The 56,541-nt window shown below is 66.7% G+C and carries 54 protein-coding genes and 1 tRNA gene (1 of these 55 only partly in view); 23 read left to right on the top strand and 32 right to left on the bottom strand.

The window, feature by feature from the left end:
- The 9 genes from lysW to F3H13_RS14295 all read right to left on the bottom strand — a co-directional run.
- Positions 1-180, bottom strand: the 5' portion of a protein-coding gene (gene lysW / locus F3H13_RS14335; protein ID WP_004599337.1) for a lysine biosynthesis protein LysW. It extends 9 nt beyond the left edge of the window; 180 of the gene's 189 nt are visible here — the first part of the coding sequence; the start codon lies at positions 178-180; the stop codon falls past the left edge of the window.
- A 252-nt stretch (positions 181-432) separates the two neighbouring features.
- A complete protein-coding gene (gene argH, locus F3H13_RS14330; protein ID WP_149799681.1) occupies positions 433-1,956 on the bottom strand; it encodes an argininosuccinate lyase in 1,524 nt (507 codons plus the stop codon).
- Positions 1,957-3,186: an argininosuccinate synthase gene (locus tag F3H13_RS14325; RefSeq protein ID WP_149799680.1), complete on the bottom strand. Its 1,230-nt coding sequence runs from the start codon at positions 3,184-3,186 to the stop codon at positions 1,957-1,959.
- 784 nt (positions 3,187-3,970) lie between these two features.
- Complete coding sequence (hemL, locus tag F3H13_RS14320) at positions 3,971-5,308, bottom strand: glutamate-1-semialdehyde 2,1-aminomutase (RefSeq protein WP_149799679.1); 1,338 nt, start codon at positions 5,306-5,308, stop codon at positions 3,971-3,973.
- A gap of 54 nt (positions 5,309-5,362) precedes the next feature.
- Positions 5,363-5,785 carry a hypothetical protein gene (locus F3H13_RS14315; RefSeq protein WP_149799678.1) on the bottom strand — a complete coding sequence of 141 codons (423 nt, stop codon included), beginning with the start codon at positions 5,783-5,785 and terminating at the stop codon, positions 5,363-5,365.
- 78 nt (positions 5,786-5,863) lie between these two features.
- Complete coding sequence (locus F3H13_RS14310; RefSeq protein WP_149799693.1) at positions 5,864-7,477, bottom strand: ammonium transporter; 1,614 nt, start codon at positions 7,475-7,477, stop codon at positions 5,864-5,866.
- Positions 7,478-8,031: 554 nt separating this feature from the next.
- A complete protein-coding gene (gene radA / locus F3H13_RS14305; protein WP_149799677.1) occupies positions 8,032-9,063 on the bottom strand; it encodes a DNA repair and recombination protein RadA in 1,032 nt (343 codons plus the stop codon).
- A 195-nt stretch (positions 9,064-9,258) separates the two neighbouring features.
- A complete protein-coding gene (locus F3H13_RS14300) occupies positions 9,259-9,759 on the bottom strand; it encodes an amino acid-binding protein (RefSeq protein WP_149799676.1) in 501 nt (166 codons plus the stop codon).
- Between the two features lie 54 nt (positions 9,760-9,813).
- Positions 9,814-10,287 (bottom strand): DUF6789 family protein, encoded by a 474-nt coding sequence (locus F3H13_RS14295; RefSeq protein WP_149799675.1) that lies wholly within the window; start codon positions 10,285-10,287, stop codon positions 9,814-9,816.
- 183 nt (positions 10,288-10,470) lie between these two features.
- Between F3H13_RS14295 and F3H13_RS14290 the strand changes: the two genes are divergently transcribed.
- Positions 10,471-12,681 (top strand): ATP-dependent DNA helicase, encoded by a 2,211-nt coding sequence (locus tag F3H13_RS14290; protein ID WP_149799674.1) that lies wholly within the window; start codon positions 10,471-10,473, stop codon positions 12,679-12,681.
- A gap of 59 nt (positions 12,682-12,740) precedes the next feature.
- Here the strand turns inward: F3H13_RS14290 and F3H13_RS14285 are convergent, their stop codons facing one another.
- The gene (locus F3H13_RS14285) at positions 12,741-13,100 is read right to left on the bottom strand and encodes a DUF7473 family protein (RefSeq protein ID WP_149799673.1); all 360 of its coding nucleotides are present in this window, start codon (positions 13,098-13,100) and stop codon (positions 12,741-12,743) included.
- 81 nt (positions 13,101-13,181) lie between these two features.
- Complete coding sequence (locus F3H13_RS14280) at positions 13,182-13,742, bottom strand: TATA-box-binding protein (RefSeq protein ID WP_149799672.1); 561 nt, start codon at positions 13,740-13,742, stop codon at positions 13,182-13,184.
- 84 nt (positions 13,743-13,826) lie between these two features.
- Here F3H13_RS14280 and F3H13_RS14275 point away from each other — a divergent pair, with 84 nt between their 5' ends.
- The 3 genes from F3H13_RS14275 (at position 13,827) to rpiA (ending at position 17,010) form a co-directional block, all read left to right on the top strand.
- Complete coding sequence (locus F3H13_RS14275; protein WP_149799671.1) at positions 13,827-14,954, top strand: TIGR01177 family methyltransferase; 1,128 nt, start codon at positions 13,827-13,829, stop codon at positions 14,952-14,954.
- A gap of 105 nt (positions 14,955-15,059) precedes the next feature.
- Positions 15,060-16,184, top strand: a complete 1,125-nt coding sequence (locus F3H13_RS14270; RefSeq protein ID WP_149799670.1) for an ORC1-type DNA replication protein — start codon at positions 15,060-15,062, stop codon at positions 16,182-16,184.
- 91 nt (positions 16,185-16,275) lie between these two features.
- Complete coding sequence (rpiA, locus tag F3H13_RS14265) at positions 16,276-17,010, top strand: ribose-5-phosphate isomerase RpiA (RefSeq protein ID WP_149799669.1); 735 nt, start codon at positions 16,276-16,278, stop codon at positions 17,008-17,010.
- 101 nt (positions 17,011-17,111) lie between these two features.
- Here the strand turns inward: rpiA and F3H13_RS14260 are convergent, their stop codons facing one another.
- Positions 17,112-17,279, bottom strand: coding sequence for a DUF1931 family protein (locus F3H13_RS14260; protein ID WP_004047560.1), 168 nt, complete (start codon positions 17,277-17,279; stop codon positions 17,112-17,114).
- Between the two features lie 295 nt (positions 17,280-17,574).
- Between F3H13_RS14260 and larB the strand changes: the two genes are divergently transcribed.
- The 3 genes from larB to F3H13_RS14250 all read left to right on the top strand — a co-directional run bounded on the left by larB (position 17,575) and on the right by F3H13_RS14250 (position 19,041).
- Positions 17,575-18,342 carry a nickel pincer cofactor biosynthesis protein LarB gene (gene larB, locus F3H13_RS14255; protein WP_149799668.1) on the top strand — a complete coding sequence of 256 codons (768 nt, stop codon included), beginning with the start codon at positions 17,575-17,577 and terminating at the stop codon, positions 18,340-18,342.
- A gap of 170 nt (positions 18,343-18,512) precedes the next feature.
- Positions 18,513-18,665, top strand: coding sequence for a DUF7563 family protein (locus F3H13_RS16300; RefSeq protein WP_008440770.1), 153 nt, complete (start codon positions 18,513-18,515; stop codon positions 18,663-18,665).
- 106 nt (positions 18,666-18,771) lie between these two features.
- On the top strand, positions 18,772-19,041 hold the full coding sequence (locus F3H13_RS14250; RefSeq protein ID WP_149799667.1) for a GIY-YIG nuclease family protein: 270 nt from the start codon (positions 18,772-18,774) through the stop codon (positions 19,039-19,041).
- Between the two features lie 7 nt (positions 19,042-19,048).
- Here F3H13_RS14250 and hisG read toward each other — a convergent pair whose 3' ends face one another.
- On the bottom strand, positions 19,049-19,939 hold the full coding sequence (gene hisG / locus F3H13_RS14245; RefSeq protein WP_149799666.1) for an ATP phosphoribosyltransferase: 891 nt from the start codon (positions 19,937-19,939) through the stop codon (positions 19,049-19,051).
- A gap of 558 nt (positions 19,940-20,497) precedes the next feature.
- On the opposite strand from hisG, the gene uvrB reads away from it, so the two are divergent.
- From uvrB to F3H13_RS14220, 5 genes are all read left to right on the top strand, one after another.
- The gene (uvrB, locus tag F3H13_RS14240) at positions 20,498-22,552 is read left to right on the top strand and encodes an excinuclease ABC subunit UvrB (RefSeq protein ID WP_149799665.1); all 2,055 of its coding nucleotides are present in this window, start codon (positions 20,498-20,500) and stop codon (positions 22,550-22,552) included.
- A gap of 104 nt (positions 22,553-22,656) precedes the next feature.
- Positions 22,657-23,187, top strand: a complete 531-nt coding sequence (locus F3H13_RS14235; protein WP_149799664.1) for a hypothetical protein — start codon at positions 22,657-22,659, stop codon at positions 23,185-23,187.
- A gap of 75 nt (positions 23,188-23,262) precedes the next feature.
- The gene (locus F3H13_RS14230; RefSeq protein WP_149799663.1) at positions 23,263-23,853 is read left to right on the top strand and encodes a hypothetical protein; all 591 of its coding nucleotides are present in this window, start codon (positions 23,263-23,265) and stop codon (positions 23,851-23,853) included.
- Positions 23,854-24,344: 491 nt separating this feature from the next.
- A complete protein-coding gene (locus tag F3H13_RS14225; RefSeq protein WP_149799662.1) occupies positions 24,345-25,373 on the top strand; it encodes a ribonucleotide-diphosphate reductase subunit beta in 1,029 nt (342 codons plus the stop codon).
- A 2-nt stretch (positions 25,374-25,375) separates the two neighbouring features.
- On the top strand, positions 25,376-27,064 hold the full coding sequence (locus F3H13_RS14220; protein ID WP_149799661.1) for a ribonucleoside-diphosphate reductase subunit alpha: 1,689 nt from the start codon (positions 25,376-25,378) through the stop codon (positions 27,062-27,064).
- Between the two features lie 3 nt (positions 27,065-27,067).
- Here the strand turns inward: F3H13_RS14220 and F3H13_RS14215 are convergent, their stop codons facing one another.
- Positions 27,068-28,288, bottom strand: coding sequence for an SPFH domain-containing protein (locus tag F3H13_RS14215; protein WP_149799660.1), 1,221 nt, complete (start codon positions 28,286-28,288; stop codon positions 27,068-27,070).
- A 142-nt stretch (positions 28,289-28,430) separates the two neighbouring features.
- Here F3H13_RS14215 and F3H13_RS14210 point away from each other — a divergent pair, with 142 nt between their 5' ends.
- Entirely contained in the window at positions 28,431-29,735 is a 1,305-nt protein-coding gene (locus F3H13_RS14210; protein WP_149799659.1) for an O-acetylhomoserine aminocarboxypropyltransferase/cysteine synthase family protein, read from the top strand.
- A 71-nt stretch (positions 29,736-29,806) separates the two neighbouring features.
- Positions 29,807-31,582 (top strand): PAS domain S-box protein, encoded by a 1,776-nt coding sequence (locus F3H13_RS14205; protein WP_149799658.1) that lies wholly within the window; start codon positions 29,807-29,809, stop codon positions 31,580-31,582.
- 296 nt (positions 31,583-31,878) lie between these two features.
- Here F3H13_RS14205 and F3H13_RS14200 read toward each other — a convergent pair whose 3' ends face one another.
- From F3H13_RS14200 to F3H13_RS14175, 6 genes are all read right to left on the bottom strand, one after another.
- The gene (locus tag F3H13_RS14200; protein ID WP_149799657.1) at positions 31,879-33,018 is read right to left on the bottom strand and encodes an aminopeptidase; all 1,140 of its coding nucleotides are present in this window, start codon (positions 33,016-33,018) and stop codon (positions 31,879-31,881) included.
- Positions 33,019-33,089: 71 nt separating this feature from the next.
- Positions 33,090-33,503, bottom strand: a complete 414-nt coding sequence (locus F3H13_RS14195; protein WP_149799656.1) for a winged helix-turn-helix domain-containing protein — start codon at positions 33,501-33,503, stop codon at positions 33,090-33,092.
- Between the two features lie 523 nt (positions 33,504-34,026).
- Complete coding sequence (gene pepF / locus F3H13_RS14190; protein WP_149799655.1) at positions 34,027-35,826, bottom strand: oligoendopeptidase F; 1,800 nt, start codon at positions 35,824-35,826, stop codon at positions 34,027-34,029.
- Between the two features lie 122 nt (positions 35,827-35,948).
- A complete protein-coding gene (rimI, locus tag F3H13_RS14185; RefSeq protein WP_149799654.1) occupies positions 35,949-36,440 on the bottom strand; it encodes a ribosomal protein S18-alanine N-acetyltransferase in 492 nt (163 codons plus the stop codon).
- Positions 36,441-36,498: 58 nt separating this feature from the next.
- Positions 36,499-38,250: a PAS domain-containing protein gene (locus F3H13_RS14180; RefSeq protein ID WP_149799653.1), complete on the bottom strand. Its 1,752-nt coding sequence runs from the start codon at positions 38,248-38,250 to the stop codon at positions 36,499-36,501.
- Between the two features lie 198 nt (positions 38,251-38,448).
- The gene (locus tag F3H13_RS14175; protein ID WP_149799652.1) at positions 38,449-39,255 is read right to left on the bottom strand and encodes a TrmB family transcriptional regulator; all 807 of its coding nucleotides are present in this window, start codon (positions 39,253-39,255) and stop codon (positions 38,449-38,451) included.
- Positions 39,256-39,541: 286 nt separating this feature from the next.
- Here F3H13_RS14175 and F3H13_RS14170 point away from each other — a divergent pair, with 286 nt between their 5' ends.
- The 6 genes from F3H13_RS14170 to F3H13_RS14145 all read left to right on the top strand — a co-directional run bounded on the left by F3H13_RS14170 (position 39,542) and on the right by F3H13_RS14145 (position 46,612).
- Entirely contained in the window at positions 39,542-41,344 is a 1,803-nt protein-coding gene (locus F3H13_RS14170) for a COG1361 S-layer family protein (RefSeq protein ID WP_149799651.1), read from the top strand.
- On the top strand, positions 41,345-43,948 hold the full coding sequence (locus F3H13_RS14165) for an efflux RND transporter permease subunit (protein ID WP_149799650.1): 2,604 nt from the start codon (positions 41,345-41,347) through the stop codon (positions 43,946-43,948).
- A gap of 27 nt (positions 43,949-43,975) precedes the next feature.
- Positions 43,976-44,048 (top strand) — tRNA-Arg (locus F3H13_RS14160).
- Positions 44,049-44,228: 180 nt separating this feature from the next.
- Positions 44,229-44,471, top strand: a complete 243-nt coding sequence (locus tag F3H13_RS14155; RefSeq protein ID WP_006114624.1) for a DUF7563 family protein — start codon at positions 44,229-44,231, stop codon at positions 44,469-44,471.
- 112 nt (positions 44,472-44,583) lie between these two features.
- Complete coding sequence (locus tag F3H13_RS14150) at positions 44,584-44,889, top strand: hypothetical protein (RefSeq protein ID WP_149799649.1); 306 nt, start codon at positions 44,584-44,586, stop codon at positions 44,887-44,889.
- A gap of 106 nt (positions 44,890-44,995) precedes the next feature.
- Complete coding sequence (locus F3H13_RS14145) at positions 44,996-46,612, top strand: DUF7845 domain-containing protein (RefSeq protein ID WP_149799648.1); 1,617 nt, start codon at positions 44,996-44,998, stop codon at positions 46,610-46,612.
- 264 nt (positions 46,613-46,876) lie between these two features.
- Here F3H13_RS14145 and F3H13_RS14140 read toward each other — a convergent pair whose 3' ends face one another.
- The 10 genes from F3H13_RS14140 to F3H13_RS14095 all read right to left on the bottom strand — a co-directional run bounded on the left by F3H13_RS14140 (position 46,877) and on the right by F3H13_RS14095 (position 54,045).
- Positions 46,877-47,791 carry a hypothetical protein gene (locus F3H13_RS14140; RefSeq protein ID WP_149799647.1) on the bottom strand — a complete coding sequence of 305 codons (915 nt, stop codon included), beginning with the start codon at positions 47,789-47,791 and terminating at the stop codon, positions 46,877-46,879.
- An 88-nt stretch (positions 47,792-47,879) separates the two neighbouring features.
- On the bottom strand, positions 47,880-48,278 hold the full coding sequence (locus F3H13_RS14135; protein WP_149799646.1) for a hypothetical protein: 399 nt from the start codon (positions 48,276-48,278) through the stop codon (positions 47,880-47,882).
- Between the two features lie 189 nt (positions 48,279-48,467).
- Positions 48,468-49,559, bottom strand: coding sequence for a hypothetical protein (locus F3H13_RS14130; RefSeq protein ID WP_149799645.1), 1,092 nt, complete (start codon positions 49,557-49,559; stop codon positions 48,468-48,470).
- Complete coding sequence (locus tag F3H13_RS14125) at positions 49,549-50,319, bottom strand: hypothetical protein (protein WP_223174430.1); 771 nt, start codon at positions 50,317-50,319, stop codon at positions 49,549-49,551. Before F3H13_RS14125 ends, F3H13_RS14130 begins: the two co-directional genes overlap by 11 nt.
- Positions 50,316-50,855: a hypothetical protein gene (locus tag F3H13_RS14120; RefSeq protein WP_149799644.1), complete on the bottom strand. Its 540-nt coding sequence runs from the start codon at positions 50,853-50,855 to the stop codon at positions 50,316-50,318. The genes F3H13_RS14125 and F3H13_RS14120 overlap by 4 nt, the downstream gene beginning before the upstream one ends.
- A gap of 32 nt (positions 50,856-50,887) precedes the next feature.
- The gene (locus F3H13_RS14115; protein WP_149799643.1) at positions 50,888-51,067 is read right to left on the bottom strand and encodes a hypothetical protein; all 180 of its coding nucleotides are present in this window, start codon (positions 51,065-51,067) and stop codon (positions 50,888-50,890) included.
- A 1-nt stretch (position 51,068) separates the two neighbouring features.
- Positions 51,069-52,790: a hypothetical protein gene (locus tag F3H13_RS14110; protein ID WP_149799642.1), complete on the bottom strand. Its 1,722-nt coding sequence runs from the start codon at positions 52,788-52,790 to the stop codon at positions 51,069-51,071.
- Between the two features lie 51 nt (positions 52,791-52,841).
- Positions 52,842-53,378, bottom strand: coding sequence for a hypothetical protein (locus F3H13_RS14105; protein ID WP_149799641.1), 537 nt, complete (start codon positions 53,376-53,378; stop codon positions 52,842-52,844).
- Positions 53,378-53,638 carry a DUF378 domain-containing protein gene (locus tag F3H13_RS14100; protein WP_149799640.1) on the bottom strand — a complete coding sequence of 87 codons (261 nt, stop codon included), beginning with the start codon at positions 53,636-53,638 and terminating at the stop codon, positions 53,378-53,380. The genes F3H13_RS14105 and F3H13_RS14100 overlap by 1 nt, the downstream gene beginning before the upstream one ends.
- Positions 53,635-54,045 carry a hypothetical protein gene (locus F3H13_RS14095; RefSeq protein WP_188128081.1) on the bottom strand — a complete coding sequence of 137 codons (411 nt, stop codon included), beginning with the start codon at positions 54,043-54,045 and terminating at the stop codon, positions 53,635-53,637. Before F3H13_RS14095 ends, F3H13_RS14100 begins: the two co-directional genes overlap by 4 nt.
- 113 nt (positions 54,046-54,158) lie before the next feature.
- Between F3H13_RS14095 and F3H13_RS14090 the strand changes: the two genes are divergently transcribed.
- Both F3H13_RS14090 and F3H13_RS16675 read left to right on the top strand, forming a co-directional pair.
- Positions 54,159-54,368 carry a hypothetical protein gene (locus tag F3H13_RS14090; protein ID WP_007344673.1) on the top strand — a complete coding sequence of 70 codons (210 nt, stop codon included), beginning with the start codon at positions 54,159-54,161 and terminating at the stop codon, positions 54,366-54,368.
- Between the two features lie 239 nt (positions 54,369-54,607).
- On the top strand, positions 54,608-54,865 hold the full coding sequence (locus tag F3H13_RS16675; protein ID WP_149799639.1) for a DUF7386 family protein: 258 nt from the start codon (positions 54,608-54,610) through the stop codon (positions 54,863-54,865).
- A 49-nt stretch (positions 54,866-54,914) separates the two neighbouring features.
- On the opposite strand, the gene F3H13_RS14080 is transcribed toward F3H13_RS16675, so the two are convergent.
- Complete coding sequence (locus F3H13_RS14080; RefSeq protein WP_149799638.1) at positions 54,915-55,337, bottom strand: type IV pilin; 423 nt, start codon at positions 55,335-55,337, stop codon at positions 54,915-54,917.
- Between the two features lie 202 nt (positions 55,338-55,539).
- On the opposite strand from F3H13_RS14080, the gene F3H13_RS14075 reads away from it, so the two are divergent.
- The gene (locus F3H13_RS14075) at positions 55,540-56,316 is read left to right on the top strand and encodes a hypothetical protein (RefSeq protein ID WP_149799637.1); all 777 of its coding nucleotides are present in this window, start codon (positions 55,540-55,542) and stop codon (positions 56,314-56,316) included.
- Between the two features lie 14 nt (positions 56,317-56,330).
- Here F3H13_RS14075 and F3H13_RS16425 read toward each other — a convergent pair.
- A partial coding sequence (locus F3H13_RS16425; protein WP_149799636.1) for an ArsR family transcriptional regulator occupies positions 56,331-56,541 on the bottom strand: 211 nt, incomplete at its 5' end.

The raw sequence follows: 56,541 nt of genomic DNA, 5'->3' as shown, positions 1-56,541 counted from the left end.
CCAGTCCTCCTCGAGCTCGGGCGCCTCCTCTAAGACGACCGGATCGAGCGAGATGACCTCCAGCTCGGTCCCGGTGACCGGACTGTCGATGATCTCGCCGACCTCGACGTCGGCCGGGATCTCGATTTCCTCGCCCGTGATCGGGTCCTCCGCTGTCAGCGTGTCGGTGTCGCTCGTCATCGTGCCAGTCACTCGTCCTCGAATAGGCATAAAGGCTTCGAACTTATTGGGTAGTTTACATAATACGGATCGGCCGCTAACGGGAACAATTCGACGAAATCGAGTCGTGTCGAGATCGGATGTCAGATCTCGGTAGTAAATGCGTCCCCCTACGGGGACGGTCGTCGGCGTCGGCCGGGTCGGCCTCGACCCGGCCGGAATCGATCGGGCCAGCGCTGGTCGAGCCGACGGCGGCCCCGCCGGTGTCCCGGCTCAGACATAGCGATCGACCTCCGCGTCCAGCGTATCGCTCGCGTCGGCGAGCGCGTCGCGCTCGGCGGCCAGCGCGGCCTCGTCCGATTCGATCCCGGCCTCGGCCGCGGCGAGCTCGTCGGCGACCGCCTCGGGGGCCGGCCCCCCGGCGGAGTCGCGGCTCGCGACGCTTTCGGCCGGGTCGAGCGCAGACGCAACGTCCTCGCGGCTCACGTACGCGGAGAGGGGCTCGCCTGTCACCTTTCGCGCGGCCTCGTCAACTTTTGCGGCCGCCGCGTCCGGCGAATCGCCGTCGGAGACGGTCTCGGCGGCGGTCGCGACGATCTCGTGGGCCGTGCGGAAGGGCATTCCGCCGGCCGCGAGCAGGTCGGCGACGCCCGTCGCCGTCGAGAAGCCCTCGCCCGCGGCGGCCGCGAGCGCGCCTTCGTCCCAGTCGGCGGTCGCGACCGCGCCGGCGGCGACCTCGGTCGCCTCCCGCACGTCGCCCGCGATCTCGAAGACGCTCGCGTGGGCGCGCTGGAGATCGCGGTTGTAGGCGCGCGGGAGCCCCTTCAGCAGGCTCAGCGTGCCCGTCGCCTCACCGATCGCGTCGCCCGCGACGCCGCGGGTCAGCTCCAGCGTGTCGGGGTTCTTCTTCTGGGGCATGATAGAGGAGGTGGAGGAATACGCGTCCGCCAGCTCGACGATCCCCTTGTTCGAGAAGACGATCAGGTCCTCCGCGAGCCCCGACAGCGTCGTCGCGAGCGTCGCGAGCGCGCTCGCCGACTCCGCGAGGAAGTCGCGCGTCGAGGCCGCGTCCATCGAGTTGCGGACCGTCCCGTCGAACCCGAGCAGCTCGGCGGTCCGGCCGCGGTCGACGTCGAAGGGCGTCCCCGCGAACGCGGCCGCGCCGAGCGGCGACCGGTTGACCCGGCCGTAGGCGTCGAGCAGGCGCTCCGTGTCGCGGGCGAGCCCGCCCTCGTACGACAGCAGGTAGTGCGCGACGGTGGTCGGCTGGGCCGGCTGGAGGTGGGTGTACCCCGGCATCACCGTCTCCCCGTGCTCGTTCGCGACCTCGACGAGCGCCTCGCGGGCGGTGAGGGTCGCCTCGACCGCCGCCAGCAGGTCCCCGCGCAGCCGGTACCGGATGCAGGTCGCCACCTCGTCGTTGCGCGAGCGGGCGGTGTGCATCCGGCCGCCGTCAGGCCCGATCCGGTCGATGACGGCCGTCTCGATCGCCTCGTGGACGTCCTCGCCGTCGGAGAGGTCACCGTGGCCGGCGGTCTCGATGCCGTCGAGCGCGGCGAGGATCTCGCCCGCGACCGCGTCGTCGACGATCCCCTGCTCCGCGAGCATGACGGCGTGCGCGCGGTCGACCGCGAGGTCCGCCTCGAAGATGGCCGCGTCGGCCGCGAGGCTCGATAAGAACTCGCGGGCGGGGCCGCCGCTGAAGCGGTCGCGGCGGACGGCGGTGTCGCCCTCGCCGGCCGCGTCGGGAGCGTCCGCGTCGGCGTCCGTCGCGGCGTCGGGATCGTCGTCTGTCATCTATTCGGAATCGTCCGCCTCGCCGGAGCCGTCCGTCGCGAGTTCGGGCTTCGAGACCGCCTTCTTCACGTCGTTGGCGAGGCGCTCCTGGAGCCCGTGGTACTTCGCGACGCCCGTGGCGTCCGACTGGGCGATGCCGGCGACGTCCTCGGTGTTGAACGAGGCCATCTCCTCGGAGTAGACGGCGTACTCGGAGTCGCGTGCGACCACGCGGCAGTCGCCGCCGGACACCTTCACCGTCGCCGTGCCGGTCACCACGTCCTGCGTCTCGTCGACGAAGGCGTTCAGCGCGTCGACGACGGGCGCGAAGACGAGCCCCTCGTAGGCCTTCTCGGACCACTCCTGCTCGATCCCCTTCTTGAACGAGCGCTCGTTTTTCGTGAGCACGAGGTCCTCGAGCGCCTGGTGGGCCGTGAGCAGGACGGTCGCGGCCGGGTGCTCGTAGTTCTCGCGCACCTTCAGGCCGAGCATGCGGTCCTCCATCACGTCGGTGCGGCCGACGCCGTAGCCGCCGGCGTACTCGTTGAGGTGCTGGATGAGCGGGACGGGGTCCATCGCCTCGCCGTCGACCGCGACCGGGACGCCCGCCTCGAACGCGACTTCGATGGTGGTCTCACCCTCGGGCTCGGCGGTCCACTCGTAGATGTCCGCCGGCGGCTCGTAGTCGGGGTTCTCCAGCTTGCCGCCCTCGACCGCGCGCGACCAGATGTTCTCGTCGATGGACCAGACGCCGCCGTCGCCGGCCTCGACGGGCAGGTCCTTCTCGGCGGCGTAGTCGATCTCCCACTCGCGGGTGAGGCCGAGCTCGCGCACGGGAGCGATCACCTCGAGGTCGGAGCCGCGCCAGACGGCCTCGAACCGGAGCTGGTCGTTCCCCTTGCCCGTACAGCCGTGGGCGATGGCGTCACAGCCCTGCTCCTCGGCGACGCCGAGGATCGCCTCGGCGATGACCGGGCGCGCGAGCGCGGTGCCGAGCGGGTAGCCCTGATAGCTGGCGTTGGACTTCACCGCGTCGAAACAGAGGTCCGCGAACTCTGCTTTCGCGTCGACGACGTGGAGGTCGAGCCCCAGCGCCTCGGCGGTCTCCTCCGCCTCGTCGAACTCCTCGGTCGGCTGCCCGACGTCGACGTTGACGCCGATGACCTCGTCGTAGCCGTACTCCTCTTTCAGTAGCGGTACGCAGACCGTGGTGTCGAGTCCCCCGCTGAACGCGAGTGCAACGCTCGTCATTACCAGTGTACACCCGGCCTACACCCTTAAATTCAGCGATTTAAATGTTGGAAGCAAAAGACAGCGCGGCCGCTCGCGGCGACGAGAGTCGAGACTCTCCGGAACGAAACGGCGCGAACGCGACGAGAGGTGAAGATTATTGGCCCGAGGGGCCTCGTCGTCGCGCCGCGCCGGAAGCCGGTCGCGGCGGTCGGACGTCTCGTCGCGGTCGCAGGGCTCGTCGGCCTCGGAAGAGGGTGGCGCCGGAACGAGCCGCTGCGGTCATCACCTGTACGTACCCGATCTCCGCTATAAAAGCGTTCCGCAATACGCGACCGATAGCGGATCGACGGCGGAATCCTCCGAATACCCAGCCGCTCGCTTATAAATGGCTGACTGTGGATCGACGGCGAACACCTCCAAAGCCCCAGCCGCTCACTTATAAATGGCTGACTGTGGATCGACGGCGAACACCTCCAAAGCCCCAGCCGCGAGGCCGCCGTACGCTCGCTGCGCTCCTCGCTCGCTCCGCTCGCTGCGGTGCTTACGTCGCCTGCGGCGGCCTCGCGGCTGCCCCTTTGAGTCCCGCCCGCACAGCAACCGCACCTCACGCCTCCCCAGCCTCGCCGCTCGCTCCCTTCGGTCGCTCGCGGCGTCCCTCGCGCGTGCTCCTCGCGGCCGCCGAGGGCGGCCGCTCGCAGGCACGCGCCACCGCGCCGGTTTTTATAAGAAATCGTCGCTACGACGTTCGTATTTAAAAACCGTCACGACGACAGCGGTCTCGAACACCGGCTCCCGCCGTCGGTCAGAGCGCTTCCCGGTACGCCTCCAGCGTCTTCTCGACGTCCGCCTCGGTGTGCGCGTAGGAGGTGAACTGGCACTCGAACTGGTTCGCGGTGAGGAACACGCCGCGGTCTTTCATCTCCTGCCAGAACACGCGCTCCCAGCGGTCGGTGGCGGCGTCGGCGACGTCGGCGCCCGTCTTCGGGCAGTGATCGTAGCGGGCACAGTCGGGGTCCTGCCGGCAGCCGCCCGCACAGCAGGCGTCGACGTCGTCGGGCGCCTCGCGGGTGAATATCGTCTTGAACATCGAGTCGGTGCCGACGACGGTGTACTCCGGCGCGCGCTCGGCGCAGATCTCGGCGATCCCCTCCCGGAGCTGCCGACCGAGCCGGTTGACGTGCTCGTACACGTCGTTCTCGCCGGCGTACTCTAACCCGGCCTTCCCGGCCGCCATCGTCACCGGGTGCCCGGAGAAGGTGCCGGACTGGAACACGTCGCCCGCGGGCGTGAACCCCTCGATGATATCCGCTTTCCCGCCGATCGCGCCGACCGGGAAGCCGCCGCCGATGATCTTGCCGAACGTCGTGACGTCGGGGGTGACGCCGAACTTCGACTGCGCGCACCCGAGGCCGCCCACGCGGAACCCGGTGATCACCTCGTCGAAGACGAGGAGCGAGCCGTAGTCGTCACAGAGGTCTCGCAGGGTCTCGTGGTAGCCGTCGATGGGGGTGACGATCCCCTTGTTGGCGAGGATCGGCTCGGCGAGGACGGCCGCGATCTCGTCGCCGTGCTCCACGAACACCTCCTTGGCCGCCTGCGGGTCGTTAAACGGGATCGGGAGGGTGTGCTGGGCGAACTCCTCCGGGATTCCCGCCGTCGACGGGTGCGCGTCCCCGGGCGACCCCTCGACGAGCGTCGACTCCTGGGCGCCGTGGTAGCCGCCCTGCATCACGACGATCTTGTCGCGGCCGGTGTGCCCGCGCGCCAGCCGGACCGCCGAGACGGTCGCCTCCGTCCCGGAGTTGACGAAGCGGATCGACTCCACGCTCGGGACGTGCCGCGCCACGAACTCGGCGTGTTCGACCTCAATCTCCGTCGGCGCGCCGTACATCGGCCCCTCCGCGACGTGCGACTGGACCGCCGCCTCGACCGGGTCCGGGAGGTCGTGGCCGTACAGCAGCGGCCCGTAGCCCATCACCCAGTCGACGTAGCGGTTCCCGTCGGCGTCGATCACGTGGCCGCCGTCGCCGCGCTCGACGAAGAACGGGTGCGGCATCGTCGCTCGGACCGAGGAGTTGACCCCGCCCGGTATCACCGACAGCGCGCGGTCGTACAGCCCGCGCGAGCGCTCGTGGTTCATACGTAACGCTTCGAACGCCCCGTGGAAAGACCTTGTTGAGTCGGCCGTCGCGGCCTACATCCCGTCGTCTCGCAGCATGATCGCGCCGCTGACGAACATGAGGAGCGCGAGCGTCACCATCCCGAGGTCCCACGACATCCCCGCGGTCATCGCTGCGTCACCGCCCCCCATCCCCGTGCCGTCCGTTCCTGCCATTCCGCCGCCCATCGTGCCGCCGCCCGTCATACCCGTCAGCAGGGCGACTTGGTTGGCAAGCATGACGAGGGCGTACGCGATCATCAGCCCCCCGCTCGCCCGCTCGGAGAGGGAGTCGACCGACGCGAGCAGCGCGCCGCCGTGCGCGACGACGACGACGCCGAGGCCGAGCATGAGCCACGCGCCCGCCGTCATCTGCGTCGCGCCCGCGGCGCTCGCGAGGGAGTAGCCGCCGGAGGCGAACGCGATCGCCGCGCCGTACAGCCGGGTCTCGGAGAGCATGCGTCTCCTCGCGCCGCCGAAAGCAAAAGGGTTCCTCGGACGTGCGGTGCCGCTACGAAGCCGATCTTCGCGCGCCGCTTACACCGCCTCCGGGCCGGTCGTGCCCGTGCGGACCTGAAGCGCGTCCTCGACGGGCAGGATGAACACCTTGCCGTCGCCGGGCTCGCCGGTCTCGGCGGCGTTGGCGATCGCCTCCGCCACCTCGTCCGCCGGGATGTCGGCGACGACGACCTCGACTTTCACCTTCTGGTGGAGGTCGACGGTGAACTCCTCGCCGCGCCACTGGCCCTTCTTGGCGGGCTGGCTGCCGCGGCCGGAGACGTTCGTCACGGTGAGCGAAGGGGCGTTGATCTCCGCGAGCGCCTGCTTGATGGCCCCGAGCTTGTCGGGGCGAACGACCGCGGTGACCATCTTGATCTCCGAGCCCGCCTCCGCGCCGCCGTCGGCGCGGGGGGAGCCATCCGTGGTGTCGACAACGGCGGAGCCGCCGTCCGTGGCGACGTTCGCGCGGCCGAACTCGGGGTACGTCTCGACGCCGTGCTCGCTGACGTCGAGCCCGTCGCGCTCGTGGTCGGGGGTGACGCGGGCCTGCCCGGCGGCCTTGAACGCGCCGAAGACGACGCCGGTCGCGACGATCGTCCACGCGGTGATGACCACGACGCCGATGACCTGCGAGACGAGCAGGTCGACGGAGAACCCGTTGACGCTGACGAACGGCAGCGCGAGGACGCCGATGACGCCCGCGGAGCCGTGGACGGGGAAGACCGCGCACACGTCGTCGATCTTCATCGTGTCCGAGACGAACTCGAACACCAGCGGGAGCTGGAGGCCGCAGACGAGCGCGACCAGAATGGCGCCCCACCAGGTGGCCAGGTCGGCGATCCCGGTGACCGCGACGAGCCCGGCGAGCACGCCGTTCGCGACGTACAGGGTGTCGACCTTCTTGGTGAGGTACATCGACCCGAGCGCGGCGCCGACAGCCCCCGCGCCCATGCCGAGCGTCGTCGTCAGCGCGACGCGGCCGACCACGGCGTAGCCGCCGAGCGCGAGCTCGCCGGACTCGGTGACCGTGAACACGGTCGCGGTCGTGCCGACGTTGAATCCGTACCAACCGAACGCTAGGATGAGGGTGCCGAGCACCGCGAACGTCATCGAGTGTCCGGGGATGACGTTCGACGAACCGTCCTCGGCGTAGCGGTCCATGCGCGGCCCGAGCATGTACGCCGCGGTGAGGCCGGCGATGCCGCCCACGCCGTGGACGATCATCCCGCCCGCGAAGTCGACGAAGCCGACGCCCGCGAGGAAGCCGCCGCCCCACGTGATGCCCGCGACGACCGGGTAGATGACCGCCGAGATGGCGATCGTGTACGCCACGTACGCGCGGAGCTTCGCGCGGCCGGCGACCGCGCCGGAGACAATCGTCGCCGCCGTCATGGCGAAGACGGCACCGAACAGCCAGCTGTTGACCCAGTCGCCGTCCGCGAGCGCGGACGCCGGCGAGAAGCCGCCGCCGCCGGCGACGCCCTCGATACCGAAGCCGACGAGGAAGTAGACGAGGATGCCGATACCCCAGGTGAGCAGGTTCTTGGTGAGCTGGTTCGCGACGTTCTTCGCACGCACCTGCCCCGCTTCGAGCATCGCGAAGCCGGCGTGCATGAAGAAGATCAGGAAACAGACCACCGCGACCCACATCAGGTTCACGCCCTGTGCCAGGACGCTTGGATCGATCGAGGCGAGGACGCCCGTCACGTTTCCGCCACCTCTACTGAACGACTGTTTGATTCACAACGCAGTTCGCTCGTGTTCATGTGTTGAATCACGTTTCCACTTCCGGGAATGGCTATACATAAACGTTTGAGTTGAGTTTCACAAAAAATCTGCTTGATAATACGGCGGGTGTCAGATATAAGGAGATATCTATGGAATATAAGGGCGTTTCCTCGGCGGTTTCGCGGCAATTTTTGCTCTCGAAGCGGACGGTCGTTGTGTAATCTATCTATCCTTTCTGTCGCGATTCCCCGTCAGCGCCCTCGCGAGGGTCGTGCGCGGCCGGTGCTGGCGAGTTTTGCCGGTCCGCAGTCTCGCGATTCGTCGTCGCACGCGCCGTCCTCCGCGAATTCGGCCGGTTGGAGGCCTCTCGATAAAATCTGACGTTCGTCAACCCGATTTCCGATTCGACGGCCAATACGATCGATCGGTCGGGATCGAACGCGATGAACGGGCGATCGGTCCCGTCGAAACCTCGCTTATTCCGGTTTCAGCCCTTCGTTCTGGACGCGCATCACGGCCTCGCCGTCGGCGAGGTTCGGAGCGTCGACGAGCCGGACGATCCGCTTGTCGCCCTTCGACTTGCGGAGGTACATCCGGAACGTGGAGGCGTGCCCGAGGATGTTCCCGCCGATCGCCTGCGTCGGGTCGCCGAAGTAGGAGTCGGGGTTCGACGCGACTTGGTTGGTGACGAGGATGGCGGTGTTGAACAGGTCGCCGAGCCGCATCAGGTCGTGGAGGTGCTTGTTCAGCTTCTGCTGGCGGTCGGCGAGTTCGCCTCGGCCGACGTACTCCGCGCGGAAGTGCGCGGTGAGCGAGTCGACGCAGACGATCCGGATCGGCCACTCCGTCTCCTCGTGTTCGCCGGCCAGCTCCTTCGCCTTCTCGGCGAGCAGGATCTGGTGGTTGGAGTTGAACGCTTTCGCGACGTGGATCTGGTCTAAGAACGCCTCGACGAGCTCCTCAAGCGCCTCCTCGTCGCTCGGGGTGCCCTCGATCTCGCGGCGCTCCATCTCGTCGGCGAGGATCTCGTCGTCGAGCCCCCGGACCATGTCGTCGATCCGCTCCGGGCGGAACGTGTCCTCGGAGTCGACGAAGATACAGCCGCCGTCGAGTCCGCCGTTCTCTGGCTCCAGCTGGACGTTGACCGCCATCTGGTGGGTGACCTGCGACTTCCCGGAGCCGAACTCGCCGTACACCTCCGTGATCGACTGGGTCTCGATGCCGCCGCCGAGCAGGTCGTCCACCTCGTCGATCTGCCAGGAGAGCTTGCCGATCTCCTGGCGGCGTTCGAGGACGGTCGCGCCGGTCTCGAAGCCGCCGACGTCGGCGGCCTCGCGGGCGGCGTTGATAATGTCGCTGGCGGACGACTCGCCGATGTCGGCGGTGTTCGACATCTCGCCGGGGCTCGCGACCGCGATCGACTGGTAGCTCTCGAATCCGTTCTCCACGAGCTTGTCCGCGGTCGCCGGGCCGACGCCGGGGAGGTCCTCGAGTTCGTCTTCAGGCATGTACACGTGGCTTGTTCGCCATCCGGTATAAAGACTGGTTTACACCCTAGTGAAAGTGAAACACGAGCCGCCCCGCAGCTCGGTCGCGGTCCGCTATCGCTCCGAAGGGCTCGCCGGAACGGCCGGACAGACCGCGCGGTGAAACTAATCTGCGGGCCGCCGCCGCGACGAGGACGCGGGCCGGTCGTCGGGGGCTCAGAAGCCGACGCGGCGGACGTACTCGAGGTCGCGGATCTCCACGAGCAGGTCGCCCGACAGGTCGGCATCGGTGATCACGTACAGCTTCGGGTCGTCGGTGAACTCGGGGTCCTCGCTCAACACCTGTCGGATCGAGACGCCGCGGTCGGCCAGTATCTCGGTCACCTCGGCGACGATCCCGGCCTCGTCGGCGGCCGCGACCTCGATGGTGAGCACCGTGAGGTCTAAGACCGGGGCGAGATCCATCAGGCTCGGGATCGACGAGATGTTGGTGAAGATGCGCTTCAGTTCGGGGTCGGCCAAGATGGCGTCCGTCGTCGAGTCCACCACGCGGCGGTCGACGTCGAGCTCGCGCGCGATGCCGGTGTACGGAATCTCGATCCCGCCGGAGACGACCCGCCCCTCCTCGTTGACGGAGAAGCCGCGCTCCAAGAACAGTCGGATGACGGCCTGCTGGCTGGGTGACCCCTCGAACTTCTCGAGGATCTCGTCGAACATTCGTTGCTACGGGTCGACGCCCTGAGGGTAAAAAACGAGGTACTGTCGCGGCGGTCAGTCCGCCGTCGCCGAGTAGACGCCGCCGAGAACCGCCCCGTAGACGACGTGGCCGACGAGGCTCTCGACGCCGACGTTCGGCAACGGCGGCGCGCCCGGGAAGCCGACGGCGCCCAGCCAGATCGGCATCGCGATCGCGGCGAGCGCGACCCACACGATGAGGCCGTAGCCGGCGCCGACGCCGAGACCCGTCCCGGTCGAGCCGCCGATATCGGGCTTCAGGCCCGCGAGCGCCGCGAACCCGAGCCCGATGACCGCGCCGTGGGACATGTGAATCGCCCAGCCGACGGCGCCGGCGGGGCCTTCGATGCCGTACATCGCCGGAATCGCCATCTGCAACACGCCAGGGGTCATCGCCGACATCATCGCGCCGAACGCGACTCCCCCGACCAGTCCGCCGGCCACGCCCGCCCGCCAGTCGCCGGTCTCCGTTGATACTCCTTCCGTCGTGGTCGCCGTTTCGGTTGCCATCTCGCCTCGAAATTCGCACAAGATTAGGTAATATATGCCGGTACTGTGTGGGTGGTGCGCACATACCCCAAAGCTATATAATTTCTAAAACTATCTGGTAACAAAATTCGGCTACGGACGGCGCCGGACCACTTCCGCCCCGCCACCCGACTCCTTTTGCCCGGTGGCGCCGAACTCCATCCCGTGTCAGAGTCGCCGCACCTGCGGTTCTTCCCGTACGAGGAGCCCTACCCGAACCAGCGCGAGGCGATGGACAGGGTCGCCAACGCGTTAGACCGGGGGCAAGACGTGCTGTTCGAGGGCGCGCCCGGCACGGGGAAGACCCTCTCCGCGCTCGTGCCCGCGCTCGAACACGCCCGCGAGCACGACCGGACGGTCGTCATCACGACCAACGTCCACCAGCAGATGCGGCAGTTCGTCGAGGACGCGCGCGCTATCACCCGCGAGGAGCCGATCCGCGCGGTCGTCTTCAAGGGGAAGTCGTCGATGTGCCACATCGACGTCGACTACCAGGAGTGTCAGACCCTCCGGGACACCACGCGCGAGATGGTCGAGACCGAGAGCGAGGTCCGCGAACTGGAGTCGCGCCAGCGCGAGCTGCTGGCCGAGAGCCGCGAGGGGGACGCGGGCGCCGCTGAGGCCCGCGAGGCGGTCATGGAGGAGCTCGACGAGCTGGAGGACGAGATCGACGAGTACGACGCCGCAAACGTCTGCGAGCACTACCGCAACAACCTCACCCGCGACACCGACGAGTTCTTCGGGTGGCTCTTCGAGGACGTCCGGACTCCCGACGACGTGTACGCGTACGCCGACGAGCGCGAGCTGTGCGGCTACGAGCTGTTAAAGGAGGGGATGGAGGGGGTCGACCTCGTCGTCTGTAACTACCACCACCTGCTCGACCCGAACATCCGCGAGCAGTTCTTCCGGTGGATCGACCGCGACCCGAGCGAGATACTCACCGTCTTCGACGAGGCCCACAACATCGAGGACGCCGCCCGCGACCACGCGACCCGGACGCTGACCGAGAACACCCTCGACGCCGCGCTCGACGAGCTGGCCGACAGCGACGACTCCCGCGCCGAACCCGCGGAGAACGTCCTCCGGGCGTTCCGCGACGCCCTCGTCGAGACGTACGAGGACGCGCTCGGATTCGGCGGGGTCGACGAGAGCTGGGAGGACGTCTCGATCGCCAACGACGACCGCCGCGACGACCTCACGCTGGCGTTCCTCCGCAACTACGAGGGCAAGGGGATCGACACGGAGACCGAGCTCGCCGTCCAGCTCGGACAGGCGATAGACGAGGAGTACGAGCGCCGCTATCGCGACGGGGAGTCGACGACCCGGTCGGAGTCGCAGACGCTCGCGGCCGCCCGGTTCGTCGCGACGTGGATGGACGAGGGGGCGGAGTTCGGCCAGTACCCGGTGGTCTCCGTCCGGCGCGACGCGGGTACGGACGAGGTGTACGGGCGCGCGGAGCTGTACACCTGTATTCCGCGGAGCGTCACCAGCGAGCTGTTCGACGAGGTGGCCGCCTCGGTCCTGATGAGCGCGACGCTTCGCCCGTTCGACGTGACTGAGGACGTGCTGGGGTTAGAAGACGTCGCGTCGATGGCCTACGAGATGGGCTACCCCGAGGCGAACCGCCGGACGTTCGCGGCCGACGTGCCCCCGCTCTTCGCCTCCGACCGCAACGACCCGGAGACCCAGGAGGCCGTGTCGTCGCTGCTCCGCGACGCGATCCGGTTTACCCCCGGCAACACGCTCGCCTTCTTCCCCTCGTACGCGGAGGCCGAGCGCTACCACGAGCGGCTCACCGGTGCGGGCGGCGGAAAGGACGCGAGGGACGGGTCCGGAGCCGGAAAAAACGCCGACCTCGGCCCGATCCACCTCGACGGCCCGGGCGTAGACGAGGAGCGGCTCCGCAGCGAGTTCGTCGAGAGCGACGGCGCCGCGCTGTTCACCTCGCTGTGGGGGACGCTCGGCGAGGGGGTGAGCTTCGACGGCGACGACGCCCGCACGGTCGTCGTCGTGGGCGTCCCGTATCCGCACCTCTCGGACCGCACCGAGGCGGTTCAGGACGCCTACGACCGGGCGTTCGCGGACCGCGACCGCGCCCGCGACCCGGGGTGGACGTACGCGGTCGAGATCCCGACGATCCGCAAGACGCGACAGGCGCTCGGCCGGGTGATCCGCGGCCCCGACGACTTCGGCGTCCGGATCCTCGCCGACCGACGCTACACGACCGCCGACATGGGGAAGTACTCCGTCCGCTCCGCGTTCCCGCCGGCGGAGCGCGAGGAGCTGCTCGACGTCGATCCCGAGAAGCTGAAGTTCGCGATGCTGAACTTCTACCAGGACCACGACGCGTACGACGGGCCGCCGCCGTCGCCGTGACGCGGTGATAGTTCGCCTGCGAGGACCGCCTCCGCGGGCCGACGCCCGGTCTCGCGGTCCTATCCCGGCATCGACGCGAGCAGGATAGAGACCACGAGCAGAAGCCCGCTGAGCAGCGTCGTGACCACGGCGTGGATCAGCGTCATCACGACGACGGCCCGCCGGGGCTGCTCGTAGCTCCACCAGAACATCGTCCCGTCGACGAGGAGTGCGGCAAGGAGGATGAGCGCCGCGGGGAGTTCGAACGCGTTCCCGACGACGCTGATGACCGCGGGCAGCGGCCCGACGTAGAGGGCGCGCCGCGGGTCGACGTCGCCGAGGACGTTCCGGGCCGCGACGTGCGCGGTGAGAGAGAGGAACAGCGCCAACAGGACGGTCGTCCCGAGCACGGAGACCGGCGTCACCGTCTGTAAGAGCATGGTTCACCTACGGGGGCGGGGATAAAAGTGGTCGCGGAACGCGGCCGCGTCGAATCGGCGTCTAGTTTCCGGTCCGTGGCGTCAGTCTAGCAGTCCCAGGCCGTTCAGCTCCTCGACTATCACGTCGACGGCCGCCGCGGCGTCCTCGGGGCTCGTGCCGCCGGTGACGACGACCTTGCCGCTCCCGAACAGCAGGGCGACGACCTCCGGCTCGTCGAGCCGGTAGACGAGGCCGGGGAACTGCTCCGGCTCGTACTCGATGTGCTCTAAGCCGAGGCCGATCGCGATCGCGTTCAGGTTCAGGCTCTCGCCGAGGTCGGCCGAGGTGACGATGTTCTGGACCGTGACCTCGGGATCCTCGATCGGAATCTGGAGCGCGCGCAGCTCCTCGAACACGATGTCGAGGCTCTCGTGGACCGCCTCGATCGAGTTCGCGCCGGTACAGACGATCTTCCCCGAGCGGAAGATCAGGGCGGCCGACTTCGGGTCCGTGGTTCGGTAGACGAGTCCGGGGAACTGCTCGGGGTCGTAGTCGGCGCCTTCGAGGTCCATCGCGACGCTCTGGAGATCGAGCTCCTGTCCGATCCCCGTGGAAGCGACGACGTTCTCTACGGTGATCGTCTCCTTCGGGTCGGCCGTCATTAGTTCTATGCTCGCCCGAGCGGCCTAAAAAGGTGGCTGGTCGGAACCGCCACGCTATTGGCGCCGCCGCGCGGAGCGGGCGGCGTGTACTGGCTCGAACTCGCCGGCGAGACCGACGCCTTCGCGGCCCGCGAGGCCGCGACGGCCGCGACCGGCGTCGACCTCCTCGCGCCGGGCGTCGCGCGCACCGGCGGGATCGACCCAGCCCGCGTCCGCCGGCTCGCGTACACGCGCGCCGCCCACGAGGCGGTCGCGCGGACCGACGCCGACGTCGACGCCGCGGCCGCCGCGCTGCGGGCCGCGTCGCTCGACCGCGCCGGGAGCGTCGCGGTCCGCGCCCGCGACGTCCGGGCCACTGCGGGCGTCTCGACGGCGGCGGCCGAGCGCGCGCTCGGGAGCGTCCTCGTCGACCGCGGGTTCGATGTCGACCTCGACGACCCCGACCACGTCCTCCGCGCGCTGTTCGCGGCCGGCCCGCGCGCCGAACACGACGCGGTGGCCGGCGCCGACGGCGGCGACGCGGACCTGTGCGCGCTCGGCTGGGTCACGGCCGAGGCAGCTCGCGACTTCGCGCCGAAGCCCACCAATCGCCCCTTCTTCCAGCCGGGGAGCATGGCGCCGGCGGACGCCCGCGCCTACGCCAACCTCTCGGGCGCGGCTCCTGGGCGGACCCTGCTCGACCCGATGTGCGGCACCGGCGGGCTCCCCCTGGAGGCCGGCCTCGTCGGCGCCGACGCCGTCGCCTGCGACGCGCAGGCGAAGATGGTCCGCGGCGCGCGGGAGAACTTCCGGGAGTACCTGGACGGCGGCGGCACCGACCGCACCGGCGAGGGCGAGGGGGCCGACGAGGCGGACGCGTCCCCGGACTGGCACGTCGCGCGCGGCGACGCGACCGCGCTCCCCTTCCCGGACGACGCCGTCGACGCGGTCGCGTTCGACGCCCCCTACGGCCGGCAGTCGAAGATCGCGCGCCACGAGCTCGCGGACCTCGTCGCGGGCGCGCTCGCCGAGGCGGCTCGGGTCGCGCCGCGCGCGGTGATCGTCGCGGACCGCGACTGGCGGGGCTCCGCCCGCGAGGCCGGCTGGACGGTCGACGCGGCGTTCGAGCGCCGGGTCCACCGGTCGCTGACGCGCCACGTGCTGGTGTTGCGCCGCGGGGACGCGGCGGCGACCGGCGCGGGCGCGGCCGCGGTCACGCCGGACCGAGAGTGAACGAGCGATCGGCGGAATCGCTCCGGTCGGGCGCTCGCGCGACAAGTTTCAGTTTCGCCTCGCCGCCGGGCAACGGTTAAGTGCGCGGCCTCTCGTGGTACTCGCATGACCGGGGACGCCGGGGACATGCTCTCGTGGGACGAGTCCGTGTTCCGCGACGAGTCGGTGTTCGAGATCGACCACGTCCCCGAGACGTTCCGCCACCGCGAGAGCCAGCTGGAGAACCTGAAGTACGCGCTTCGCCCCGCTGTCCGCGGCTCCCGCCCGCTCAACACGATGGTCCGCGGCCCGCCGGGGACCGGGAAGACCACCGCGGTCCAGAAGCTGTTCGGCGAGCTGGGCGCCCGGACCGAGGTGCGGACGGTGCGCGTCAACTGCCAGGTCGACTCGACGCGCTACGCGGTGTTCTCCCGGCTGTTCGAGGGTATCTTCGAGTACGAACCCCCCTCCTCGGGCATCTCCTTCAAGAAGCTGTTCGGCCAGATCACCGACCGGCTCGTCGAGGAGGACGAGGTCCTGGTCGTCGCCTTAGACGACGTGAACTACCTCTTCTACGAGAACGAGGCGTCCGACACGCTGTACTCGCTCCTGCGCGCCCACGAGGCCCACTCCGGCGCGAAGATCGGCGTCATCGTCGTCTCCTCCGATCTCGGCCTCGACGTGATCGACGACCTCGACACTCGGGTCCAGTCCGTCTTCCGCCCCGAGGAGGTGTACTTCCCCGTCTACGACGCGACCGAGATCTACGACATCCTCGCCGAGCGCGCCAAGCGCGGCTTCCACGAGGGCGTCATCGGCGACGCGGAGTTAGAGCGCGTCGCCGACCTCACCGCCGACAGCGGCGACCTCCGGGTCGGGATCGACCTCCTGCGCCGAGCCGGGCTCAACGCCGAGATGCGCGCCTCCAAGACGATATCGGAGGCGGACGTCGAGGACGCCTACGACAAGTCGAAGCACGTCCACCTCTCGCGGTCGCTCCGCGGCCTCTCGGAGTCCGAGCGCGACCTCGTCCGCGTCCTCGCGGAACACGACGGCGAGCGCGCCGGTGCGGTGTACGACGCGTTCAACGACGAGACCGACCTCGGCTACACCCGCTACTCGGAGATCATCAACAAGCTCGACCAGCTCGGCGTGATCGACGCGGAGTACGCCGACGTCGAGGGCCGCGGCCGCTCCCGCGAGCTCTCCCTCGCGTACGACGCCGAGGCGGTGTTAGACCGGCTGGAGTGACGGCGATATCGGCCGCGCCGCACCGTCCCGCTTCGCCGTCCCCGCTCCGAGCCCCGACGCCTTTTCAACGCCGCCGCACGCAGTCGGCTCCATGAAGACGAGCGGCGGGAGCGACGCGATGAAGCGACGCGCCGGCGAGTCGGCGGCCGCGGCGGTAACCGACGGCGACGTGGTCGGCCTGGGGACCGGGTCGACGGCCGCCCACGCGATCCGGCGGCTCGGCGACCGGGTCGACGCCGGCCTCGATATTCGGGGAGTTCCCACCTCCTTCGCGAGTCGCGAACTCGCCGTCGAGGAGGCGATTCCCTGTCTCGACCTCCCCGAGGCGGTCGGCCCGGACGCCCGGGGGATCGACCTCGCCATCGACGGCGCGGATCAGGTGGCGACCGGGAGCGAGGGGGCAGACAACCCCGTCTCCGGCGGCGCGCTCATAAAAGGCGGCGGCGCGGCCCACGCCCGCGAGAAGCTGGTCGACGCCGCGGCGGACCGCTTCCTCGTCGTCGCCGACCCCTCGAAGGAGTCGCCGCGGCTGGACCGGTCGGTCCCGGTCGAGGTGCTGCCCGCGGGGCGGACCGCGGTCGCCGCGGCGATTCGGGAGGCGGACGGTGAGCCGACGCTGCGGCGCGCGGAGCGGAAGGACGGCCCCGTCGTGACCGACAACGGGAACCTCGTCCTCGACTGCGCGTTCGGCGCCATCGACGCGCCGGCCGCGCTGGCGGCGACGCTGTCCGAGATCCCGGGCGTCGTCGAACACGGCCTCTTCGTCGGGCTCGCGGACGAGGTCCACGTCGGGACGGAGTCGGGGGTCCGGATCGACGAGGCCTGAGATCGAGGAGGGCTGAAACCGTCGAAGAGCGCCGGTACGACCGACAGCGCCGCCGCTCGACGGGTAGCGTCCAAATAAAGTGGAACGGAAACGGGTTCGCCTTACAGGTCGCGCGGCTGGACCGTCTTCCGGTCGTTGGCCTCGGCGCGGCGCGCGGCGTCTTCGAGCAGCTCGTCCACTTCGTCGTCCAGCGCGTCGTAGAAGTCCGAAGCGACGTTCTTGTCGTCCAGGGCTTCCTTGACGGCCGCTTTGACAATGAGGTCTGCCATGCGATCGGGCCTACCCGGTGATGGTTAATAAGAGTTCCTGAATTCGCCCGCGAGGGGCGCCGTGAAGCCGGTTCGCGGGGGGCTGCGAACACAATCACTTATAAATCTTGTGAGATTCTCGTCTCCGCGCTGCCCCGACCGCGCTCCGAACTCGTCTCGAACCCGACTCGATCGGGCCGTATCCCCGCCGCGTGACGCCCACGGGCGCGCTCGGGCCGCCCCCCTGCGTCGCGCGCGGCGCGCTCCCGGAGGGCAAACCGACAGCTTCGACCGACTCCGTCGCCGACGATCTGCCATGCGAGAGACGTTAGCGGCGCTCGAAGCGGGCGAGATCGGCGTCGAGGAGGCGGAGTCGCGGCTCGCGGGCTACGCGACCACGGCCGCGGGGCGGTTCGACGCCGCCCGCGAGCGCCGGCGCGGGATCCCGGAGGCGATCCTCGCGGAAGGGAAGACGCCTGCCGAGGTCGCCGCGCTGGCGACGACGGCGCTCGAAACGACGGGGCGGGCCTTGGTGACGCGCGCGGACGAGGCGACGGCGGCGGCGGTCGCGTCGGCGGTCGGCGACGGCGACCCGGACGCGACGGTCGAGCGCGACGACCGCACGGGGACCGTCGTCGCGCACGCCGGCGACTTCGAGCCCCCGTCGCTCGACGCCGCGGTCGCGGTCGTGGCCGCCGGCACCGCAGACGCGCCGGTCGCCGGCGAGGCGGCGGTCGTCGCCCGCGAGATCGGGGCCGCAGTCGACCGGATCGACGACGTGGGCGTCGCCAACCTCGACCGAATCTTAGACCAGGTCAACCGGATCCGCGGGGCCGACGTCGCCGTCGTCGCGGCGGGCCGCGAGGGCGCCCTCCCGACCGTCGTCGCCGGGCTCGTCGACGCGCCCGTGATCGCGCTCCCGGTCTCGACCGGCTACGGCGTCGGCGGCGAGGGGGTCGCGGCGCTTGAGGGCGCGCTTCAGTCGTGTTCCGTGCTCACGACCGTCAACGTCGACGCCGGCTTCGTCGCCGGCGCCCAGGCCGGGCTGATCGCCCGCGCGGTCGACGCGGCGCGCGCCGAGTGAGCGGTCTCGTCGGCCCCGGCCGCCGGCCGCGAGCACCCCCCGTGGACTCCGGCGGATCCCGGCGTGTTCCGGATCGTGTTAAACGGGCGAATACCGGCAGTCGGGGGGACCGAGAAAGGGTATTAGTTCGTCCAGACCGTACGGTAGTTGCCGACGCACGTCGGCATCACATGCCACGCTGTGACCACTGCGGGTCGCACGTCTCGGACCGCTTCGCGCGCGTCTTCGCGGACGAGCGCGGCGACCTGAACGCGTGCCCCAAGTGCTCCGCGAACGCGGGCATCGCAGAGGTGTCCCGCGAGCGGACGCGAACCGGGGACTGACCGGCGAAACGCCGATCGGAGACCGAGCGCACCGAGAGCGGCCGCTCCGTTTTGTCCCCCCAGGCACATCCGCATCCACTTTTACCTCGCGCCCCGACGACCGCCCGTGGCCGACCACCACGTGTACGTGATCGAGTGCGCCGACGGCACCCTCTACACCGGGTACACGACCGACGTCGAGCGCCGCGTCGCCGAACACGACGCCGGGGAGGGCGCGAAGTACACGCGCGGCCGGACCCCCGTCACCCTGCGCCACGTCGAGTCGTTCGACTCGAAGTCGGCGGCGATGTCCAGAGAGTACGCGATAAAGTCGCTGTCGCGCCCGGAGAAGGAGAGCCTGATCGACGGCGGGGACGGCGGTTCCGACGCGGTTTAAGCCCCGCTCACTCCACGAGCCGTTCGATTTCGGTGACGAGGATGCCGGTCGCGCCGACCGAGCGCAGCTCCGAGATGGTCTCGAACACGTCGCGCTCGTCGACGACGGCGTGGACCGCGACCATCCCGTTGCCGTTCTCGTCGGCCTCGACGTCCATCACGGTCGGGCCGCCAAGCCCGGGGATCACGTCTTTCACCGCGTCCAGCCGGTCTTTCGGCGCGTTCATCATCAGGTAGCGCCGGCCGTCCGCCGCGAGGACGGACTCGAAGGCGGTCACCACCTGCTCGACCTTCGCGTCGTCGACGACGTCCGGGCGGGCGAACAGCCGGACCGAGGAGTCGAGCACGTCGTCGAGCACCGCCAGCCGGTTCACCTTCAGCGTCGTCCCCGTTGAGGTGATGTCGACGATGGCGTCGGCCATGTCGACGTGGGGAGTCAGCTCCGTCGCGCCCGTCACGGTGACCACGTCGGCGTCGACGCCCACGCGGTCGAGGTAGTCGCGGGTGACGCTCGGGAACTCTGTGGCGACCGTCTTGCCGACTAGGTCCTCGACGGTCGACACGTCGCCGTCCTCCGGCGCCGCGAGGACGAGCTTACAGGAGCCGTACCCCAGGTCGAGCAGGTCGACGAGGTCGCCCTCGGCGGCCTCGCTCGCGGCGTCGACGACGCCGCCCGACTCGGCCGCTTGGTCGAGGCCGGTAACGCCGAGGTCCGCCGCGCCGTCGCGGACGTACTCGGGGATGTCGGCCGCCCGCGCGAACAGCACCGTCACGTCCTCGTCCACGGTGTCGGCGTACAGCTGGCGGTCGGCGGTCTCCTCGACGTGGAGCCCCGCGCGCTCGAGGAGCGAGAGCGTCGGCTCGTGTAGGCGGCCCTTGTTGGGGACGGCGATGCGCATACGGAACGCGTCGCGGGGACAGGGGGAAACGTTTTCGTCCGGGGAGCGGGGGCGAGCAGCGACGCGAGATCGCTTATAAATAGACGCGGTGGCGCGTGCCTGCGAGCGGCCGCCTCCGGCGGCCGCGAGACAGCACGCGCGAGGGAGTCGGTCGCCGGGAGCGAAGCGACGGGCGACCGACGAGGCTGGGGAGGTGTGAGGCGCGGTCCCGTGAGCGACCGGAGGGAGCGAACGGGAGTACGGAAGTCGCAGCCCGCGCAGCGAACGCAGTGAGCGAGCAGGACCGTCTTCCAGTAGTGCTGTGCGGGGCGGGACTCAAAGGGGCAGTCGCGAGGCGGGCGCAGACGACGTAAGCACCGCAGTGAGTGAGCGAAGCGAACGAGCGAGGAGCACAGCGAGCGTGCGCCCGCCTCGCGACTGGGGCTTTGACGGTGTTCGCCGCCGATTCACGGCTAACCACTTATAAAGGTCGAACGGGCGGAGGAGAGTTTTGACACCCCTACGACCATCTCGTATCGCCGCGCCGCTCAAGTGTCTCGCCGTCCAACGACGCGTATCGTGAGCGACGCCGACTCCCCCCTCTCGGAGGACCGTCCGACCGTCGACCGCCCGCTCCGCGTCGACGCCCCGTTCGAGCCCGCGGGCGACCAGCCGGAAGCGATCGAGGGGCTGGTCGAGGGGTTCGAGTCGGGCGCCGACAGGCAGACCCTCCTCGGCGTGACGGGGTCCGGGAAGACGAACACCGTCTCGTGGGTCGCCGAGGAGCTGGACCAACCCACCCTCGTCTTGGCCCACAACAAGACGCTCGCCGCCCAGCTGTACGAGGAGTTCCGCGAGCTGTTCCCCGATAACGCCGTCGAGTACTTCGTCTCCTACTACGACTACTACCAGCCGGAGGCGTACGTCGAGCAGACGGACACGTTCATCGACAAGGAGATGTCGATAAACGAGGAGATCGACCGCCTGCGCCACTCCGCGACGCGCTCCCTTCTCACCCGCGACGACGTGATCGTCGTCGCCTCCGTCTCGGCCATCTACGGGCTCGGCGACCCGGGGAACTACCGCGACATGGCGCTACGGCTGGAGGTCGGCGAAGAGGTCGGTCGCGAGGAGCTGCTCACCCGGCTCGTCGACCTGAACTACGAGCGCAACGACGTGGACTTCACGCAGGGCACGTTCCGCGTCCGGGGCGACACCGTCGAGATCTACCCGATGTACGGGCGGTACGCGGTGCGCGTCGAGCTGTGGGGCGAGGAGATCGACCGGATGCTCAAGCTCGACCCGATGAAAGGCGAGGTCGTCTCCGAGGAGCCCGCAGTAATGTTACACCCGGCGGAGCACTACTCGATCCCGGACGACCAGCTGGAGCAGGCGATCGCGGAGATCGAGGACCTGATGGCGAAGCGGGTCAGCTACTTCGAGCGACAGGGCGACCTCGTGGCGGCTCAGCGCATCGAGGAGCGCACCACCTTCGACTTAGAGATGCTCCGCGAGGCGGGCTACTGCTCCGGGATAGAGAACTACTCGGTCCACATGGACGACCGCGAGTCGGGCGACGCCCCCTACACCCTGCTCGACTACTTCCCCGACGACTTCCTCACCGTCGTCGACGAGTCCCACCAGACTATCCCCCAGATCAAAGGGCAGTACGAGGGCGACAAGTCCCGGAAGGACTCGCTGGTCGAGAACGGGTTCCGCCTGCCGACCGCCTACGACAACCGCCCGCTCACCTTCGAGGAGTTCGAGGCGAAGACGGACCGCACGCTCTACGTGTCGGCGACGCCGGGCGACTACGAGCGCGAGACTTCCGACCGGATCGTCGAGCAGATCGTCCGCCCGACCCACCTCGTCGACCCGAAGGTGGAGGTGACGGGCGCGACGGGGCAGGTCGACGACCTCCTCGAACGCGTCGATGACCGGATCGAGCGCGACGAGCGCGTCCTCGTCACCACGCTCACCAAGCGGATGGCCGAGGACCTCACCGAGTACCTCGAGGAGGCGGGCGTCGACGTGGCGTACATGCACGACGAGACGGACACCCTCGAACGCCACGAGATCATCCGCGACCTCCGACTCGGCAACATTGATGTGCTCGTCGGCATCAACCTGCTCCGCGAGGGGCTCGACATCCCGGAGGTGAGCCTCGTCGCCATCCTCGACGCCGACCAGGAGGGATTCCTCCGCTCCACCACGACCCTCGTCCAGACGATGGGGCGGGCCGCCCGCAACGTCAACGGCGAGGTCGTCCTCTACGCCGACGAGGTGACCGACTCGATGGAGGAAGCAATCGAGGAGACCCAGCGCCGCCGCGAGATTCAGCTCGAGTACAACGAGGAACACGGCTACGAGGCGACCACCATCGACAAGCCGGTCAGCGAGACGAACCTCCCCGGCTCGAAGACGGACACCTCGTCGGTCAGCGTCGGCGACGTGGAGAGCGAAGACGAGGCGAAAGCGCAGATCGAGGCGCTCGAAGACCGGATGGACGAGGCCGCGAGCAACCTGGAGTTCGAGCTGGCGGCCGACATCCGCGACCGGATCGCGGAGCTCCGACGCGCCTTCGAGATCGACGCGGGCGACGAGGGCGTCCCCGCGCCGACGATAGACGAGTAGCGGTCGCCGTCGGCGCGCTCCGTCCCGCTACCGCCGCCGCTCCGATTCTCACGCCGCGTCACCGTGGCGACGGGGTTTTACCACGGTGTGTCGCAGTCGGGCACGTGTACCGCCGCGCGGTCGTCGCCGGGGCAGCCGCGGTCGCCACCGCCGGGTGCGTCGACCGCCTCCACGACGTCGCCGCCTCGACCCCCCGTGACATCGGCGTGCGGAGCCGCTACGTCGACGGTAACCCGATGGTCGACTCGCGCAGCGTTCTCGCGCGGCCCGAGGAACTGTTGACCCACGCGGCCTCCTTCCGCTCCGCCTCGTCGGCCCACGGCGCGCTCAAGCCCGACGCGACGGCGTCCCGCGAGTTCGTCGACCGAACCGACTTCGTCGACGACGGCGGCGATGCGGTCCTCGTGATCGCCCAGCGGCTCACCGCACCTGAGGTCCGACTCCGCCTCGGCGGGATCAGTCGCACCGGCGACCACTCGCTCCGGATTGCCATCGATCAGGGCGGCGTCCGCGGCGAGGTCGAGACCGACGAGCCGGTCGTGAAGACCCTCTTGTTGCGGCTCACCGACGAGCGCGGCCCGCCGGAGCGCGCGATCGTCGTTATCGGCGACGGGCGCGCCGGGATCACACTGTGAGCGCGGTCGGTCCGGGACTCCGCTTCCCGGCTCCGTCCCGCGATCGTTTTCTGATCGGAACGCGTCCGACCGTCCATGTCACTTTGTAGTCGACTTCTCGGATCGGCCCTCCTCGTCGTCGGCCTCGCCGCGATCGCGGCCACGGTTTCGCTCGCCCCCACGGTCCCTCCGGAACCGGCGGCCGACTCGGTATCGCTCATCGCTCCCACCCCGTACTCGTTCATCGCCACGCCGCCTCTCCTCGCGGTCGGTTCGGTGTTTCTGGTCGGCGGTATCGCCGCGGTCGCGGGCGCCAACCTCTCGGCGCGCGCGGCGCTCTTCGCGCCCGTTCTCGGCGGAGTCGCCGCGTTCGCGCTCGTCGCCGGCGTCGTCACCGCGCCCGCGGCGATCCTCCCGGCGCTCGCCGAGGCGGACGCGCTCGCGACCGCGGCCTCCGGTCCGCCGGGCACCATCGCGACGGGCGCGGTCGTCGGCGCCGCCGTGGCCCCGGTCGTCCGCGCGACGACCACTGAGGACACCGCGGCGCTCCTCGCGGGGTCGGTCCTGTTACTGGCGGCGCTCGCGGCGGGGGCGTCCGACCCCCTCTCGCTGGTCGTCGGCGGGGTCGGCGGCGCGGTCGCCGTCGGCCTCCTCTGGGCGGTCGACCCCGAACGCTGGCGGCCCTGAGCGCCGGCGGCACTGAATCCGAATCTTGTTCGCTCGCCCGCCGAGCAGTCGCTCGCCCGCCGATCAGTCACTCGCCTGCCGATTAGTCTCCCGGCCGCTCGCGCCCGGATCCGGGTTCGCGCTTCTCGCTGAACTGCTCGACCGAGCCCTCGCAACTCGATTAGGGTGGGGCTTGACGCCGCCAGTTGGGCACTGTAACGACCACCCGTACCCGGAGATCACCGCTCAGTCTCCGTCTCGGCACCGCCCGCTTGCGGATCGGAGGAACGACTCCGCTCACATACTATGAAAGTGAACTTGCTATACTACAATTTTGTTGGTAATACTTATGCTAGTGGAGTCTGTGTGGTCCGATACGGTTCACACGGCTACGCACGCGTTACGCTGTAAGACCGTCTCCCGAGCGACACGACAGCGGTCGGACTCACTAGACTGACGCGAGACAGTGGCAGCGGCAATCCAACACAACCGGTCACGTTCGAGATGACCAAATGAGCGAAAGCGAAAACGCAAACACGAACGCGAGCACAGGCACGGATATCGAGACGGACATCTTCTCGGAGAGAACACAGCTGAAGCCCTACGAGTACAGCGAGTTTCTCGACTACGTGGAGGCGATCCGGAACAGCTACTGGGTACACACGGAGTTTAATTTCGACGGAGACGTCCAAGATTTCAAAGTCAACACGACTCCCGCCGAGCAGACCGTTATCAAGCGGACGATGTTGGCTATCGCGCAGATCGAGGTGCAGGTGAAGACGTTCTGGTCGGACATCTACGAGGAGATGCCCAAAGCCGAGGTCGGGAATGTGGGCATGACCTTCGCGGAAAGTGAGGTGCGGCACATGGACGCCTACAGCCACCTCCTCGACATCTTAGGAATCACGGACGATTTCGAGCAGGTGACTGAGGAGCCGGCGATGAAAAAGCGGATCGAGTATCTCGACGAGTATCTAGAGAAAAGCGAGAGTGACGACGAACGGGAGTACGTAATGAGCATCCTGCTTTTCAGTACGTTCGTCGAACACGTGTCGCTGTTCAGCCAGTTCCTCATCATGACGAGCTTCGACAAGCACGAGAAGAAGTTCAAGGGAATAGCGAACGCCGTCGAAGCGACCAGCAAAGAAGAGCAGATTCACGGACTGTTCGGGGTCGAGCTGGTGGAGACGATCAGCGAGGAGAACCCGGACCTCTTCGATGACGACTTCGAGGAAGACGTTCAAGAAGCCTGTCAGCAGGCCTACGAGGCGGAGACGGAGATCCTGGATTGGATATTCGACGACGGCGAGCTGGAGTTCCTTCCCAGGGCACACGTCGACGCGTTTCTGCGAGACCGGTTCAATCAGAGCCTCAAAAACGTCGGCGTGGAACCGATATTCGAGACGGACGACGACCTGCTCGAGGAGACGCGCTGGTTCGACGAGGACGTCATGATGACGAAGGATAACGACTTCTTCAGCAAGCGGTCGACCACGTACAACAAACACACGCAGAGCGTTACCGCCGAGGACATGTTCTAACAATGGCACAGAAAGCACTCGACAGCGTTGCGGAACAACAGACGGAACCGTTCTACTGGCTGAACGAGGACAGCAGGGAGTTTCTCAGAGAGGGATACCTGCTCGAGGGCATCGAAGCCGAAGAGCGAGTTAGACAGATAGCGGAGCGCGCCGAAGAGATCCTGGGTGAAGAGGGGTTCGCGGACAAGTTCTATGAGTACATGAGCCGCGGCTTCTACAGTCTCGCCAGCCCGGTGTGGTCCAACTTCGGGCTGGACAGAGGCCTTCCCATCAGCTGCTTCGGCAGCTACATGGAGGACACCATCGAGAGTATTCTCTACACCCAAGCCGAGGTGGGTGAGATGACCAAGCAGGGCGGAGGCACGAGCGGGTACTTCGGTGAGCTGCGGCCCCGGGGCAGTTCGATAACGAACAACGGCAAGAGCAACGGGAGTTACAGCTTCACGGAGCTGTTCGACACGATCATCAACGTCGTCAGCCAGGGCGAGACCCGGCGGGGACAGTTCGCCGGCTACATCGACGTCGAACACGACGATTTGGACGAATGGCTTACCATCAAAACGGAGGGAGACCCGGTACAGGACATCTACTACGGCGTCATCATCGGTGACGACTGGTTTCAGGCGATGATCGACGGCGACGAAGCGAAACGAGAGACCTGGGCGGATATTATCGAGACCCGGATCAATATCGGCGTCCCGTATATCATCTTCCGGGGGAACATGAACGAGGGGAAGCCACAGGTGTACAAGGACAAGGAGTACCAGATAAACGCGTCCAACCTGTGTACCGAGATAGCGCTGCCGGCCACGGCGGACGAGAGCTTCGTCTGCTGTCTCTCGAGTATGAACGCGCTCCACTACGACGAATGGAAGGACACCGACGCGGTGGAGACACTGACGCGGTTCTTAGACGCGGTGATGGAGGAGTTCATCCAGCGAACGGAGGGGGTACAGTTCATGGAGCGGGCCGTGCGGTTCGCGAAGCGCCACAGGGCGATAGGGATCGGCGTCCTCGGGTGGCACAGCTATCTCCAGAGCAACATGATCCCCTTCGACAGCATGGAGGCGATGGAGAAGAACGAGGAGTTGTTCCGGATCATCAAAGAGCGGAGCTACGAGGCGAGCGAAGCGCTCGCCGACGAGTTCGGAGAGCCGGAGGTTCTCGAAGGCTACGGCAGACGGAACACGACGACGATGAGCGTGGCTCCGACGAAATCGAGCAGCGTCATTCTGGGCCAGGTCAGTCCGAGTATCGAGCCGCTGAAATCGAACTACTTCGTGCGAGACGGTGCGAAGCTAAAGTCGACGCAGAAAAACAGATTCCTTCAAGCGATACTGGCGGAGCGGGGCACAGACACGCGCGACGTCTGGGACAGCATCGCGAATAAAGACGGGAGCGTTCAACATCTCGAGTGTCTGACGGACGAAGAGAAAGCGGTGTTCAAGACCTTCGCCGAGATACCACAGATGGCGATCATCAACCAGGCAGCACAGAGACAGAAACACATCGACCAAGCACAGAGCCTGAACGTCTCGATCGACCCGAGCGAAGTGAGCGTCAAGGAGATCAATCAGCTCTACATCGAAGCTTGGAAGAAAGGGGTCAAGAGCCTCTACTATCAGCACAGCGTGAATGCCGCACAGAAGTTCAGTCGAGACATTCTCGAGTGTCGGGCCTGCGAGAGCTGATCGCTACGTTCCCGGCCGCTCGCTTTCGCTCTCCAGTTCGATGTCGCGGTCGGCCTCGCGGGTCGCCGCCTCCTGCTTGGCGAGGTCGACGTCGTCCGCGTCCCGCGTCTCGTCGGTCCGCAGGTCGCTGTCGGCCACGGTGTCGAGCTGTTCGAGGGCGCTCTCGATGTCCTCCAACCCGAGCATCTTCTCCGTCTCCTCGTCGAACTCCTTGCTCTCTAACCCCTCCATCTGCTGGACGTCGGAGCCGGAGAGCGCCTTGCCGTAGCGGCCGACGAGGCTGGTGAGCTCCTGCGGGAGGACGAACGTCGTCGACTCGCCTTTCCCGATTTCCTCTAGGGTCTCCATGCCGCGCTCGATGATGGCGCGCTCGCCCATCGACTCGGCGGAACGGGCGCGGAGGACCGTGGAGATGGCGTCCCCCTGCGCTTCGAGGATCTGGGACTGCTTTTCCCCCTGCGCACGGATGATGTTCGACTGCTTGTCCCCTTCCGCCTGCTCGACGGCGGAGCGGCGTTCCCCCTGCGCTTCGAGGATCATCGCACGGCGGCGGCGCTCCGCGCCGGTCTGTTGCTCCATCGCGCGCTGGACCTCTTGGGAGGGGCTCACCTCGCGGACCTCGACGGCCTCGACGCGGATCCCCCACTCGTCGGTGGGCTCGTCGAGCTCCTCGTTGATCCGGTCGTTGATCAGCTCCCGCTGTGAGAGCGTGTCGTCGAGCTCCATGTCGCCGATGACGGCCCGGAGCGTGGTCTGCGCGAGGTTCGAGACGGCGTTCTTGTAATCGTCGACCTCTAAGAACGCCTTCTTGGCGTCCATCACCTTGATGTAGACGACGGCGTCGGCGGTCACGGGGGAGTTGTCACGGGTGATCGCCGACTGGCTCGGGACGTCGATCGTCTGGGTTCGCATGTCGAACGCGTACGTCCGCGAGACGAACGGCGGGATGATGTGGACGCCGGGTTCGAGCAGCTTCCGGTACTCGCCGAAGACGGTGAGCGCCTCCTTGTCGTAGGCGTCGACGATCTCGACGGCGCTGATAACCGTGACGGCCGCCAGAAGCACCGCCAGCGCCGCGACGCCGAAGACGAGGCTCTGGCCGAGGAGGGCGACGCCGACGAGCACCGCGACGCCGAGCGCGAGGTACTGCCAGACCCCGTCCGGGATCTCCGCCAGCACCTCATCCAGCTCGGCGGAATCGCCGCGCGGACCTTGTGTTCCCATACCCGAAGTTACGGCCCGACGCTGTTAACGGTTGGCACGAGTTCGGGGCCGCGGGGCGCGTCGTCTCCGGCCGTCTCTGAGGTACCGGAAACGCCCGCGTATGCCGGTCGGGTTTAACTACGCGGCGAACGCAACGTTTCGTATGCCATCCGACGAGGGGGACGACGATCCGAAGTTCAGCACGCGAAGCGTCCACGCCGGCTCCGACCCGGACCCGGCGACCGGCGCCCGCGCGACCCCCATCTACCAGACGACCGCGTACCAGTTCGACGACGCCGACCACGCCGCGGATCTCTTCGCCTTAGAAGAGGCCGGCAACGTCTACTCCCGGCTGATGAACCCGACCAACGCCGCCTTAGAAGAGCGGATCGCCTCCCTGGAGGGCGGCGTCGGCGCGGTCGCGACCGCCTCGGGCATGGCCGCGCTCGACGTGACGACGTTCCTGCTCGCCTCCGCGGGCGACAACATCGTCTCGTCGTCGGCGCTGTACGGCGGCACCTACACCTACCTCACCCACTCCGTCGAGCGCCGCGGCGTCTCGACCCGGTTCGTCGACCCGCTCGACTACGAGGGGTACGCCGAGGCCATCGACGAGGACACCGCCTACGTCCACCTCGAAACGATCGGGAACCCGGCGCTGGTCACGCCCGACATCCAGCGGATCGCGGACATCGCGCACGACCACGGCGTGCCGCTGTTCGTCGACAACACGTTCGCGACGCCGGCCCTCTGCCGGCCGCTCGAACACGGTGCCGACCTCATCTGGGAGTCCACGACGAAGTGGCTCACCGGCAACGGCACCACCGTCGGCGGGGTCGTCGTCGACGGCGGCTCGTTCCCGTGGGCCGACCACGCCGAGAAGTTCCCCGAGATCGCGCAGGACAACCCCGCGTACCACGGGATCAACTTCGCCGAGCGGTTCGGCGACGCCGCCTTCACGTTCGCGGCGATCACCCGGGGCCTGCGCGACCTCGGCGACCAGCAGTCGCCGTTCGACGCGTGGAACACGCTCCAGCAGACGGAGTCGCTCCCGCTGCGGATGGACCGCCACTGCGAGAACGCGGGGATCGTCGCCGAGTACCTCGACGACCACGACGAGGTCGCGTGGGTGAACTACCCCGGCTTGGAGAGCCACGAGACCCACGAGGAGGCCAGCGAGTACCTGGAGGGCGGCTACGGCGGCATGCTCACCTTCGGGCTGGAGGCGGGCTACGAGGCCGCGCGGGCGACCGTCGAGGAGGCGGACCTCGCCTCGCTCGTCGCGAACGTCGGCGACTCGAAGACGCTCGTGATCCACCCGGCGTCGACGACCCACCAGCAGCTGACGGACGAAGAGAAGGAGGCCGCGGGCGTCACCGACGACATGGTCCGTCTGTCGGTCGGCATCGAGGACCCCGCGGACATCGTCGCCGACTTAGAGGCCGCAATCGAGGCGGCGACCGCCTAACCGCGATCCGGCCGTTTCCGACGGTTCACATCCAGCAAAAGAAGTAAGCAATCATACCACCTTGGTATACCATGGAAAGCGAAATCAACGTGCTACACGTTGATGACGACCCCTCAATCACAGACCTTACAGCAAGCTTTCTCAAGCGGGAGGATGACCGATTTCGTATCCAGACAGCGACCAGCGCTGGTGAAGGACTAAGCGTAATTAATGACTGCCGACCTGATTGTATTGTCTCAGATTTTGACATGCCTAACGTAGACGGGATTGAATTCTTGCAGAGTGTCCGAAAAGAATTTCCAACGCTTCCATTTATTCTCTTCACCGGTAAGGGCAGTGAGGCTGTCGCCAGTGATGCGATTGCCGCCGATGTTACCGATTATCTTCAGAAAGGGAGCGGACCCGAGCGGTACAAACTCCTCTCTAACCGAATCTGTAACGCTGTTGAGGCAGAACGTAAGGCTGAGCGCGCCGACAGACAAGAACAACTGATAGAACTCACCGAGCGCACCGATAGTATTGGCAGCTTCGAACTGAACACTGAGACCAGAGCGTTGTTTCTGACTAATGGGCTCCGCAATGTCATGGATCTTCCTGATCAGGGAGACCCCTCTCTGGACGATGCTCTTGATTTGTTTCATCCCGATGATCGCAAAGAGATCCAGCAAGCAATTGACTCCGCTTCTCAGACGGGCGAACAGATACAGGGCAGTTACCGTGTTGAGACACTGAGCGGAGAACGCCGAATTATCGGTGTTACGCTCAAATCGGCGGCTACTGGAGAACATGGAAAAATAGTGTATGGTGCTGTCCGTGATATTACTGATCGTCGGGAGCGCCAGCAGGAACTTAGAGAGTACGGAACCATTATCGACGCGCTCACTGACCCGGTGTACGTCATTAGCGAAAACGGCCGGTTCACGCACGTTAATGACGAGTTCGTTGAGTTGGTCGGCTACGAGCGAGAGACGATCATCGGGGCCACACCATCGTTGATCAAAGACGACGACGCCGTCGAACAAGCAGAACAACAGTTGGGACGATTGCTGTCGGCTGCTGGGCCAGAGACAGTTACCTTCGAGGTAACAATACACCCATCTAATAGCGATCCGATCACCTGCGAGGACCACATGGGTGTCCTCCCATACGATGGCGACACGTTCGACGGATCCGTCGGCGTACTCCGTGATGTTACTGAGCGTAAAGAATACAAACAGGGATTGGAGGCACAAAACGAGCGGTTAGAAGAGTTCAGCAAGCTCGTTAGCCACGATCTACGGAACCCACTGAGTGTTGCTGAAGGCCATCTCGGACTGGTACAAGTCGCCGAAGGGAGAGAGCACCTCGATACAGCAATTAACGCGATTGAGCGGAGTCAGGCGCTAATCGATGACTTGCTAACGCTGGCACAAGAGGGCGCTCAACAGAGTGAGATCGAAACTATTGATCTCGCGGAGGCAGCTAAGAGCAGTTGGGAGACGGTTGAGACGCCACAGGCATCTCTCAGTGCGCGTGAACTACCGAAGATCAAGGCAGACCGCAGCCGACTCCAACAGCTGCTTGAGAATCTGTACCGGAATAGCATAGAACACGGCGGTGAAGCGGTGACGGTGTCGGTCGGTGCGACCGACAGCGGATTTTACGTGGCAGACAACGGCGTTGGAATTCCTGAGTCTAAGCGAACGGAGATCTTTGAGGCTGGCTACTCAACTAGCGCAGATGGGACAGGCTTTGGCTTGCAGATTGTCGAACAAGTTGCTAAGGCCCATGGGTGGGTAATTGCCGTATCTGAGAGCGAGCAAGGCGGTACACGATTTGAATTTACTAGTGTAGAGGGTGTAAATTAGCGATTAACCTGATTCATATCGCATGACATTAGCGGGTCTCTGTTCGGAACGACACCGTGTTTGTTATTTATATATGGGTGCGTTCTGTCGGCTAAATGAGAATAATTTGAAAAACACCACAGTTCCGTGCTGACTACATCCTCTGTACTGAGCGATAGTTTATTCAGTAGACCGTCTCTCAGCACTGCCATATTCGCGCTCTACATTCAGCACGCCTCTAAGAACAGTTCACCAGTTGAGAACTTTAACAGAGATGACGGTCTCTCTTTCTCTCGCCGAGCTATCGTCCTCCCGACCTACGCCTCGAACCCCTCTTCCCACCGGAACGTCCCGTTCCGCTGGACGACCTCGCCGTCGACCTCCAGCCGCGAGTCGGCGCTCACGTCCGTGATCATGTCGACGTGGACCGCGCTGTCGTTGCCGGACTCCCCTTCGGGGAGGCAGGCGTCGTAGGCGCGGCCGACCGCGAGGTGGACGGTGTCGCCCATCTTCTCGTCGAAGAGGATGGAGTCCGTGAAGCGGTCGATGCCGCGGTTCATCCCGATGCCGAGCTCGCCCAGCCGCCGCGCGCCGTCGTCGGTGTCGAGGATGTCCGCGAGCGCCTCCTCGCCGGACTCGGCCGCGAAGTCGACGACTTCGCCGCCCTCGAACGAGAGGTGAACGTTCCGGACGCGCGTCGCGTCGATGGTCATCGGCACGTCGAAGAAGACCTCGCCCTCGGTGTCGTAGGGGGCGGTGAACACCTCGCCGCTCGGGAGGTTATGCGAGTCGTACGCAACGGAGGCGGCGGAGTTCACCGCGGTGCGGCCCGCGATCGACATCTGAACGTCGGTGTCTGGCGCGCCGTCGCGCTCGGTGACGATCCGGACGTTGTTGCCGCCGTCGAGGACGTCCTTCATCTTCGCCATCTCGTCGGCGAGCGACTCCCAGTCGCGGAGGACCGCATCGTAGACGAAGTTCCGGTACTCCTCGTAGGCCATCCCCGCCTGCTGGGCGAGGCTCCGGGTCGGGTGGACCGTCGACACCCAGTCGGTGTCCATCCGCGCCTCGCGGACGCTCTGCCGGGCCTTCGCGTACGCCTGCCGCGTCGGGCGGTCGACGTCGGCGGTCGCGGTGGTGTTGCGCCCGCCCCCGATCCGGAGGTAGGCGTCGGCGGCCTCGAAGATCGCGCGGTCGACCGCAGGGTCGGAATCGAAGTCGTCCGTGTCGACGTCGCCGTCCGTTCCAGCCTCGACGCCTTTTAAATAGCCGCGGGAGAGTTCGCTCGACCCGTACAGCGTCGTGACGTTCGCCCCGCGCTCGCCGAGCGCCTCGGCGACCGCGACGCCCAGCTCGTGGGCGTCCTCCGCGACGCTGACGACGACGTCGTCGCCGGCCTCGACCCGTGCGCTCCAGTCGACGAGCACTGCGGCGTGCTCGCGTACGCGTTCGTCCATTGTCCGGTGTGTTGCGGGGGAGCGGTAAATCGGTGCCGGGACGACGAGTCCCGTTCGGGCGTCTCGGGAAGTTACTCGTCGATCGAACTGTCGTACATCGCTTCGAACGCCACTTCGCCGCGGATCAGTTCGTCGACGCCGCTCGTGAGCGTCACCTCGCCGAACACCGTCGCTCGGTAGTACGTGTAGAGGCCGTCCGCTCCTCGCTCGGTGCGTTGGCGTTTTTCGACGAGGCCGACGTCGACGAGTTTGTTGAGGTGGTAGTGGAGGGTGCTGTCGTCGACCTCAATCGCGTCCTCCAGTTCTTTGGGGCTCATGTCGTCGCTGTGGACGAGCCGGTAGAGGATTTCGTACCTGGTGCGGTGTCCGACCGCTGCGTGCATCGCTAGGTACTCGTCGAGGCTGAGGACGCTGTCCTCGGGCAGCAGGTCTTCGGGGTCCTCCGGGAATCCTGCGCCGGCGGGCTGCGAGTCATTCGTCGCCATCGTAGTGTTACGTACGGGGGTGAGACGCTTAGGCTCTGTTAGGCCGAAGTTTCTCAAAAACGCCGTCTTTTAAATGCTGACGGCAGATCATCGGTGAAGACCGCCAAAGCCCCAGATGCTCGGTTATCCTCCGGTGACTGTGACTCGGCGGCGGACACCGCCAAAGCCCCAGCCGGGAGGACTCGGTGCGGTCGCTGTCGTTCGAGACGCCTCCGGCGTCTCGTGATGACGAAACGGCTTCGCCGTTTCGAACCACGGTCCTCAGTCGCTCGCGCTGCTCGCTCCTTGCGGTCCTTGCTTCCCGCGCCTTCGTCCTCCCGGCTGCCCCTTTGAGTCCCGCCCCGCACCGCTCCGCACAGCACCCCACACCTCCCCAGCCTCGTCGGTGGTTCTCCGGTTCGCTCCGAACCACCGACTCCCTCGCGCGTGCTGACTCGCGGCCGCCGAGGGCGGCCGCTCGCAGGCACGCGCCACCGCAGGTTCACTTATAAAAGAGAACGTTCGCCAGATCGCGGCCGGCGACCTACTCCAGATCGAGCAGCGTCGCGATCTCGTCGAGGTACTCGTCGTAGACGCCGACGGCGGACTCGATCGGGTCGGGCGAGGCCATGTCGATGCCGGCGAGTTCGACGACGTCGAGTGGGTACTCGGAGCCGCCCGCCTTCAGCATCTCGCGGTAGTCGGCCGCGGCGGACTCGCCCTCCTCTAAGACGCGCTCGACGATGGCGGCCGCGGCGGAGATGCCGGTCGCGTACTGGTAGACGTAGAAGTCGTAGTAAAAATGAGGAATGCGCTGCCACTCGCGCTCGATGCCGCCCGTCAGCTCGGCGGGCGCGTAGTAGTCGCCCTTCAGGTCGCCGTACATCTCGTCGAACGCGTCGGGCGTGAGCGCGTCGCCGGCCTCCACGCGCTCGTGGATCTCTTGTTCGAACGTCGCGAACATCGTCTGCCGGAAGAGGGTAGAGCGGAAGCGCTCGAGGTACTCGTCGAGCACGTGCGTCCGGAGCTCGTCGTCCTCGACGGTGTCGAGCAGGTGGTGGGTGAGGAGGGTCTCGTTGACGGTGGAGGCGATCTCCGCGACGAAGATCTCGTAGCTCGCGTCGTGCCACGGCTGCGCGTCGCCGGCCAGCTCGGAGTGCATCGAGTGGCCGAGCTCGTGGGCCAGCGTGTACATCGAGGCGATGTCGTCCTGGTAGTTCATCATGATGTACGGCTGGGTGTCGTACGTGCCCGAGGAGAACGCGCCGGAGCGCTTCCCGCGGTTCTCGTAGACGTCGACCCACCGCGAGTCGAGCCCCTCGGCCAGCCGCTCCTGATAGGCGTCGCCCAGCGGCGCGACCGCCTCGATCACCCACTCGCGGGCCTGCTCGTACTCCACGTCGGGGCCCTGGTCGCCCGTCAGCGACATGTAGAGGTCGTGGCTCTGAAGCCGGTCGACGCCGAGCGCCGCCTCCTTCAGCTCGGCGTGGCGGTGGAGCACGTCGAGGTTGTCGTCGACCGTGTCGACGAGCGTGTCGTACACCTCGACGGGGACGTTCGAGCCGTCGAGCGCGGCGGCGCGCGCGGAGTCGTAGTCGCGGATCTCGGCGCTCGTGACGTGCTCGCGGACGGCCTTCTCGAGGGAGGTGCCGACCGTGTTGCGCACGTCCGCCCACTCGTCATAGAACGTCTCGTGGACGCGCTCGCGGAACTCGCGGTCCGGGTTCGTCTGGAGCTTCGTGAAGTTCGCCTGCGTGATCTCCACCTCCTCGCCGTCGGGGTCCTCGACGACGCCGTAGGTCATGTCGGCGTTCGTCAGCATCGAGTAGATCTCGCTCGGCGCGTCGGTGACCTCGGAGAGGTCCGCCAGCACCTCCTCGACCTCGCTCGACCGGGTGTGCGGTTTCTTTCGCAAGACGTCGTCGAGGTAGTGCTCGTACGCTTCGAGCGCGGGCTCGTCGTCGAGGAAGGCCGAAACGTCCGACTCCGTCAGCGACTGGATCTCCGGTTCGAGGTACGAGACCGCGCTCGACGCCTCGGAGCCGAGCGACGACGCCCTCGCGGACATCGCCTGGTACTCCTGGTTCCGCGTGTCCTCGGCGCTCCGCAGGCGGGCGTAGGTCATGACCTGCTGGAGCTCGCGGAAGATCTCCTCGCGGAGTTCGAGCAGTTCGAGCAGGGTGGCGGCGTCCTCGACCGCGCGCCCCTCGTAGGCGGTCAGCTCGTCGATACGGTCGGAAACGGTCTCGTAGGCCGACTCCCACGCCTCGTCGTCGGCGTAGATGCCGTCGAGGTCCCACTTGTACTCGGTGTCGATCTCGGACCGCTCGGGAACCGAACTCATACCCTTTGAGTCGCCCTCGCGCACACTAAGCCTTGGCAAACCCCGCGCGGCGAGCCGATAGGCGTGCGGGACGTTAGCTCGCCCCTGCGGCGTCGCTCTCGCCGTCATCGCCGTCGTCGTCGTCACCGATCGCCGTCCGACGCCTCCCCCTCGGCCCACGCCGCGAGGTCGACGACGAGCACGAGCGCGTCCTCGCCGTCGGGGTAGTAGCCGCCGACCCGCCGGACCGGCTCGAACCCCTCGTCGGCGTACAGCGACCGCGCGGGGTCGTTCCCCTCGCGCACCTCCAGCCGGGCGACGGCCACGCCGGTCGCGCGGAGCCGGGCCAGCGCCGACCGGAGGAGGGTCCGACCGATCCCCTCGCCGCGGGCGTCGGGATGGACCGCCAGGTCCTTGATATGGCCGATGTCGCGGCCGTGGTTCGGCGTCCGGTCGGCGACAACGAACCCGACGGCCGCGCCCGCCCGCTCCGCGACGAGGAACGCCGGCTCGTCGACCAGCCGCTCGAAAGCGTCGTAGGGCCACGGGTCCGAGAAGCAGGCGCGCTCGATCCGGACCACTGCGAGGAGGTCGGCGCGCTCGACCCGCCGGACCGCGACGTCGGGGACGCTCACGGGTCGGGTTGGCGGTCGCGGGGAATAAACGCGCCGGGTCGACGGTGGGGCCCCCCCCTCACGCGTCGATCCAGGGCTCGTCCGGGTCGGCGTCGGCCGGGTCGGGGGCGCACACCTCGAAGCACGCCCCCTCCGGGAGCCGGAGCCGCCGCCCGTCGGGGAGGCCGACGGGGCCGTCGCCCTCGCAGCGGAGTTCGACGGTCCACCCGTGCGACTCGACGACTTCGCGGACGATGTCGAGCCCGTACCCCGTCCCGTCCGCCCGCGTGGTGTACCCGGAGTCGAACACCGACTCCCGGTGGTCGGGGTCGATTCCCCTCCCGTCGTCGGCGACGAGGAACCCGCCGTCGGTGGCGGTGACGAGGACGGTGAGGTCGTCGTCGGCCGGTTCGGCGTCGGTCGGCTCGGTGTCGGTCGGTTCGGTGTCGGTCGGTTCGGTGTCGGTCGGTTCGGTGTCGGTCGGTTCGGTGTCGGAGCCAACCGTTTCCGACTCGGAGGCGTCCGGCTTCGCGTGTTCCGTCGCGTTGCGGAACAGGTTCTCGAAGGCCTGTCGCGTCCGCCCGCGGTCGCCGTACACCCGCGCGTCGTGGGCGACGACCAGCTCCGCATCGTCGTCGTCCTGTGCGGCGGTCTCCCAGGCGTCGCGGGCGACGCTCGCGAGCGCGAACTCCGTCGGCTCGTCCATCCCTGTCCCCTGTCGCGCGAGGGTGAGCAGCTCCGAGACGAGCTGGTCGATCCGGTCGACGGCGCGCTCGCCGCGTTCGAGGGGCTCCGTCTCCTCGCGCAGCCGCGCCATCTCGATGGAGCCGCGGATCACGGACAGCGGGTTCCGGAGGTCGTGCGAGACGATGCTCGCGAAGCGGTCGAGCCGCTCGTTGCGGTCGGTGAGCCGGCGCTCGCGCGCCTTCCGAGCGGTGACGTCGCGGGAGTTGACGAGCAGCTCGCCGTCGGGGCTGTCGGCCGGCAGCGACCGGGTGCGCGACTCCAGCCAGACCCAGTCGCCGTCGGCGGTGCGGTAGCGGTACTCCAGCGTGGGCGCCGCGTCGGGCTCGGTGAGCGCGCGGTAGAACCGCTCCGTCATACGCTCGCGGTCGTCCGGGTGGACGTAACCGAGCGGCGAACGCCCGACGGTCGACCCCTGCTCGTAGCCGAGCACCTCCTCGACGGAGGGGCTCTCGTAGACGACGAGGCCGTCGTCGTCGACGACGGTGACGAGGTCGCTGCCGTACTCCAAGAAGGCGCGGTAGCGCTCCGGGAAGGTGCGGTCGACGTCGACGCGGCGCACCGTGACGATCCGGCCGCCGAACTGCGGGGCGAGCTCCTCGTCGACGACGGACTCGACCCACGCGTACCCCCCGCTCGCGCGGCGGATCCGGTGGGTGACCGTCCGGGTCGTCGCGACCGCCGACAGCGCGTCGGCCACCGGCTCGCGGTCGCTCGGGTGGACGCGCTCCAAGAGGTCGCTCCCGACGAGCGCCCCGCGCTCGACCCCCACGACGTCCGGCACCGACGGCCCGGCGAACAGCACCTCGCCGTCCACGGCGACGGCGAGGAGGAACCGGTCCGCCTCGACCGCCCGTCCGCCCGCGGGCGCCGCGTCGTACTCGCTCGGTCCCCGGTCGGCAGGTGCGGGCGCACCCGACGCCGAAGCGCCCCCCGCGCGCCCCGCGAGGTGAGCCGACCGCTCCGCGTCGCCGGTCGGCGCGTCGGCCGCGGCCCGGTCGTCGGTGTCGGGGGCGTCCGCCGCCGGAGCGTCGCCCTCGTCGGCGCCGCGGCCCGGCGTCGACCTGTCGGATGGACGGAGGGTCACTGTCAGTTCTACCGGACGTACGAACGCGGGCTGATAAAGCTGCGCGCCGAAAGACTCAAATTTGATAACTAGGTGCCGAGCTGACCGACAGATCCGGCTCCTGCGCGGCCGTCGAGGCCTCCGACCGGATCACGCCGCCTGAGAGATCGCTCTCGCGAGCGGTCACACCTTCGCGAGCGGTCACACCTTCGCGAGCGGTCACACCTCGTCGACGACGGTCCCCTCGGCCCACGCGGCCTCGAACCCGTCGCGGACGCGCGTCGCAAACCCGCGGTCGCGCAGGTCGAGCATGCCGAACAGCCGGTCGGGCGCGAGCGGGTCGGCGACCTCCAGGCACACCTCCTCGCCGTCGATGAGGTAGAAGTTCCCGTACGCGTCCTCCGTGATCCGCAGCTCGAAGGGCCCCTGCGCGATCGTCAGCGTCGCGCGGTCCTCGTCGACCGCGGCGCGGGCGTCGTCGAACACGCCCGGCGAGATCAGCACGGAGACGTCGACGCCGCTCCGGATCGCGGCGAGGAGGCGGTCGAGCAGCTCCGGCCCCTCGCGGTCGACGTCGAACTGCGCGGAGACGTCGGTGGCGACGACGACGATCGACGCCTCGGCCGCGTCGATCCGCTCGAACAGCAGGTCGAGCGAGTCGTCGGCGCCGACCGCGGCGGTCCAGAACTCGTCGTCGGTCGCCTCCGCGTCGGCCAGTCGGTCAATCAGCTCCGACTTGCCGGACTCGTACGTCTCGATCCGCCGGGTGAGCTCGCGGCGCTTCGCCTCGACGAGCCGGTCGACGGCGACCGCGGGCTCGACGGGCGCGTACCGCTTCGGCTCGCGGTCGGTCTGAACCCGGACCAGCCCGCGCGACTCCAAGCCGCCGAGCGCGTCGTAGATGCGCCCCTTCGGCACGCCGCTCTCCTCGGCGACGGCCGCGGCGGTCCCGGTGCCGAGGGCGAGCAGCGCGCGGTACGCCCGGTCTTCGTAGCTCGACAGCCCGAGGTCGCGGAGCGACTCCATGTGCGCTCGTACGCGTGCCCCTCACAAAGCGTCGGCGTTCTGCGCCGCTGAACTATATAAATGCCCGCACGCAAAACGCCCGTTCGTTTCATGAGCTCGCTCCGAACTCTGTCGGTCTATCCCCGTCACGAATGCCAGCAGCGACGTGAATGACCGATATAAATCGGAATTTCTGCGTCTCAGCCGCTGTGTCGCGCTCATCTATATTTATACGAAAACAGATACGTTGTTGCCGTAGGTTCCCGAAGGGTATTACGTCGCAGTCCCGTACCCGTTCGCAACCAAAATGAGTCGAATCCGGACGGTCGCCGTCCTCCTCCTCGTTGCGTCGCTCCTCGCGACCGGGACGGTGGTCGCGCAGCAGGCCAACGACACGGTGCGCGGCGATCCGGACATCGAGGCGTTCGCGCCGGAGACCGCGTTCGTCCCCGGCGAGGAGTCGACCCTCCAGGTGAGCCTGAACAACCGCGGCGACATCGACGCGCAGGGGGCCGACAACCTCGAGAGCGAGGTGGTGACCGCCCACGAGACGACGGCGCGGATCCTCACGGGCGACGCGGCGAACCGCGAGGTTCCCTTCGACGTGCGGACCGGCGAGCAGACGGTCGGCGACGTCGCGCGCGGCGTCACCGGACCGATCGAGTTCACGGTCGTCCCCGACGAGGACGCCGAGCCGGGCGTCTACCGCGTCCCGATCGAACTGGAGTACCGGAACGTCGAGCGCGCCGAGGTCGACGACGGCTCCACCGTCCGCGACGAGGAGATCGTCACCGAGACCGTCTACGTCTCCGTGGAGATCACGGACCGCGCGCAGTTCGCGGTCGTCGACGTCGACGGCGCCGTCCAAGCCGGCGACAACGGCCTCGTCGACGTGACGCTGCGGAACGTCCGGAACGAGACCGCCCGTGAGGCCAGCGTGGCGGCGAACCCGATCGACCCGGACCTCTCCTTCGCCACCGACGCGGGCACGACCGAAACGTACGTCGGCGCGTGGGAACCGGGCGAGAACCGCACGTTCACCTACCGGCTGGCGGCCGCGGGCGAGGCCACCGCGCGGGCGTCGACGCTGGAGTTCGAGGTCGACTACCGCGACGCCGAGCGCGCCGACGCCGCCGCGCGGACGGTCCGGACGGGCGTGACGCCGCTCTCGCGGCAGGCGTTCATCGCCGAGGGACTAAACAGCACGCTGCGGGTCGGCGAGGACGGCTCCTTCACCGTCGAGGTCCGCAACCGCGGCCCCCGCGACATCGAGGACGCGGTCGTCGTGTTCAGCAACGAAGCGCCCGCCCCCGACGGCGTGGGACAGGAGACGGTCCAGTCCGACCCGAACATCGTCCCCCGCTCGACGCGGGACACGATCGGCGACCTCGCGGTCGGCGAGACGGCCACCGCGACGTTCGACGCCGGTCTCCGGACGGACGCGAACCCCGGCGAGCGGACGGTCAACGTGGCGGTCCGCTACCGCGGGATCGGCACCGACGAGGGGGTGAGCGCGAACAAGGGCGACGACGGGACCGTTTCGCTCGTCTCGACGTCGTCGGCCGGCGACGTCATCGTCTCCGACACGCTCGACGTCGTCGTCGACGTCGCGCCCGAGGCGGACGTGTTCTCGGTGTCGCCCGCCGAGCCGAACGCGACCGACCCGTCGTCGGTGACGCCGGGGTCGACGGTCAGGTACGACGCGGTCGTCCGTAACACCGGGCCCGACCCGATCTCGAACGTTCAGGCGAAGCTGTTCGTCGACTCGCCGCTCTCCTCGTCGGACGACGAGGCGTTCGTCACCTCGCTCGACCCGGGGGAGGAGACGACCGTCACCTTCGAGGTCGAGGTCGCGGGCGGCGCGACGCCGAAGACGTACGCGGCCGCGGTCGACTTCCGGTACGACGACGCCGACGGCGACGAACAGCTCTCCGACACCTACCGTCTCCCGGTCGAGGTGGTCGAAGACGACGAGAACGGGGCGCTCTCCTCGCCGCTCGGGATCGTCGCCCTGCTCGGCGTTGTCGCGGTCGGCGGCGCCTTGGTTTGGCAGCGCGGCCGGGTGAGCGGAGCGATCTCCGGGCTCCGCAGCCGACTCCGATCCCGATAGATGGACCCCGTCTCCCGGCTGTTCGGCGCGATCACCGACCGAGTCATCGAGCAGCCGCGCCGGGTCGTGATCGCCTGTCTCCTCGTCACCGCCCTGTTCGCGCCCGGCATGGCGCTTCTGGAGGCGAGCGCCGGCAGCGACCAGTTCACGGACGGGATCGAGGAGGCGGACGCGCTCGACCGCGTGAACGAGCGCTTCGAGCCCGCGTTCGGCGGCGACGACCCCACGACACAGCTGATCCAGCGCGACGTCAACGTGCTCGACCGCCGGGGGCTGCTCGACATGTTGGCGACCGCCGAACGACTCAACGAGCGCGACGAGCTGCGGGTGACGGACTTCTCCGCGGCGGCGATGGACGTCGCGGCCGAGCTCGACGAGGACGCCGACACCCCCGCGGCGGCCCGCGACGCGATCGAGCGCGCCAGCGACGGCGAGATCGACGACGCGGTCGAGGCCGCGGCCGAGGACCCCGGCTTCGCGACGCTGCTCTCCGACGACTTCAACCGCGAGTCCGGGACGGCCTCCGCGGCACTCGGCGTCGTCTCCCACTCGTTCCCGGCCTCGGCCGACACGCAGGCGGTCCAGAGCGAGGCGCAGACGATCGCCGCGGACGCCCCCGGCGACGTCACCGCGTTCGGGAGCGGCATCGTCGACGACGAGTTCGAGCGCGTCATCTTCGACTCGCTGTCGATCGTCGTCCCCGCGGCGCTCGCGGTCATCCTCGGCCTGCTCGCGTACGCCTATCGCGACCCGTTCGACTTCGTCCTCGGCGGGATCGCGCTGCTGATGACGGTCGTGTGGACCTTCGGCTTCACGGGGTACGCCGGGATCGCCTTCTCGGAGGTGCTGATCGCGGTGCCCGTCCTCCTTTTAGCGATCGGGATCGACTTCGGGATCCACACGGTGAACCGCTACCGCGAGGACCGCGCCGCGGGCGCGCCGCCCGAGACGGCGATGCGCGGGGCGCTCGGCCAGCTCGTGGTGGCGTACTCGATCATCGCCGGGACGACGATCATCGGCTTCCTCGCGAACCTCACCAGCTCGCTGCCGCCGCTCCGGGAGTTCGGCGTCGTCGCCGGGCTCGGTATCTGTTTCACCCTCGTCATCTTCGTCGGCTTCCTCCCGGCCGCCAAGCTGGTCGTCGACCGCTGGCGCGCCGAGCGCTCGCTGCCCGCGTTTGGGTCGCGCCCCCTCGGCTCCGAGGACTCCGCCCTCGGGCGGCTCCTCCCCAAACTGTCCGCGATCTCGCGGCCCGCGCCCGCCGCGTTCCTCGTGGTCGTCCTGCTCATCACCGCCGGCGCCGCGGGCTACGGCGCGGGCGTCGACACGACGTTCGAAGACGACGACTTCCTGCCGCCGAGCGAGGAGCCGGCGTACATCGACTACTTCCCCGGCCCGCTCCAGCCCGGCGAGTACACCGCGACGGAGACGATCAACTTCCTCTCCGACAACTTCGCCACGAGCGAGGACGACACCGTGACCATCTACGTGGAGCGGCGCATGACCAGCGACGCCGCCCTGCGCAGCCTCGCGCGTGCCGAGCGCGACCCGCCCGACACGTTCGTCACGGTCGACGGCCGGGCCAGCGCCGACAGCGTCCAGAGCGCGATCGACGCGTACGCCGACGAGAATCCCGAGTTCGAACAGCTCGTCGAGGACTCCTCGCTCGACGAGGGGCGCCCGAACCGAAATCTCGACCGGATCTACGCCGAGCTGCGCGACTCGGGCTACGACGACTTCACCGGCGAGTACCTCGCGGACGACAGCCGGTCGACCCGGATCGTGTACGCCGTCGAGTCCGACGCCAGCGACGCCGAGATCACCGCCGACGCCCGGCGCGTGGCCGACCGCTACCGCGGGGACGCGACCGCGACCGGCCAGATCGTCGTGTTCCAGGCGGTCGCCGACACGATCTTCGACTCCGCGATCGTCTCGCTGGCGGCCGCGCTCGGGCTCTCTGCGGTGTTCCTCGTCATCTTGTTCTGGCTGCTGCTCGGCAGCCCGACGCTCGGGCTCGTCACGCTCGTCCCGGTGACGGTCGCCGTCGCGACGCTCACCGCCACGATGCGGCTCGCGGGTATCCCATTTAACGCGATCACCGCAACGATCCTCGCGATCACCATCGGGCTCGGGGTGGACTACACCGTCCACGTCGCGCACCGCTTCCACGACGAGTACGCCCGCGGGGGCGACGTCGACGCTGCGGTGGTCACCACGCTCCGCGGGACGGGCGGCGCGCTCACCGGCACGTGGGCGACGACCGCGCTCGGCACGGGCGTGCTCGTCTTAGCCATCACGCCGATCCTCGGCCAGTTCGGACTGCTCACGGCCGCCAGCATCACGCTCGCGTATCTGGCGTCGCTCATCGTGTTGCCCCCGGCGCTCGTCGTCTGGGTCGCCGTCGTCGAGCGCCGCCCCGGACTGCTGTTCGTCGGGCGCCTGCTCGCCGCCGCCGACGTGATCTCGACGAGCGAGGACGACGCGGCCGACCGGGCCCGGACCGACGGCGGAACAGCCGAGGCAGGCGTCGCCGACGGCTCCAGCAGGTTCGAGTGGCAGACCGACCTTCGATCGTCGGACGACGACCCGAGTCAGAAGCGTTAAACGCTCGCCGCGGGTACCGGCTCGTGAGGGCGCGTAGCTCAGCGGACAGAGCACTTGGTTCCGGACCAAGATGCCGCGGGTTCAAATCCCGTCGCGCCCGCTTACTCACGAACCGTTTCACGACTAATGCTAATTCTACCGTAGCGACTCGCTACGCAACGGAATCGGACGAATCGGTTCCGTCTAAACCCGGTCCTGAAATCGGGTTGAATACGTCACCGATCGCGACCCCCTCGCGTCGGCCGATCGACCCGACCAACTTCGGGGTGATCTCCGGATGATGGACCTCCGGGTTGAGCCGGACGAGTCCGGGGTCTGTCTGGAGTGCGGGTCGCACCTCCCGCCGCGGTTCGGTCGGGTTCACGGCGACGACGACGATCGCGCTCACCGGTGCCCCGAGTGCGACTCGTGGGTGCGGATCTGCGAGGGGAGCGCGGCCGGGAAAGACGTCGACACGCCGGACCCGCAGACGAGCCCCGCCCGCAACGCCGGCGAGCCGTGGAACGGAGGGCTGTCGGGATGAGCCCGTTCGTCCGCGCGAGCCGGCTGTACGACCCGGAACAGGGTCCGCGGTCGCACGTCCTCGACGCTGCCCGGCTCCGATGGGAACGCGACGCCGAACGGGGGCGGTTGGCGTGAGTCGCGACCGGTACGGCGAGGTCGCCGCGATCTTCACGTCGCACGGCGTTCTCGATGCGACGACGACGATCCTCGCGGCCCGAACGGTCGGTCCGAGTGCCGAGGCGAACCCGATCGTCCGCGAGTTGCTCACGATGGGCGAGCTGCCCGCGGCGATCGCGATGCTCGCGGTCGTCGGCTTGTGTTGCGGTGCGTGGCCGGTCGCCGCCGACGCCCTGGAGGCGCCCGAGTGGATCGGGCTCGGGGTCGCGACGGTCGGCGCCGCGGTCGCCGCGGTGAACTTGGTGGTGGTGTTCGCGTGAGGCGCTCCTGTGAGACGTGCGGCTGCGAGCGCCCCTCGGTCCGTGTCCGGATCGACGGGCGGACCGAGTGCGCCGGCTGCTACCTCAACCGCGCGGAGAGCTCGCGATGAAAGCCGTCGAGACGGCCCCGCACGAGTACATGGCGAACTACGTGTACTCCGGGCTCGGGGCATGGTTCGGCGCCGCACGGCTCGTCGACGCGACCGGGAGCCGGCGCGGGAGCTTCACTCTCGACGGCGAGAAGTGGCGCGTCACGCTCTCCTACCAAGAGTCCGGGCTCGCCCCGCCCGAGGGCGGCGAGACGCCGGACGGGACGCGCGTCGACTTCGACACGCTCCGGGAGTTCCGGCTGAACGCGGTCGCCGACGACGAGGTCGGCGAGCGGAAGGTGAAGGCGCTCATCCAGCCGCGCTGGCACGGGCTCCAATCGAAGGAAGGGGGTTCAGTCGCGCGGCCGATGTGGGATCTCGGCGACGCGGTGAACATCCGGGTGAACGCATCGAACGTCGAGTTCGACCAGGTGGAGTCGGTCATCCAGCGGGCCGCGGGCGCGGTGACGCTCGATCCGATGTACTTCGAGAGCCGCAACGACGAGTACAGCGTCGTGATCGACGCGGCGCGGTACGTCCGGATCGACCGGGACGTGTGCGGGGCGATTCATTCCCGCGAGGGCCCGCTCGCGCGGATGGGTCACCTGCTCGAAAGCGATCGCTCGGGGTACCGGAAGGTCGTTCAGGACGACACCGAGCGGGCCGGGTACTACCACACGGTGACGCTCGGGCCGAAGCGGATCCGCGAGGCGTTCCCCGACCACCGGATTCCGAAGGAGTTCAAGCACTACTACGCGCGAAACGCCGAGTCGCTCCCTGACGAACACCCGCTTGCGCACCCGAAGCTCGAAGCGTCGTACCAGTCGAGCCGGTGGGACGAAACGCTCCGGCCGGTCGACCACGCGGAGATCGCCGACGAGCTCGAAGAGGCGATCCTCGCGACGCTGAACGAGTCGGGGCTTCCCACCCAACCGCTCGACGACGACGGCCCGGGCGGCGGGCGCACGTTCGTCGAAGATACGTACTTCGAGGCGGAGACGGTCGACCGGTCGCGGGTACTCCCGCTGAACTTAGAGCGGGTCGAGAGCGACCAGCGTAACGTAGTCGTTCGCCAGCTCGCGGACGGCCTCTCGCCGGTCGAGTGGGACTCGCTGAAGACGCTCGTCGCGGACGGTGGCGACGTGTCGCCGGCGGAGATCGCGGACGAACACGACTGGCATCCCGATAGCGTCCGTCGGGGACTCCGGCGGATCGAGGACATGGTCGTTCGCGAGAAAGGATCCGTCGCGTTGCGGTCGCACCACGTCGCGGAGCAGGTCGTTGAGGCGCTCGACGCGGCGCGTGAGGGCGTCCGGAACGCAATGGGGGCCGCGGCGAACGCGGTTCAAAACGCCGAGCGTGCGTCTCTCGACGAGCGTACGGACGAACTGATCGCGTTCTGCCAAGCGAACGGGATTCACATCGACGAGCGCGAGGCGCACCTCCGGGTACGGATGGGGAACCTCGCGGGCGAGTCGTGGTCGGAGCTGGTGACGCGGCTCAAGCGGTACTGGGTCGGTGCGGGTCGCGATCCGGAGCGACTGAAAGAAGCGGTCTCGCACTACCGCGACGCATCTGGTCCGAAGATCCGGCCGGTGCGGAGTGCGTGGGGGAAGGGTCAGACGCTCCGGTAGCGCGGCCCCTCGTGAGTGGCAACACTATCCAGATCCTCTTTTTGCGGCCGTTTTCGCCTCGATCGACCCCTCCGACCGGCGGGTCCGTGACGATCTCGACCGCAACACAAACGCGATCTCGGTCTCGACGAGCTGCTCGTCGACGCCAAACCGACGCCGGGGGGTCGGTTGGCGGTTAGAGGTGTGGCTAAGGCCACACAGCTAAGGTACCACCTCCCCTTTCGCGAGATCGGCCGCGCGCCGCAAGCGGCGCGCTCGAAATCATTACTCTATCTCGTAGACTTTCAGCAATAGAACATAGTACGACAAATGCATCATGGCTCTCGAAAGTGGTTGAAAACGATCGGCTTCTAATGGATTTGGAGCGTGCGGGCCGTTCGATTCTCCAAAAAAGTGATTCAGTTGATGCCTTATTACCACTAGTAACCTAATGTAGCCTTCTGGCGACTTCTCTTTATCATAAAACTCAAAGAATTCCAATAGCTCCTCACCAACAGTTTCCATAACGGCCTCAAACGAGGTTTTAGCCGCATCTAGCAGTTCTTTTGAATCCAAAAACTGACTCTCAACGTTTTTGTGTGACTCCGCATACAAACCTTCAATTACCATATAGCAATTTGTGTATGAGTTGATGTAATCTCCTTCATCAAAGAGACGCTTACCACGACGGAAGAATGAAAGAGGAACACTAAGACTCTTGACGTTACCCCAGTTGATTTTGTTTAGATCAAAAGTCCACTCTTTTGGAATCAGTGGGTACTCTTCTTCAATATGGTGATTAAGAATATCTAGATCTTCTTTCTCTGAGTCTGACTCCGGTATATATTCCACCTCTGGGAATCTCCACTCTACTTCATGGATTCCATGAAGGCCACCAAATGATTCAATCGCTTGTAATGTTTCCCTCGCATCATTTGTAACCTCTTCAGGCGTTCCTATTTTCAACTTAGAGTTTTCTCCATCGGATTTGGCTGGTTCCACCTTTGTGCGTTGAATTAACTTTCTCTTTTCTTCTTCAGATAATTTTCTCACAATAACAACGCCTTCTACAGTAACCTCCAGATTTTCATGATCAGATTCCCTAAATGTGAAATACCCCTCCCAATCCCCTATCTGGAACTGATTCTCTTTTATATCGACTACAACGGATTCAACATCGGCATTGTATCTTATTTTCATATACGTGAAAATGTAAGCCGGACAAGTCAATGTTGTCGTATAGCATACTATCCCCGTTCGGAAGCTGAGAAATTTGTATATAATAATTTCACGGCCGGACCCACTTCGCTGGGATCTGTGCCTCCCGTGAGTGACTCCGATAGTGTGTCTCACCGGGGTTCGTCCAGTTCGTGATCTCTAAGTCCCGAGCGCGGACCGTGCGCGACGACACGACCGTTATCTCTCTCCCTTCCGCTCGGTACCACACGAGCGCGTACCCGCCGTCAGCGTCCGCGAGCGTCTCGTGCTGGTCCTCCCAGAACTTGAACGTCGGTCGAACGCCGTTCGTCATCGACCCCTTCACGTCCCACGGGCGGCCGTCATCGTCGGTCGCGTCGAACTTGAGTCCGTCAACGACCGGATAGTCGAGCGTCAGCGGGTAGCGGTCCGTCGCCCACAGCTCGACGAGCTTCCCGTACCGACCGACGATCGCCGGGTCGTAGCTCACGGCGACCCTCGTTTGGGTTGCGGTTGCTCGCCGCGCCGATCGGCGTCGACGAACGAATTTCGACCGAACCCCGGCCGCGCGGCCCCCCGCGGATTCGGACCCTCCGCCCGGATCGCACGCGTATAAACAGAGGTATGCGCCGGGGCGGGCGGCTGAATGAACGCGTGAATCCCCGCCGCGTCTGTCGATTCACGCGACCGCATCGTTCACTACCTCGCCGTGGTCGCCGTCCCTGTATTCAGCCATCCGGTCGGAGACCCACGCTGCGGAGTAGCCGACGAGATCGCCCGCATCGGCGTACGTCATACCGTGATTCTCGACCGCGCGGATCGCCTTGCTCACCGCTTCCTCGCGCCGGACGGAGTCGGCGTCGACGCCCTCGCTCTCGTCGTCCTCGTCGACGAGTTCGATCGCGAACTCGCTCGGCTCGTGTTCCGGGTAGTTCGCGGCCGTGTCGGTCAGGCCCTTGTAGTCGCTCCCCTCTTCCCAGTCATCCTTGCCGCCCTCGCTCTCCAAGAGGCGAGCGCGGCCGGGATCCGACCGCGAGGGCTTCTCGATCGCGAGCGACGCGACCCGGCGGATCGACTTCGCGGTTTTCGTCCGCGTGTGCCCGACGAGCAAGACGCTCCCGCGCTTCGGGTGCGGGCCGTGTTTGGACTCCTTCTTACGGATGAAGAGCAGCGAGTCCGAGAACTGCTCGGCCGCCTTGTTACCCGAGCCGAATCCCGAGAGTTCCTGCGCGATCTCGTCGAGGACCGCCAGCACCGGCCCCTCGATCTCCGCCATCGCTTCGAGCATCTCCCGGTCGGAACGCACCACGCGGTCGAAGCCGTCCCACGATGTGTTTCCGATGAGCGCGCCGCCGGTCCGGATCCGCCACGCCATCGCCACGTCGAGCGTCGTCGCGGTCTTGCCCGAGCCGGGCGCCCCGAACACGAGTCCGATCGCGCCCTCGTGCGCGAGTTCGCCGGCAGCGTCACGGTACAGGTCACCGCCCTCGCGTTCCTGTCCGGTGAGTCCGGTCGCGGACTTCATTTGTGAGACCGAACCGTGTCGCACCGCCTCGTCGATCGTCTCGGTCGCGGCGTTGGAAATGATGAGCTGGCCGATCCGCGTCTCCTCGATCGGCTCGTCGAGCAGCCCGTCGTAGTAGTTGAGGACCGCGAGCGTCCGGCGGTCGTCGACGAGCCCAGCGTACCCGCGGACGTGTTCGCCGGGATCCTCGCCCCGGAGCGCGCTCGCGAGTTCGGCCGCCGCGTACGCGCCGGTCTTATCGCTCATCGTCCACCTCCAGTGCCTCGGTCTCGTCGAGCAGCTCGAAGCCGATCGTGTCTCCGTGTCCGTTCCGCTCGGTGTCGATGTCGTCTCCCTTCATGCTCTGTGGTTTCAGATCGTCCGGTAGTTCCTCGTCGAGGACCGCCGAGACGGTCGCGCCCTCGTCGTCGAACGACGGCGTGAGGGTCGGATCGAGGATCGCCTCTTGGTCCTTGAGCCGACGCTTGTCGAGCTTCCGCGCGATCGACCGGAGCCGGCGCTTGAGTCGCCGTGCCTCCTGTGCGTCGGGCTCGAACTCCTCGCGGAGCTCGGCGACCGCTTCGAGCGCGTCGACGACCTGGACCTCGCCGGCGAGCTGCGACCCGGCGACGGATTCCCGCCAGTTCGCGACGGCGACGTTGTCCTCGGGACGGTACTCGCGACACTCGTAGACGCGCTTCGCGACGGGCCACTCGAAGAGGCTCCCGGCGTGGACGTCCATGTCCGCGAACTGGTCCTCGCTGAGTTCGTAGACGGCACCGCCGGTGTCGTCGTTCGCCTCGAACGCGACGAGATAGATCCCCTCTTCTTCGGGAAGTAGATCGACCACGTAGCCGCCGGCGACGTACCCACCGATCGCGATCGCGACCGCAGCGGTCGCGACGACGCCGGCGCCGTCGATCTCCCACGGGTAGGGATACCGACCGCGCTCGGCACCGGCGATGAACAGCAACACAAGCCCACCGGCGAGAATCGGTCGGTCGCGGGCTGCTTTGACCGGATTCATAGCACCCTCTCGACCGACTTCTCTTCATCCTCGCGGCGGTTCTTGACCACGCGGAAGGTGAGACCGGCGCCGCCGATACCCGACAGGAGAATGAGGATCTGGGCTCGCTCGTAACTGATTGGCGGGCGGTTCGGCGTCGTCTGCCCCGTCGAAACGTACGCGAACCGGTTGTTTTCGATGCTGCCCGGCGTGGTCATGGTGACGGCCGCCTGCCCGGCGCGGAGCGGGACCGAGACGAACACCTCGGTCTGTCCCTCCGGGAGCCGATGCTGGTAGATCCGACCGGAGCCGGAGCCCTCGCCGAACTGAACTGCCTCGGTGAGCGTGATTCGCGTCGACTCGTCGGTCTCGAATAGCAGCGTGAAGCCTTCGCGGTCGCGGTGGTACTCCCACTCGACGAGTCGGGCGTGGGCGTCGATCTCCTGGGCGTACGTCTCGGGCTCGCCGACGTCGACGGACGTGTTCGTCTCTAAGCCGGGACCGCCGTCGTCCTGCGCGGCGGCGCCGCCGACCGCAACACAAGCTGCGAGGCTCACCGCAACACAAAAAATCAGGATACGGCGCACGGTCAGACCCCCGGAATGAACGACCGAATCGTCGTTTCGAACCAGTTCACCGCGAGCCCGACGGGGTCGTAGCCGAGCGCGACCATGCCGATTCCGACGACGACGATCGCGAACGCGAGTTTTAGGATCGGCTCGATCGCGAAACTGGCGATCGACAGGTACGGGGCGAGCGGGTTGATCATGTCAGGATTCCCCCTCTCCGAAGAGTGCGTACACGACTCCGGCCCCGCCGACGACGGCGGCGATGAGCCCTAAGTCGGGCGACTCTCCCTCAAAGAAGCCGCCGCCGGCGCCGCCGGTGTTCTGTGACTGCTCGTACTTGTCGATCAGCTCCTGGTTCTGCTCTTCGAGCTGGTTCCACTCGTCTTGCGTGATATAGTTCGAATCGGTCTGCGGCTCCGACGACTCGAACGACGACGAGGACACCTCCTCGCCGGTTTCCTTGTTCTCTAGCTTGTCTACTGTGAACTCTTTGGATATCTGTAGCGTCTCGTACTGAGTCGCGTCGTCTGCGGACTCGTAGGACACCGAGTCGACCTCGGTAATCGCCGTCTCTAGCTCGCCGCTCGCGTCGTAGCTCCATGACCCGCCCGAATCGGTCTCGGAGAAATCTGACGCCGGAACCGAGACCGTCTCTCCGGCCGTCGTTGTGACGTTGTAAACCGTCCCCTCGTAGGGCTGGCTGGTCAGGGTGATTGTTCCGCCGTCTACCCCGGACTCGTATCCATCCCACGAACCGGAGAGTTGGCTTACGTCCGCGGTGAAATACACGTCACCGGCGAACGTGGACGGGTCGTAAGTGGTTCCGGACTCGATCGGTCCGTCCGATTCGTCCGTGAGCCCGATAGTGCCGGAGAGCGTTGCTCCCGTCTCCGTGATTGTGATAGTTGCCTCCCGCTCCGGGTCGATCGGGATATTCAGCGCCGCGAGGTCCGCGATCGCACTCGCCTGCGTCTCATCCTCGGAGAGCATTTCAGCCCGGACGCTCGGGGTGATCAAAGACGAGATCTCGATATCTCCCGTCTGAACCTGCCCGTACACGTTCGTCACCCACGTCGAGATGCCGTCCCGGACGTTTTGGAACGTGGTATCCATCTCGGACCAGATTTCCGTCCACGTGTCGCTATTGAGGTAGGAGACGGAGCTTCCGTCGTAGGACGCACCAGCTGTCACGGGCCGAGAATTCTTGTCCATGTTGAACGCGAATCCGTCATCCTCCAGCGGGGAATACTCTATATTCCCCTCCACAGGGTCAGAGCGTGACATCCAGACGGATAGGACGGTGATGGTGCTACCATCGGGCAGGGAGTGTTCAAACGGCCCGGAAGTCCGATCATTAGAGTCGCCGGCGGTAGGGAACTCTAGGGTACTGCCGAAGAAATTTAGCGCGTCAGAATACGCTAAGTCAGGGTGGTCATCGAGGCTGTTTTTCACCGCCTCCAGCTCGTTTATCGACTCATTCCACGTCTTGAGCAGGTTCTTTCGAACGGTCGTCTCGTAGGTGTCGATCGCCCCATTCGCGGCATCGAGAACGTCCGACTCAGTAGCGCCGTCGTTCAGCTGCTCGATGGCGGCGATCTTCGCCTGCGTGTACGCGTTGTTTTCGACACCATCGAGGATATTTCTGTTATCCACTATCGTACTCGCATTAGTCGATTTGCGAGTTCGAACGATTTGGTAAACTTGCTGTTTCAACGCGTCAGCCGTCAGCCCTTCGGGAGGGTCGTCAGATCCGAGTAATTCCGTTTCCCGGAGCGCCCAACCGAGCGCGATAGGCCCGCCGACGACTGTCGTCGCCGCGATCGTCCCCACGTCCTTCCAGTCGATCGCCGCCGCCGGCGCCGCGGTCGAACCGACTGCGCCTATTCCTGCCGCGGCACCGATCCCGACGGCTGTCGCTCGCATTACCCCCCGTCGGGTGTAGCCTTCGGAATCCGGTTGTGTTGCGGTCATGCGTTAGTCCTCGCGAGTGACGAAGTAGCCGGCGCCGAGCAGCAGGGCAACCCCGACAGCGAGGGTGCCGGTATCGCCGTCACCGAGGCCGCCGCCGGCACCGCCACTCGTCCGCTGGAGCGTCCCCCAGTCGGTCGACGCGATTAGGTCCGCGTCGTCGGCCGTCTCGACGGTCGCGGTAAATCGCAGCTCGTCGAAGTCCCGATCGGAGTCGGTAAGCGTGTAGTCGAAGCTCTTGGTCGCGCCGGCGTCGACGGAGATCGTCGTCTCGCCCAGCATAGTCCCGTTTCCGGCGGTCTCGTTCTCAGTGAGTCCTTCGACGGCGACGGTCACGTTCACGGGGCCGCTCCCGTTCATGTCGTCGACACCGGTCGCGTCGAGATAGATCGATTCGGTCTCGTTCGTCGGCGTCACCGGCTCGTCGACGAGCGTCGTCGAGTCGGACTGTGCCGCGACGCCGGAGAGACCGAGTCCGAGCCCGGCGACCAGTACGACGAGCGCGAGGGCGAGTCCGCCGATCGTGCTTGTGTTGCGGTTCATCAGCTATCCTCCCCGCGGAGAGAGTCGACGACGTCCGTCACGTCGTAGACGCCCAGGTGATCGGCGAGGGTGATCAGGCCGGCGACGGCGACGGCGCCGTAGACGACGGTCGCGGCAGTCGGCTCACCGAGCGCGGCGCCCAGCTCGTCGACGGCGTTGTAGTCGAAGAACTCCAGCAGCCCCCAGTTGACCGAGCCGATCGAGGTGAGGATCCAGATCACTCCCGCGATCGTGTCCTCCCCGTCCCAGATGGAACTCATAGCATCCACCCCAGAGCGAACTGCCCGGTCGTAACCGCGATCACGTAGAGGAGGCCCCACAGGTCGGAGCTTTGGAAGAAGCTGCCGACGGTGTCAGGGAGCGCGACGAACGCGATCGGAAGGACGAGCGTCCCCACGGCCGCGGCCATGTACCAGCCCTGAAGTCCCTGAATATCGTCCGAGAGGGACTGAAACTCGGTGTTGTCGTTCGTGAGGATGACCCCGACGATCGACGCGTAGCCGAGAATCCACGCGGTCGAGAGTCCGATCCCCCCGAGCGTGAACTGTGTCGCGGTAAAGTCCACGTCGAACAGCTGGAACGATGCGATACCGACGAGCATGAACGCCGAGGCGAGCCCCGCCACAACGAGGGCGGCGTCGACGGCGTCGAATTCCATTTTCGCCATGCGGGCGGCCGGGCCACGGTGATCCCCATATACTCCCGCATTCAGTACGGTCTACGGCCGTCACGTGTCACCTTGAGGTATCTTTAAGTGAACCACCGTGCCCGCGAGGGTCGATGGGATTCAAAAGTCTCGTCGACCGCGACGGCAGCGGAACCGTAACGATCGACAAGCAGCACCTCGAACTCGATGGATTAGTCGCCGACGACGGCTCGATCAAGGAGGCCGACGCTCACACGCAGCGCGTCGGTGAGCGCGCGTACCTGGTGCGCTTCCCCGAAGACGGCGAAGTACCGACGCTGTTGGAACTCGTGGGGCGAGCATGAAATCCGCCGGAAGGGGGTTCTCGACACGAACCCGTGGGGTCCGACGTGGATGTATTCACAATCCGCGATCTATGCACTTCGATCGGTGCGATCGGCGTGTGAGGTACATAAAAATCGCTTGTGTTGCGGGTGGTGGTCATCGGGATCGTGGTCGATCCATGGTTACCACTTCAACACGGACCGGTTCAATCACTCCAGAACGACGGGATCGCGACCCCCATACATACGATGTGGTATAAATGAGTCGTCGAACCAGTCTCAAGATCACCGACGAGCGCGAACGGCAGCTCGAAAAGGCGAGCGAAATTGTGGCGAGCGGTCCCGACGATGACCCACCGATGAGCGTCGTGATCGACGCCGCGCTCGCGCACTTGATTCAGTCGGAGGCTAATATCCGTGAAGCTCGTGACGAATTAGATCCAATGACGATCCAACGGTTCAATACTACCGTTTTGGGGTTACAATATAGAACGCAGGTAGTGTGTCTGTGGAGGTGAATAACGAATGTATGTTGTAAAAACGACGTTTTAGGCTCCTGAAGAAATTTCAGGGAGCCGGAACTTCTATTGTTGTTTCGTAGATCGCATTTCCAGAGGGATCATGGATGAGACGGAGCGTATACTCCCCCTCACTCTGGTCATGGGTAAGTGCCTCCGATCCACCGCTTTCCCAATCATTACCACTAAAACTAGCGGTAGAATCAGCTATACGATTTCCGTTGACCGACAGCGTAAGATCGTTGGTATCTAGGGTCTCTCCACCGGTTTTTACAATTGTCACCTCTGTCGCAGTCGTCTCATCAACAGAAAACGATGCCTGTGGCGCACTATCGCCTAACTGATCACCGAGTCCGAGAACGAACGTCCCGATAACGGCCGCCAGGATGACGGTGATTGCGACCATGAGTATGACGCCGATGACGGGACTCACAGCCCTGTCGTCCGCGTTGGATTGGTTGCGTGGTTTCATAGTTTGAACCCAGCGGCCACCGCTGAACGAGGTCTCGGGAACTCGGGCGACGCCGTTGACGCCGGAGATACCCTCGCACTCGTTCAGATCGGTTGCTGGTTACTTGTAAAGAGGTAGGACCGCCTTATGTACTTACTGGCATGAGTATCAGCAAAGAAAATTAGACGGATAGATTCAAACTTGCTGACGTATTCCTGTAAGTATGGAACCCACGGCGAAAGCCCTCTCCCGGACTTACAGCGATCGCGTGTATCCGGACCCGTGGGAGAAGGTCCTCGACTATCGCCGCGTCCGCGAGTACGCCGCCGAACACCCGAATGCCGGCCGTGTCCGTGTCGGGCGGGCGCTTAACCTCCCTCCCGGGCGTGTCCGTGGGTGGCTTAAAGATGCTGTCCCCGATCCGGTTCGAGGAATCAATACCGCGATCGACCACGGCTGGCTCGACCCTGAGCCCAAGAGCGAGATGGTCGCCGCGCTCGTTGAACTGCTCGCGCACGTCCTCGCCGGCGGGAGTATCCCTGCCGGGAACTACGTACCCGCGGTGACACCGGGAAAGCGAGTCCCCTCTCAGGAACTCCGCGATGCTTTTGAGCACGTCGGCGTCGAGACCCGCGCCCGAAACGCCGACACGACCAACCGGGCGACTGAGATCGTTCCTACCTGCGACGGGACAGTTCTCGGTCGGTGCCTCGTCGCAATGGGTGCACCAATGGGCGTGAAGACGTCGCTCGACCACCTCCCGGCGGTCGTGTGGGACGTTCCCCAGTCGGTTCGTCGGTCGTTCGCACGGATCTACGTTCGACACCGCGGGCTGAACTACGCCGACAAGTCCACGACACAAGTACAGGTCGAACGGCCGAAGTCGTTCATTACTGAACTCCGGGAGGTACTGGACGACGTACTAGATGAGCGCGTTACCACGGCCGACGCCGGTCTCACAATCTCGGCGGCTGCCGCCCGCGAACTCGGGGTTGAGTAGCGACGTGACCCACCTCACTCGTCTCCGAGGTCGCTAGCGTCGAGTTCGCCAGCGAGGTAGGCGCGACCACGATTAGTGATCCGAGTGTATCCCTGTGGATCGGTGTAGCGTTCCACGAGTCCTGCGTCCTCAAGCTTTGGAAGACGTCGATCGATCGTGGGGCGCGATACATTGTCGACGTTGAACGCGATCGCCCGTGGGGGAATCGCTATCCCACACTCATCG

This window comes from Halorubrum xinjiangense (assembly GCF_900102375.1).
Lineage (GTDB): Archaea > Halobacteriota > Halobacteria > Halobacteriales > Haloferacaceae > Halorubrum > Halorubrum xinjiangense.
Note: the sequence above shows the minus strand (reverse complement) of the source record. Positions and strands in the feature narration are given on the sequence as shown.

What these genes read in the sequence shown, in the direction of transcription:
- argH (WP_149799681.1), bottom strand. Translation starts at nt 1,956, where the DNA reads ATGACAGACGACGATCCCGACGCCGCGACGGACGCCGACGCGGACGCT.
- F3H13_RS14325 (WP_149799680.1), bottom strand. Translation starts at nt 3,186, where the DNA reads ATGACGAGCGTTGCACTCGCGTTCAGCGGGGGACTCGACACCACGGTC.
- hemL (WP_149799679.1), bottom strand. Translation starts at nt 5,308, where the DNA reads ATGAACCACGAGCGCTCGCGCGGGCTGTACGACCGCGCGCTGTCGGTG.
- F3H13_RS14315 (WP_149799678.1), bottom strand. Translation starts at nt 5,785, where the DNA reads ATGCTCTCCGAGACCCGGCTGTACGGCGCGGCGATCGCGTTCGCCTCC.
- F3H13_RS14310 (WP_149799693.1), bottom strand. Translation starts at nt 7,477, where the DNA reads ATGTGGGTCGCGGTGGTCTGTTTCCTGATCTTCTTCATGCACGCCGGC.
- radA (WP_149799677.1), bottom strand. Translation starts at nt 9,063, where the DNA reads ATGCCTGAAGACGAACTCGAGGACCTCCCCGGCGTCGGCCCGGCGACC.
- F3H13_RS14300 (WP_149799676.1), bottom strand. Translation starts at nt 9,759, where the DNA reads ATGTTCGACGAGATCCTCGAGAAGTTCGAGGGGTCACCCAGCCAGCAG.
- F3H13_RS14295 (WP_149799675.1), bottom strand. Translation starts at nt 10,287, where the DNA reads ATGGCAACCGAAACGGCGACCACGACGGAAGGAGTATCAACGGAGACC.
- F3H13_RS14285 (WP_149799673.1), bottom strand. Translation starts at nt 13,100, where the DNA reads ATGCTCTTACAGACGGTGACGCCGGTCTCCGTGCTCGGGACGACCGTC.
- F3H13_RS14280 (WP_149799672.1), bottom strand. Translation starts at nt 13,742, where the DNA reads ATGACGGCCGACCCGAAGGAGACGATCACCGTAGAGAACGTCGTCGCT.
- F3H13_RS14270 (WP_149799670.1), top strand. Translation starts at nt 15,060, where the DNA reads ATGACCGGGGACGCCGGGGACATGCTCTCGTGGGACGAGTCCGTGTTC.
- rpiA (WP_149799669.1), top strand. Translation starts at nt 16,276, where the DNA reads ATGAAGACGAGCGGCGGGAGCGACGCGATGAAGCGACGCGCCGGCGAG.
- F3H13_RS14260 (WP_004047560.1), bottom strand. Translation starts at nt 17,279, where the DNA reads ATGGCAGACCTCATTGTCAAAGCGGCCGTCAAGGAAGCCCTGGACGAC.
- larB (WP_149799668.1), top strand. Translation starts at nt 17,575, where the DNA reads ATGCGAGAGACGTTAGCGGCGCTCGAAGCGGGCGAGATCGGCGTCGAG.
- F3H13_RS16300 (WP_008440770.1), top strand. Translation starts at nt 18,513, where the DNA reads ATGCCACGCTGTGACCACTGCGGGTCGCACGTCTCGGACCGCTTCGCG.
- hisG (WP_149799666.1), bottom strand. Translation starts at nt 19,939, where the DNA reads ATGCGCATCGCCGTCCCCAACAAGGGCCGCCTACACGAGCCGACGCTC.
- F3H13_RS14230 (WP_149799663.1), top strand. Translation starts at nt 23,263, where the DNA reads ATGTCACTTTGTAGTCGACTTCTCGGATCGGCCCTCCTCGTCGTCGGC.
- F3H13_RS14225 (WP_149799662.1), top strand. Translation starts at nt 24,345, where the DNA reads ATGAGCGAAAGCGAAAACGCAAACACGAACGCGAGCACAGGCACGGAT.
- F3H13_RS14220 (WP_149799661.1), top strand. Translation starts at nt 25,376, where the DNA reads ATGGCACAGAAAGCACTCGACAGCGTTGCGGAACAACAGACGGAACCG.
- F3H13_RS14215 (WP_149799660.1), bottom strand. Translation starts at nt 28,288, where the DNA reads ATGGGAACACAAGGTCCGCGCGGCGATTCCGCCGAGCTGGATGAGGTG.
- F3H13_RS14210 (WP_149799659.1), top strand. Translation starts at nt 28,431, where the DNA reads ATGCCATCCGACGAGGGGGACGACGATCCGAAGTTCAGCACGCGAAGC.
- F3H13_RS14205 (WP_149799658.1), top strand. Translation starts at nt 29,807, where the DNA reads ATGGAAAGCGAAATCAACGTGCTACACGTTGATGACGACCCCTCAATC.
- F3H13_RS14200 (WP_149799657.1), bottom strand. Translation starts at nt 33,018, where the DNA reads ATGGACGAACGCGTACGCGAGCACGCCGCAGTGCTCGTCGACTGGAGC.
- F3H13_RS14195 (WP_149799656.1), bottom strand. Translation starts at nt 33,503, where the DNA reads ATGGCGACGAATGACTCGCAGCCCGCCGGCGCAGGATTCCCGGAGGAC.
- pepF (WP_149799655.1), bottom strand. Translation starts at nt 35,826, where the DNA reads ATGAGTTCGGTTCCCGAGCGGTCCGAGATCGACACCGAGTACAAGTGG.
- F3H13_RS14175 (WP_149799652.1), bottom strand. Translation starts at nt 39,255, where the DNA reads ATGGAGTCGCTCCGCGACCTCGGGCTGTCGAGCTACGAAGACCGGGCG.
- F3H13_RS14170 (WP_149799651.1), top strand. Translation starts at nt 39,542, where the DNA reads ATGAGTCGAATCCGGACGGTCGCCGTCCTCCTCCTCGTTGCGTCGCTC.
- F3H13_RS14165 (WP_149799650.1), top strand. Translation starts at nt 41,345, where the DNA reads ATGGACCCCGTCTCCCGGCTGTTCGGCGCGATCACCGACCGAGTCATC.
- F3H13_RS14155 (WP_006114624.1), top strand. Translation starts at nt 44,229, where the DNA reads ATGGACCTCCGGGTTGAGCCGGACGAGTCCGGGGTCTGTCTGGAGTGC.
- F3H13_RS14145 (WP_149799648.1), top strand. Translation starts at nt 44,996, where the DNA reads ATGAAAGCCGTCGAGACGGCCCCGCACGAGTACATGGCGAACTACGTG.
- F3H13_RS14140 (WP_149799647.1), bottom strand. Translation starts at nt 47,791, where the DNA reads ATGAAAATAAGATACAATGCCGATGTTGAATCCGTTGTAGTCGATATA.
- F3H13_RS14130 (WP_149799645.1), bottom strand. Translation starts at nt 49,559, where the DNA reads ATGAGCGATAAGACCGGCGCGTACGCGGCGGCCGAACTCGCGAGCGCG.
- F3H13_RS14125 (WP_223174430.1), bottom strand. Translation starts at nt 50,319, where the DNA reads ATGAATCCGGTCAAAGCAGCCCGCGACCGACCGATTCTCGCCGGTGGG.
- F3H13_RS14115 (WP_149799643.1), bottom strand. Translation starts at nt 51,067, where the DNA reads ATGATCAACCCGCTCGCCCCGTACCTGTCGATCGCCAGTTTCGCGATC.
- F3H13_RS14110 (WP_149799642.1), bottom strand. Translation starts at nt 52,790, where the DNA reads ATGCGAGCGACAGCCGTCGGGATCGGTGCCGCGGCAGGAATAGGCGCA.
- F3H13_RS14105 (WP_149799641.1), bottom strand. Translation starts at nt 53,378, where the DNA reads ATGAACCGCAACACAAGCACGATCGGCGGACTCGCCCTCGCGCTCGTC.
- F3H13_RS14100 (WP_149799640.1), bottom strand. Translation starts at nt 53,638, where the DNA reads ATGAGTTCCATCTGGGACGGGGAGGACACGATCGCGGGAGTGATCTGG.
- F3H13_RS14095 (WP_188128081.1), bottom strand. Translation starts at nt 54,045, where the DNA reads ATGGCGAAAATGGAATTCGACGCCGTCGACGCCGCCCTCGTTGTGGCG.
- F3H13_RS14090 (WP_007344673.1), top strand. Translation starts at nt 54,159, where the DNA reads ATGGGATTCAAAAGTCTCGTCGACCGCGACGGCAGCGGAACCGTAACG.
- F3H13_RS16675 (WP_149799639.1), top strand. Translation starts at nt 54,608, where the DNA reads ATGAGTCGTCGAACCAGTCTCAAGATCACCGACGAGCGCGAACGGCAG.
- F3H13_RS14080 (WP_149799638.1), bottom strand. Translation starts at nt 55,337, where the DNA reads ATGAAACCACGCAACCAATCCAACGCGGACGACAGGGCTGTGAGTCCC.
- F3H13_RS14075 (WP_149799637.1), top strand. Translation starts at nt 55,540, where the DNA reads ATGGAACCCACGGCGAAAGCCCTCTCCCGGACTTACAGCGATCGCGTG.